This is a genomic window from Sanguibacter suaedae (assembly GCF_016342785.1).
Taxonomy (GTDB): domain Bacteria; phylum Actinomycetota; class Actinomycetes; order Actinomycetales; family Cellulomonadaceae; genus Sanguibacter; species Sanguibacter suaedae.
In genome coordinates, this window is the sequence record NZ_JAEINH010000003.1 from 293,129 (window position 1) to 350,065 (window position 56,937).

The window sequence follows — 56,937 nt, forward strand, 5'->3', positions numbered from 1 at the left end:
ACGCGCGGGTTCATGGGGGACCCCGAGCTTCTCGATGAGCTGAGCAGCCGGCGTGACCTGACGTCGAGTCTTCGGTGTCACCGGTGTACCCCTCTACGACCTTCCGGTCGACGCGTGAGCGTCGGCAGGATCAGTTCGCGTGCTCGGTCCGCATCGCCTCGGCGTACTGGCGACCCTTGTAGGTGCCACACGTGGGGCAAGCAGCGTGCGACAGCTTGTCGCCCTTGCACTGCGGGCACGTGGTGAGGTTCGCGGCGGTCGTCTTCCACTGCGAACGACGCGCACGGGTGTTGCTGCGCGACATCTTGCGCTTCGGAACAGCCACGGCTAGCTCTCTTTCGTCTCGTTGAACATGCTCTGCAGAGTCGACCACCGGGGGTCGATCACGTCATGGCCGTGCTCGGGGTCGTCCGCCAGGCGCGCTCCACACTCAGAGCACAGACCCGGGCAGTCCGACGAGCACAACGGTTGGAATGGTAGTGCAGTGACCACCGAATCCCGAAGCACCGGCTCGATGTCGATCAGATCGCCCTCGAGCACACGCACCTCGTCCTCCTCGTCCCCCGCCTCCGACGCCGCATCGGCGCGCTCGGCGTACACGAACAGCTCCTGGACGGGGATGTCGATGTCCTCGACGACCTCCTCCAGGCACCGCACGCACTCGCCGACCGCTCGACCAGCGACCGAACCGGAGACCAGGACCCCTTCCATCACCGCTTCGAGCCTCAGGGAGACGTCGAGCTCGGTGCCTTCGGGGATGCCGATCACGACCGTCCCGAGATCCGCAGGAGCCGCGACGGTCCGATCGACCGACCGCATGGACCCGGGTCGTCTGCTGAGCTCGTGGGTGTCGATGACGAGCGGCGAACGGGGGTCAAGAGTGATGGGTCGCTCCATGGTACGTCCAGACAGGTGGGATCTCGGTCCGTGCCATGAGTAGCAGGACCAACAGGCAATGCTACGTCATCGACCGCGCAGAACCCAACTCAGCGCCCGGCGGTCGAGCACGCCCGGACGGTCACGCCCCGCCGCGGTCCCCGACGTCCTCCCCGAGGCGTTCGGCGAGCTTCGCCCGGCCGGCCTGGACCTGCGTGATGATCTTGCCGAGGTCGATCTCGAACTCCGCGAGCCGCCGGTCGCAGTAGTCGTCCGCCTCGTGGCGCAGCTTCGCCGCCGTCGCCTCGGCCTCCGCCACGATCTCGCGCGCACGGGTCTCAGCCTGCAGGACCACCTGCTGCTGGTCCACGAGCTGCGCGGCGCGCTCGCGCGCCGTCCGGATGATGTCCTCTGCCTCGGCCTGCGCGCCCTCGAGGACGTGGTCGGCGTCCGAGAGCACCTCGTCCGCGCGGGTCAGCTGCGTCGGCAGCGCCTCGCGGAGCTCGTCGATGAGGTCGAGGGCCTCGTTGCGGTTCACCAGCACGGAGGAGGACATCGGCATGGCCCGCGCCCGCTCGACGATGTCCGTCAGCGCGTCGAGCAGCGCCGGCACACCGACGTGCTCACCCTCCACGTAGATCTCGTTCACGTCGTCGCTGCTCATCTCACTCCTCGTCCGCGGGACCGGGGGCGTTCCCGGCGCCCACCGTGCCACCCAGTGCGGTCCGCACGGCGGAGGCAACGCCGTCCGGCACCAGATCCGTGATCGTGCCTCCGTGCCGGGCGACGTCCTTGACCAACGACGAGGCGACGTGCGCGAGAGCCGGGTCGCCGGGGACGAACACCGTCTCGACGCCGACCAGGTGGCGGTTCATGAGCGCCATCGGGAGCTCCGCGTCGAAGTCCGCACCGCCCCGCAGCCCCTTCACCACGGCGGACGCACCGAGGGACCGGCAGAAGTCGGCGAGGAGCCCGGGCACCACCTCGACACGCACCCCGTCGACGTCCGCGAGCGCGGCCCGTGCCAGCGCCACCCGCTGCTCGACGTCGAGGAGGGGGGCCTTCGAGGAGTTCCGGGCGACCCCCACGACCACCTCGTCGAACATGCTCCGCGCCCGGCGGACGATGTCGAGGTGGCCCAGGGTGATGGGGTCGAAGGACCCGGGGCAGACAGCGAGAGTCACGGTCTCACGGTAGTGCACCGTCGGTGTCGCGCTCGGCGTAGTAGACCGCGGTGTCGCCGTACGTCCTGGACGCGACGAGCCGCCACGAGGGCGGCCACGACGGCTCGGGCGACCGGCCGGAGCGTTCGACGACGACGATCCCGTCGTCCGCGAGCGCGGCCTCGAGGGAGGCGAGGACGTCGGCGACCGTCGCGTCGGTCACGTCGTACGGGGGGTCGAGGAAGACGACGTCCCAGGGGTGGGCTGCGGGGAGGGTCGCGTACCGCTCCGCGCGGTCCGTGACGACCTGCACCCCGGGGAGGCCGAGCGCGGTGACGTTCCTCGAGCACACGGCGGTGGCGGCCCGTGCGGAGTCGACGAGGACCACCGTCCGGGCACCACGGCTCGCGGCCTCGAGGCCGAGGGCGCCGGACCCGGCGTAGAGGTCGAGGACCCGGGCGTCGTCGAGCACGCCGTAGTGCTCGAGGCGCGAGAAGATCGCCTCCCGGACCCGGTCGCTGGTCGGGCGGGTGCCCCTGGGGGGCACCGCCAGTCCTCGGCCCCCGACCGTCCCTGCCACGATGCGCGTCACCGGACCAGCCTACCGAGGCGCTTGCGGTCAGGTGCGGTCAGGTGCGGTCGAGGAACTCCTCGCGCTCCCCGTCGAGGCGTTCGGCGATGGCCTCGCGCAGGGCCGGCGCCCCGTCGAGGCCCGGGTCGGCAGCGACCACCCGGGCGGCGTCCTCCCGGGCGACGGCGATGACGTCGGCGTCCTTGACGACCCGCAGGAGCCGCAGAGAGCTCGACCGCCCGGACTGCGCGGCGCCGAGGACGTCGCCCTCGCTCCGCATCTCGAGGTCGGCTGCGGCGAGCTCGAAGCCGTCGGTCGTCGCGGCGAGGGTCGCGAGACGCTCCCCCGCCGGCGAGCCGGGGGCCGCCCGCGACACGAGGAGGCAGAGCCCCGGGTCGCTCCCCCGGCCGACGCGCCCGCGCAGCTGGTGGAGCTGGGAGATCCCGAACCGGTCCGCGTCGAGGATCACCATGACGGTCGCGCTGGGCACGTCGACACCGACCTCGATGACGGTCGTCGAGACGAGGACGTCGAGGTCGCCAGCGGTGAAGGCGGCCATCGCGGACTCCTTGTCGGCCGGGGTCATCTGCCCGTGGAGCACGCCCGTCCGCACGCCGGCGAGCGCAGGCTCCGCCCGCAGCGCGTCGACGACCTCGAGGACCGCCCGCAAGGGTGCGCGCGCGTCGTCGCCGGCCTCCTCGTCGAGGGCCGTGAGCCCGTCGAGGAGATCGGGGACGTCGTCCTCCTGCTGCGGCCGGGAAGGAGCGCCCGACGGGTCGTCCGGGGTGATGCGCGGGCACACCACGTAGGCGCGGCGCCCGGCGTCGACCTCCTCGCGGACGCGTGACCAGGTGCGCGCCATCCACGCCGCGTTGTCCGCGGGCACCACGTGCGTGGTGATCCCGGCCCGCCCGGCGGGCACCTCACGAAGGGTCGAGGTCTCGAGGTCGCCGAAGACCGTCATCGCGACCGTCCGCGGGATGGGGGTCGCCGTCATGACGAGGAGGTGTGGGACCCGCTCGGCCTTGGCGCGCAGCGCGTCACGCTGCTCGACGCCGAACCGGTGCTGCTCGTCGACCACCACGAGGCCGAGGTCCGCGAACTGGACGGTGTCGCCGAGGAGCGCGTGCGTCCCGACGACGATCCCCGCAGCGCCGCTCGCCGCGTCGAGGAGGTTCTTCCTGCGCGCCGCGGTGCTCTGGGAGCCCGTGAGGAGCGCCACCCGGGTGCCGTGCTCGCGCCCGCCGAGCAGGCCGTGCTCGGCGAGGTCGCCCAGGAGCGCGGCGAGGGTGCGGGCGTGCTGCGCGGCGAGCACCTCGGTCGGGGCGAGGAGCGCGGCCTGGCCACCGGCGTCGACCACCTGGAGCATGGCCCGCAACGCCACGACCGTCTTTCCGGACCCCACCTCACCCTGGAGGAGACGTTGCATGGGCCGTGGGAGCGCCAGCTCGCGGGCCAGCTCCTCATTGACCGCGCGCTGGCCCTCGGTGAGGGAGAACGGGAGCGCGGCGTCGAAGTCCGCGAGGATGCTCGCTCCGTCACCGGGGCCGCGGAGCGGACGGGGCACCGCCTCGAGGTGGGCGACCTGCGACCGTCGCCGGGCGAGCGCCGCCTGGAGGACGAACGCCTCCTCGTACCGCAGCCGGTCCCGTCCGCGCTCCGCCTGGGCGGCGTCGGCGGGCTCGTGGACGTCGAGGAACGCCTGGTGCAGCCCGACGAGCCCCCGGGCCAGGAGCACGTCGTCCGGGACGGGGTCGGGCACGTCGGCCGGTGTCAGCGGGCCGAGGACGGTGCGCACGGCGCGCTCGACGCGCCACGTCGGCGCGGAGGCGCTCGCGGGGTAGATGGGGACGGGGCGGCCCGCCTCCGCGAGTGCGGAGGACTCGTCGTCCGCGTCGACGCCGACGAGCAGGTAGTCCGGGTGCGTGAGCTGGCGCTCGCCGCGGTACTCGGAGACGATCCCGGTGAAGAACCCGGTGCGCCCGGGCCGCAGCCGGTCCTCGTGGACGCGCAGGACACCGGGTCGCTTGGCGAAGAACGTCAGCGCGAGACGGTGGGTCCCGTCGGTGACGACCGCCTGCAGCATCGCCCCGCCGCGGGAGCGCATCTGCCGCACGGTGGCGGTGGCCACGCGTGCGACGACCGTCACGTGCTCGCCGACGGCGAGCTCGCTCATGTCCGTCATGCGGCCGGGCTCGCCGTACCGGCGCGGGTAGTGGCGCAGCAGGTCGCCGGTGGTGCGGAGACCGAGCTTGGCGAGCGGCCCGGCCGTGCGTGCGCCGAGGACCGTGGCGAGAGGCTCGTGGAGGCGGTCCGCGGGGCCCTCGCCCCACGCCTCTCCGGGCGTCGGTGCCGCGCTCACAGCTCCTCCGTCCCGACGAGCACGTCCGTCGACGCCCGACCGGAGCGCAGGAGGAGGACCTCGGTGCCGGGTCTCGCGTCCTGCGCGCGAGCGACGACCTCGTCGACCACCGTCGCGTCCGCCTCCTCGTCCACGAGGAGCGTGAGGAGGACCTCGGCGCCCGCCGTCGCCCCTGCGACGCGTCCCGCCACGGTCGCACCGGCCGCTGCGACCGTGAGCCCTCCCACGGAGGCGACGTGCACCGACCCGGCGGCGTCGAGCGCCTCGGTGACGCGGTCGGTCTGCGGTGCGCCGGCCCATGCCGCGAGGGCGGCGACGACGTGGAGGTCGGTGCGCGGCGGGGCGACGGTCACCCTGGGGAGAGCGTCGGGCGCTTCGTCACCGTCACCCGTGGCCGCGAGAGCGCGTGCCGCCTCGTAGGAGGACTCGTCGACGGGGAGGACGAGGACGCGGTCCTCACCGGTCTCGAGCACCGCGCGGCGCAGGTCGGCGGTGGTGACGTCCTCGTCGACGCGCAGGACCACGACGGCACCGCTGCGCGCGAGGTCCGCGACGAGGCCGGGCGCCGTCGTGCAGGCGACCACGCCACCCGACCCGGGACCGGCGTCCCGGGGCCCTACGACCTGGAGCGCGAGGCTGCGGACGACCACCTGCCGGACCGTCGGACGTCGGCCGTCCTCATCGCGGGCGACGACGCGCACCACGTCCTCGGGACGGTCGGTGTGCACGTGGACCTGCCACATCGCGCCCCCTGGGGCGGCCGCGGGGCCAGGCACGTCGCCTCCCACCACGACGACCGACTCCCCCAGCTCCTGGAGGTCCCGACGCAGGCGACCCCCGACGTCGCGCGACGCAGCGACCCGGTCCGCGCCGTCCCGGTGCTCGACGACGAGGACCACCTCGAACTCGCCGTCCACGGCGGGACGGCCAGGACGCGCCAACGCTCGGTCGGCGCTCTGCTCAGGGGCGGAGAGGGAGCCCATGAGGACGACGGTGCCCTGACCCTCCGACAAGGCACCCGCCGTCGAACCGGTACCGGCCGCGACGCAGAGCGCGTCGAGGACCAGGGACAGCCCGTACGCGCCGGCGTCGAGCACGTTCGCCGCGCGCAGGACGTCGAGCTCGTCCGCGCTGCGCCCGAGCGCCTGCCGCGCACCGTCCCGCGCCGCCGTGAGGACGCCCACGACGTCGCTCCCGTCCGCCAGCGCCGTCGCGGCGCACGCGGCGGCGACCTCGGCCGCGCTGAGGATGGTCCCGCGCCTGGGGTCGGCGACGGCGCGGCCCGCCGCCTCGGACGCCCCCGCGAGAGCCCGGGCCGTCACCACCGCGTCGACGACGTCGTCCGCCGCGCCCACGGCGAGCCCACGGAGGTACTCGCTGAGGATGACACCGGAGTTGCCCCGTGCGCCGAGGAGCGCACCGTGGGCGAGCGCGGCGAGGAGGGCACCGACGGACGCCCCGGCCGACTGCCGGTCGACCTCCTCCTTCGCCCGCGCGAAGGTCAGGCAGAGGTTGGTCCCCGTGTCCGCGTCCGCCACGGGGAAGACGTTCGCGGAGTCGATGACCCCACGGGCCGCTCCGAGCGCCCGGCAGGCGGTGATCGCCCAGGTGCGGACGGTGTCGGGGGTGAGGGCGTCGCCGGTGCCCTGCTGCACCGCCGGTCCCGCCGGTCCCGCCAGTCCTGCCATGTCGAGGTCCTCCTCGGTCGTCCGGACGGACACGACTTGAGACCGCGCCCGCGCATCGGCTACCCTATCGAGGTTGCCCGGACACACACGGGCATGCGGTCATCCTCAGCACACCACCCACGGGCCCGGCCCGTGACCGGTGATGCGAGGGCCCGCATCCACAGACCATTGAATTCGCCGCCCACCGCGGCGTGCATGACGATCAGGAGAGACCGTGGCTGCCAACTGCGAAGTCTGCGCAAAGGGCCCGAGCTTCGGGCACAGCATCTCGCACTCGCACGTGCGCACGAAGCGCCGCTGGAACCCGAACATCCAGCGTGTTCGCGCAATCGTCAACGGCGCGCCCAAGCGCCTCAACGTGTGCACCTCGTGCCTCAAGGCAGGCAAGGTCACCCGCAACGTCTGAGACTCCCCAGCAGGACTCTCACCGAGAGCCCGTCGGACCACGTGTCCGACGGGCTCTCGTGCTCTCCGGAGGCGCGCGCTGTTGGCTCACCGCCCCGATCGTGGCAGGCTGAGCCCGTGGACCAACTCGACGACGTGACCATCCGCCCGGCGACACCGCAGGACGCAGGCGCCATCGCTCGCATCCACATCGCCTCGTGGCGCGAGGCGTACGCCGGCATCGTGCCGGACGAGTACCTCGCGTCCCTCGACGAGGACGCGCGCGAGGAGCGGTGGACGACGATCCTCTCCGACGAGCCGTCCCGGACGTGGATCGCCCAGGTCGCACGGCGGACCGTCGGGTTCGCCAGCGTCGGCCCCAGCCGGGACGAGGACGCCGAGCCCGGTGACCTCGAGCTCTACTCGATCTACCTCGACCCCGAGTCCTGGGGGCGGGGCGTCGCCCGGGACCTCATGCGCACGATCCTCACCGAGGTCCCCGAGACGACCCCCATGTCGCTCTGGGTGATCGCCGACAACGCTCGCGCCCAGCACTTCTACAAGCGCCACGGGTTCGCCGCGGACGGCGTCGAGCGCCTGGAGCAGTACGGCGACAAGAGCGTCACCGAGATCCGCTACCGCCGCGCCTGACGGCCCCGCCTCATCCCGAGAAGTGGTCCCACCCGCCGCCCACGGCCGCGGGCGCACCCTCGACGGTCACCGGCCCGGACGAGCCGGGAGCCGTCGCGACCACACGGCCGACACGTCTGAACCCCGCCGGGAGGTCCCCGTCCGGGAAGGTCGCGAGCATGCCGTGGTCCTCACCCCCGGTGAGGACCCACGTCGTCGCGTCACGTCCCAGCGCGTCCGCCGCCACCCGTACGGCGGCCAGGTCCTCGGCCAGCGCGGTGCCGGGGGCGTCGAGGTCGAGGACGACCCCGCTCGCCCGGGCGATCCGGCCCGCGTCGCGCACCAGGCCGTCAGACACGTCCATCATCGAGGTCGCCCCGGCACGTGCCGCCTCGAGCCCTGCCTCGAGCGGCGGGTCGGGGCGCAGGAACGCGGTGACGAGCGCCTCACCGACGTCAGGGCGCCCTTCCCTGAGCAGCTCGAGCCCTGCGGCCGACCGTCCGAGGACCCCGGCGTGGGCGACGACGTCCCCCGGGCGCGCGCCGGACCGCAGCACCGGGGCACGCCCCTCGAGGTCCCCGTGGACGGTGACGGCGGCCACCACCGCGTCCCCACCCGAGAGATCTCCCCCGACGACCGCGGCCCCGACCTCGGCGCATGCCAGGGCGAGGCCCCGCGCGAACCCCGTCACCCAGTCCACCTCGACGTCCCCGGGCACCACGAGGGACACGACGAGCGAGGTCGGCCGGGCCCCCATCGCGGCGACGTCGGCGAGGTTCTGCATCGCGGCCCGCCACCCCACGTCCTCACCGGAGGACCAGGAACGCACGAAGTGCCGGTCCTCGACGAGCACGTCCGTCGACACGACGAAGCGACCGTCGGGGGCGGCCACCACCGCGGCATCGTCACCCGGGCCCACGAGCGTCGAGGAACCCGACGGGAGCAGGGGGAAGATCCGGGCGAGGAGCTGCTCCTCGGAGAGGTCGCGGACGAGCTCTGGCATGGTCACGAAGGAACCCTATCCGCCATCCCCTCCCGAGGACCCGCGTGCACGCCCGCAGGCGCCACGGGCGGGGGCGGATAGAGTTGACGCCGTGCCAGCCCAGCGACGTCCCCGCCCCTCGACCTCCCTGGTGCTCGCGGCGGCGCTCGCCGCCATCACCACCGCGGGGTGCGCCGCGACCATCTCGGTCCCCGCAGGGCCCGACGCCGCCAACCCGCTCTGCGCACGCGCCGTGCTCGCGGTCCCCGGCAAGGTGGCCGGTCAGGAGAAGGTCCGTGCGTCCGGTCAGGCGACCGCCGCCTGGGGCCAGGCAGGGGCTGCCGTGACGCTGCGCTGCGGTGTCGAGCCGCCGACCCCCACCACGGAGGACTGCCAGTCGATCACCGTGGACGTCCGGGGCGAGGAGACCGTGTTCGACTGGATCGCCGTCCAGGACGACGCGGGCTGGACGTTCGTCACCTACGGTCGTGAACCCGCGGTGTCCGTCCAGGTCCCGGCATCGCTCGCGCTCGAGCAGCCGACCGCCGCGCTCGTCGACCTGGCGGCCGCCGTCAACGAGATCCCCGCGACCCGCCAGTGCGTCTGATCCCTGTCAGCGCAGACCGGTAGGACGTTCCAGCGCGAGCTCGAGGAGCTCGGTGATGAGGTCGGGGTAGGACAGCCCCGTCCTCTCCCACATCCGGGGGTACATGGAGAACTGGGTGAACCCCGGCATCGTGTTGATCTCGTTGACGACCACGTCCCCCCCGTCGGTGACGAACACGTCGACGCGCGAGAGCCCTTCCGCACCGACGGCCTCGAAGGTCCGCACCGCGACGTCGCGGACCTCCTCGACGAGCTCTGGCGGGAGGTCGGCCGGGCAGGAGAGGGCCACGTCCTGCTCCGCGAGGTACTTCGCCTCGAAGTCGTAGAAGTCCCGCCCGTCGGCCGTCACCACGATCTCGCCGGGCAGCGACGCCCGGGGCCGGGAGCCACCGCGCCCACCGAGCACCGCGCACTCGATCTCACGCCCGACCACGCCCGCCTCGACGATGACCTTCGGGTCGTGACGCTGCGCCTCGGCGATGGCCGCCGGGAGGTCCGCGAGGTCGCTCACCCTGCTGATGCCGAGGCTCGACCCGGCGCGCGCGGGCTTGACGAAGACCGGCAGGCCCAGGTGCGCCACCGACTCCGTCCAGGCCTGCGGGTTCGCCTCCCACTCCCCCGGCCGGATCACCGTGAACGGTGAGATCGGCAGGCCCTGGCCGGCGAGCACGAGCTTCATGAAGTGCTTGTCCATGCCGACGGCCGACGCGAGGACGCCCGCGCCCACGTACCGGACGTCGGCCATCTCGAGGAGCCCCTGGAGGGTCCCGTCCTCCCCGAACGGGCCGTGCAGGAGCGGGAAGACGACGTCGACGTCCCCGAGCACGCGCGGGACGTCGTCCTGCGCGAGGACCCGCACGGCGCGCTGGTCCACGGACAGCGGCAGGATCACCTCGTGCGTCGACGGCTCGACCTCAGGGAGGTGCCCCTCGCGGATCGTCCACCGATCGGGGTCGTCGTCCGCGAGGACCCACTGCCCGTCGCGCGTGATGCCCACCGGGGTGACGTCGAACCGGGTGCGGTCGATGGAGCGCAGCACGCCGGCGGCCGTCGCGCACGAGATGACGTGCTCGCCGGACCGCCCCCCGAAGAGCAGGACCACCCGGACACGAGCGTCCGGGTCCGGAGCCGTGGACGGCGTCGTAGCGGTAGCGGCTGCGCCGCGCTTGTCGTGCTCGTCGTGCTCGTCGTGCTCGTCGTGCTCGTCGTGCGGAGCAGCAGGCTGGGGTGCGTGTTCGGTAGACATCGCGTGCGACTTTACCGGAGCGCGAGGCATACTCTCGGTCCCATGGACCACTCATCCCCCGAGCCTGCACACGCCCCTCACGACCGCCACGAGACGTCCCTGTCCCGCGCCACCCGTGCCGTCACGTCGGGCCGCCCGGCGCGGACCGGCGGGGCGCCCGTGAACCCGCCCGTCGTCCTGTCCTCGACGTACGTCTCGGCGGGCGTCCCGCAGCCCGGCGAGAAGCTCTACACGCGTGCAGGAACCGAGACGTGGGAGCCCTTCGAGCAGGCCGTCGCCGACCTCGAGGGTGCGTCCGAGCCCGGGATCGTCTTCGCGTCCGGCATGGCCGCCATCGCAGCCGTCCTGTCCTTCGTGCCCGACGGGGGCACCCTCGTCGTGCCGCGGCACGCCTACCAGGTCACCCTGGGGTTCGCCGACGACCTGGCCGCACGGCACGGGGTGCGCGTCGTGCGGGTGGACGTCGCCGAGACCGCGGCGACCGTCGCGGCGTTCGAGGGCGCGGACCTCGTGTGGATCGAGTCCCCCACCAACCCGATGCTCGAGGTCGCGGACGTACCCGCGCTCGTCGACGCGGCGCACCGGGCGGGCGCTCTCGTCGCCGTGGACAACACCTTCGCCACACCTCTCGTCCAGCGCCCCCTGGAGCTCGGGGCCGACGTCGTGGTGCACTCCGTGACCAAGTACCTCGCCGGGCACTCCGACGTCGTCCTCGGGCTCGCCGCGACCAGCTCGCCGCACCTCGCGGAGCAGATCCGCGCGTACCGGACGCTCCACGGTGCCGTCGCCGGGCCGTGGGAGGTCTGGCTCGCGCTGCGCGGCCTGCGCACCCTGGCGCTGCGCGTCGAGCGCGCGCAGGCGAACGCCGCCGAGCTCGCACGCCGCCTCCAGACGCACCCCGCCGTCGCGGAGGTCCGCCACCCGAGCCTCCCGACCGATCCCGGCCACGCGGTCGCGGCCCGGGACATGGATGGCTTCGGGGCGATCCTCGGGGTCCGTCCACGTGGCGGCGCCGCCGCGGCGGATGCGGTCGTCGACGCCGTGCGCCTCTGGGTGCCGGCCACGAGCCTCGGGGGCGTGGAGTCCTCCCTCGAGCGTCGCCGCCGGTTCTCCACCGAGTCGCTCACCGTCCCGGACGACCTCTTGCGCCTGAGCGTCGGCATCGAGGACGTCGACGACCTCTGGGCCGACCTCGACGGCGCCCTGAACCGGATCGTTGCGGAGCCGCAACAGTCCTGACCCCCGCACCACCTGCCCGACCCTCCCGTCGCCCGTAGGGTCGAGGAGAAGGCCGCACCACCGACGACACACACCCTGGGGGCGACGATGACGACGACGCGACCGATCCGTACCACCGCCGGGCGACCCGGGCGCCCGGCCCGAGCAGGAGGCACCTTGCGCCTCGTCGGGGCTGGGACGATCGGGCTCCTGCTCCTCGCCGGCTGCTCCGCCGACCCGGAGCCGGTGAGCACCACTACACCGTCGAGCACGGTGACCGACACCGAGACCTCGGAGCCCGTTCCCACGTCGACGAGCTCCGCACCGATGCCGGACGCGGCCACCACGGCACCGCCGGACACGGCCGACGACGAGCCGGCCGACGAGATGCCGTTCCCCGCCAACACCCTGCCCGACACCGCCGAGGCGTCGGCGGGGGCCGCCCTCACCGTCGTCGACGTCCGCACCGGACGCCACGACGGCTTCGACCGCGTGGTCTACGAGATGGAGGGGCCGGGGACCCCGGGGTGGTACGTCGAGTACGTCGACCAGGCTGAGCAGGCCGGCAGCGGGAAGGTCCTCGACCTCGCCGGGGACGGCACGCTCGCCGTGCGCATCTCGGGGAGCGGCTACCCCATGGACAGCGGGGCGGATCCCTTCTCGCACGACGGCCCCGTCGAGGGCGAGGGGACGGTCGTGGTGACCGAGGCCCGCGGGTGGAGCGTGTTCGAGGGGATCACCGACGCGTTCGTCGGCCTCACCGAGGCCGGGCACCCGTTCCGGGTGCACCTTCTCGAGGACCCCGTGCGGGTCGTGGTCGACGTCGCGCACACCACGGGGTGATCCCGGCAGCGCCGGAGGCGCCGGGGCGGGTCAGGCCTTCTCGGACTTCTGCGGCCGGGCGAGCAGGCCCCGGGCCATCTCCCCGACCGGCAGACCCTCGTGGAGGACGGCCACCACGGCCTCGGTGATGGGCATGTCGACGTCCACGGACCGGGCGAGCTCGAGGACGGACCGGCACGACTTCACGCCTTCAGCGGTGCCGCCGGTCGCGACGATCGCCTCGTCGAGCGTCATGCCCTGGCCGATGTGCTTGCCGAGGGTGTGGTTCCTCGAAGACGGTGACGCGCAGGTCGCCATGAGGTCGCCCATGCCGGCCAGACCGGGGAACGTCTCGGCGTCCGCTCCGAGCACGAGCCCGAGCCGGGTGATCTCGGCGAGACCCCGGGTGATGACGGTCGCGGTCGTGTTGAAGCCGAAGCCGCGCCCCTGGGCCATCCCCACCGCGAGGGCGATGACGTTCTTCACGGCACCGCAGAGCTCGACCCCGACGACGTCGGGGTTCGTGTACGGGCGGAAGTAGCCCGACGAGCACGCCCGGGCGACGAGCGCGGCCGTCTGCGGGTCGCTCGACGACACGACGGTCGCCGTGGGCTGCCGCTGGGCGATCTCTCCCGCGAGGTTGGGGCCGGAGACCACGGCGACGCGGTCCGGCGGCAGGCCGAGCGCGTCCCCGACGACCTGGCTCATACGCTGGTCCGTGCTCAGCTCGACGCCCTTCATGAGGGACACGGCCACGGCCTTGTCGGGGATCAGGTCCCGCAACGGCTCGAGCGTGGCACGCGCGCTCTGCGACGGGATGGCGACGACCACGAGGTCGACGTCGTCGACGGCGGCACGGACGTCGGTGGTCCCCGTGATCCCGGCCGACAGCACGATCCCCGGCAGGTAGCGGTCGTTCTCGTGCTCGGTGGTGATCCGTGCGGCGAGGGCCTCGTCGCGGCCCCAGAGCCGCACCGTGCACCCTGCGTCCGCGAGCACCTGGGCGAACGTCGTGCCCCAGGCCCCGGAGCCCAGGACCGCGGCGATCACGAGGGGTCCTTCTCGGTCGGCACGTCCTTGACGGTGCGGCGCATGTCGTACCGCACCGTGGGTGCCTCCTCCTGGCGGATGCCCTCGAGGAGAGCGGTGATGGCGGCCATGATGCGCTCAGTGGCCTCGACGAGCACGGCGGCGTCGAGGGGGCGGTCGTAGAGGTCGTCGAGGTCGACGGGCGGTCCAGCGTGCATCGACACCTTCTTCCGCGGGAAGAGGCTCAGGCGCTTGGAGTACTGCGGGAGGATGAGCTGCGGACCCCATTGGGCGACGGGGATCACGGGGACACGGCTGCTCAGCGCGAGCCGCGCGGCACCGGTCTTGCCCGCCATGGGCCACAGGCCCGGGTCGCGGGTGAGCGTCCCCTCGGGGAACACGGCGACGCACTCCCCCGCCCGCAGCTGACGGACGGCTTCGGCGAGCGACGCTGCGGCTCCCGCGGTGTTGCGCTGCACGGGGATCATCCCGGTCCGGTCGAGGACGGTCCGCAGGACCGGCACCTTCCACAGCGAGGACTTCGCGAGGATCCTCGGGGGGCGCGCCGTGTCGTAGAGGAAGTGGGCGAACGTCAGGGGGTCGAGGTTCGTCATGTGGTTGCCCGCTGCGATGAAGCCGCTGTCCGTCGGGAAGTGCTCGGTGCCCTTCCAGTCGCGGGTGCTCACCATGAACAGGAACGGCTTCACGACGCCCGCGACCATGCGGTACGTGAGGTTCTTGCCGTTCCCGGTTGCGGGGGTTGCCTCGTTCGTCACCGGGAAAGGCTACCGCGACGCCGGGAGGTGGCTGCCTCCCGGCGTCGTGGAGTCACTCGCGGCTGAACTCAGCGCCGAGCGCCTCGAGCTTCTCGGTGAAGCGCTCGTACCCGCGGTCGATGAGCTGGATGCCACGGACCGTGGAGGTGCCCTTGGCGGTGAGCGCGGCGATGAGGTGGCTGAACCCGCCCCGCAGGTCCGGGACCTCGATCTCCGCCGCGGCGAGCGGCGTCGGGCCGGAGATCACGGCCGAGTGGTAGAAGTTCCGCTGGCCGAACCGGCAGGGCCGACCACCGAGGCAGTCCTTGTAGACCTGGATGGTGGCGCCCATGCCGACGAGCGCGTCGGTGAAGCCGAAGCGGTTCTCGTAGACGGTCTCGTGGACGATCGACAGGCCGGTCGCCTGCGTCAGGGCCACGACGAGCGGCTGCTGCCAGTCCGTCATGAACCCGGGGTGGACGTCCGTCTCGAGGACGATGGACCGCAGGTCGCCGCCGGGGTGGAAGAAGCGGATGCCCTCGTCCTGGACGTCGAACTCCCCCCCGACCTTGCGGAAGGTGTTGAGGAACGCCGTCATCTCGGGCTGCGTGGCTCCCTTGACGAAGATGTCACCGTGCGTGGCCAGCGCCGCCGACGCCCAGGACGCGGCCTCGATGCGGTCGCCCAGCGCCGTGTGCCGGTAGCCCGACAGGCGCGCCACGCCCTCGATGCGGATGACGCGGTCGGTGTCGACCGAGATGATTGCGCCCATCTTCTGCAGGACGTTGATGAGGTCCATGATCTCGGGCTCGATGGCTGCGTTGGACAGCTCGGTGATGCCCTCGGCGCGGACGGCCGTGAGGAGAAGCTGCTCGGTGGCCCCCACGCTCGGGTACGGCAGCGTGATCTTGGTGCCGCGCAGGCCGTTGGGGGCCGCGAGGTAGATCCCCTGCTCGCGCTTGTCCACGTGCGCGCCGAACTGGCGCAGGATGTCCAGGTGGTAGTTGATGGGCCGGTCGCCGATGCGGCAGCCGCCCAGGTCGGGGATGAACGCCTCGCCGAGCCGGTGCAGCAGCGGCCCGCAGAAGAGGATGGGGATGCGGCTCGACCCTGCGTGCGCGTCGATGTCGGCGACGTGCGCCGACTCGACGTTGCTGGGGTCGAGGCGCAGCACGCCGGCGGGCGCGTCGTAGTCGACGGTGACGCCGTGGAGCTCGAGGAGCCCGGACACGACCGCGACGTCGCGGATCTCCGGGACGTTCCGCAGCTCGCTGGGCGTGTCCCCGAGGAGGGACGCGACCATGGCCTTGGAGACGAAGTTCTTCGCGCCACGCACGGTGATGGTTCCGTCCAACGGGGTGCCGCCGTTGACGTAGAGCAGATCGTTCATGTGCTTATCGTCGCCTATCCCTGGGCCCTGCACCTACTCCGGGTACGGATGTGCACGGGGTCTTCACGTGCAGAACGCCCCCGCACCGCTCCGTGTTCCCTCCGGAGCGGTGCGGGGGCGTCCTCGGCGGCCGTCAGGAGACGGGACGCGCAGCCTCGATGTCGACGGGCGGGAGGTGCCGCGCAGGGAGCGTCGTGGGCCGCCACGACGCTCGCGACGTCTCGAACTCGGTGATCTCGTCGGCGTGCTGGAGGGTGAGCCCGATGTCGTCGAGCCCTTCCATGAGGCGCCAGCGGGTGTAGTCGTCGACGTGGATCGGGACGACGACGTCGTCGGCGCTCGCCGTGCGGTCGACGAGGTTCACCGTGACCTCGGTCCCCGGCCTGGTCTCGAGGACCTTCCAGAGGAGCTCGACGTCCTCCTGGGCGACCTGGGCGGCGAGGAGGCCCTGCTTGCCCGAGTTGCCGCGGAAGATGTCGGCGAACCTCGAGCAGAGGACCGCCTTGAACCCGTAGTCCTTGAGCGCCCAGACGGCGTGCTCGCGGGACGAGCCGGTCCCGAAGTCGGGTCCGGCCACGAGGACGGAGCCGCTCGAGTAGGCGGGCTGGTTGAGGACGAAGGACTCGTCCCCGCGCCAGGCGGCGAAGAGCGCGTCCTCGAACCCCGTGCGGGTGACCCGCTTGAGGTAGACGGCGGGGATGATCTGGTCGGTGTCGACGTTGCTGCGCCGCAGCGGCACGCCCACCCCGGTGTGCGTCGTGAACTTCTCCATGGTGGCTCCTGGAAGGTGTGTGGTGGGCGTCAGGCGGGCTGGAGGGCGTCGGTGTCCGCCGCGTCGTTCGCGAGGTCGGCGGGCGAGGAGAGTGTGCCGCGGATCGCGGTCGCGGCGGCGACGAGCGGCGACACGAGGTGCGTGCGCCCCCCCTTGCCCTGGCGGCCCTCGAAGTTGCGGTTGGAGGTCGACGCGCTCCGCTCGCCGGGGGCGAGCTGGTCGGGGTTCATGCCGAGGCACATGGAGCAGCCCGCGTTACGCCATTCGGCGCCGAAGTCCTTGAAGACCGCGTCGAGTCCCTCGGCCTCCGCCTGGAGGCGCACGCGAGCGGACCCGGGCACCACGAGGACGCGCAGGGTGTCGGCCTTCTTCCGGCCCTCGATGATCTCGGCGACCGCTCGCAGGTCCTCGATGCGCCCGTTGGTGCACGACCCGATGAAGACCGTGTCGACCGCGATGTCCCGCAGCGGGGTGCCGGGGTTGAGGCCCATGTACTCGATGGCGCGCTCGGCGGCCACGCGGTCGTTCTCGTCGGCGATCTCCTCGGGGACGGGGACGTTCGCCGACAGGGGCAGCCCCTGGCCCGGGTTGGTGCCCCACGTGACGAAGGGCTCGAGGTCGTCGGCGTGGAGGACCACCTCGGCGTCGAACGTCGCGTCGTCGTCGGAGCGCAGGGTGCGCCAGTACTCGACAGCCGCGTCCCAGTCGGCGCCCTCCGGGGCGTGCGGGCGCCCCTTGAGGTACTCGAAGGTGGTCTCGTCGGGCGCGATCATCCCGGCCCGGGCACCCGCCTCGATGGACATGTTGCAGATGGTCATCCGCCCCTCCATGGAGAGGTTCCGGATGGCCTCGCCGCGGTACTCCAGGACGTAGCCCTGGCCACCGCCGGTGCCGATCTTCGCGATGACCGCGAGGATGATGTCCTTCGCGGTGCTGCCCTCGGGCAGGGCCCCGTCGACGGTGATGGCCATGGTCCGGAAGGGCTGGAGCGGTAGGGTCTGCGTGGCGAGGACGTGCTCGACCTCGCTCGTCCCGATACCGAAGGCCAGCGCCCCGAAGGCGCCGTGGGTGGAGGTGTGCGAGTCCCCGCAGACGACGGTGAGCCCCGGCATGGTCAGCCCGAGCTGCGGCCCGACGACGTGGACGATCCCCTGGTCTGCGTCACCGAGCGAGTGGATCCGGACACCGAACTCGCGGGCGTTGTTCCGCAGCGTGTCGATCTGCGTGCGGCTGGTGAGGTCGGCGATGGGCAGGTCGATGTCGAGGGTGGGGGTGTTGTGGTCCTCGGTCGCGATCGTGAGGTCCGGGCGTCGCACGGGGCGCCCCGCGAGGCGCAGCCCCTCGAACGCCTGGGGGCTCGTCACCTCGTGGACGAGGTGGAGGTCGATGTAGAGGAGGTCGGGTGACCCGTCGCTACCGCGGCGCACCAGGTGTGCGTCCCATACCTTCTCTGCCAGCGTGCCGGCCATCACAGTTCCTCTCGTGTGCGATCACCCAGGTTCCGGGCGCTTCCCGGTCGATCTCCGGAGAGCCAGCTTGCGTCTCAGCCTTCGAGACTGCAATATCGACCTATGGACAATTCTAGCGGAGTCGGAGTGCTGGACAAGGCAGCCTCCGTCCTGGGTGCTCTCGAAGCCGGCCCAGCAACCCTCGCACAGCTCGTCGCAGCGACCCGACTGGCACGCCCGACCGCCCACCGCCTCGCCGTGGCGCTCGAGCACCACCGGCTCGTCACCCGCGACATGCAGGGACGGTTCGTCCTCGGACCGCGCCTCAACGAGCTCGCGACCGCGGCGGGCGAGGACCGCCTCCTCGCAGCGGCGAACCCGGTGCTCACGGCGCTGCGCGACCACACGGGCGAGAGCGCCCAGCTCTACCGGCGCCAGGGCGACCAGCGCATCTGCGTCGCCGCGGCGGAGCGGCCGGTGGGGCTTCGCGACTCGATCCCCGTCGGCGCCACCCTCACCATGCACGCCGGCTCGGCCGCGCAGATCCTCCTGGCGTGGGAGGAGCCCGACCGCCTCCACCGCGGGCTCCAGGGGGCGAAGTTCACCGCGACGATCCTCTCAGGAGTTCGTCGGCGCGGATGGGCCCAGTCGGTGTCCGAGCGCGAGGTGGGTGTCGCCTCCGTCTCCGCACCCGTCAGGGGTCCGTCCGGCCGGATCGTGGCGGCGGTCTCGATCTCCGGCCCCGTCGAGCGCCTGAGCCGGCAGCCCGGCCGCCTCCACGCCGGGTCCGTCGTGGCCGCCGCGAACCGGCTGACCGAGGTGCTGCGCCGGACCGGGGAGTAACAGGACGATTTGGGAGGGTCCGCCCTTCCTGAAATACGCTGGTCGCGCTCTCACCGGGTCGTTCGCTCAACCACCATGGGCTCGCCTGGCTTCGCCTACACACCGCCTCGAAGGATGCCCGTGACACTGCACGAGTCCACTCGCCTCGCCCACGGTCCCGGGCCGAAGCTCCACAGGCCTGCCCTCCGCGCCGACATCCAGGCGCTGCGGGCGCTCGCTGTCGGACTCGTCGTCCTCTACCACTTCTGGCCCAACCGGCTTGCTGGCGGATTCGTGGGCGTCGACGTGTTCTTCGTGATATCCGGCTTCCTCATAACCCTCCAGATCGTGAAGGAAGCCGACGAGACCGGCCGTATCAGGCTCGGTAGGTTCTGGGTACGACGCGCACTTCGCCTTCTTCCTGCGGCCCTTCTCGTGCTCGGCGCCACGACGGCGGCAACCCTCGTCTTCTTCCCGAAACACCTCTGGCAACAGACGTTCCGGGAGATCGGTGCCGCAACCGTGTACATCGAGAACTGGGTCCTCGCGGCCGACTCTGTCAACTACATGGCCTCGAACAACACGGCTTCCCCGGTCCAGCACTTCTGGACGCTCTCGGTGGAAGAGCAGTTCTACATCGCCATCCCGATCATCGCAGCGCTCGTGCTCCTCTCGGCGTCGTGGCGTCGCAACCTCGGCGCTCTCTACGGAATCGTACTCGTCGCGTCTCTCGCCTACTCGGTCTACGCGACGGAGACAGCACCATCAGTGGCGTACTTCGCGACCACCACTCGCGCCTGGGAGTTTGCAGCGGGAGGGCTCTTGGCGATCTCTGGCTCGGTCGCTCCGGCACGAGCCAGGCCGATCGCAGCATGGACCGGCATCGCGCTCATCGTCTACAGCGGGATTCAGTTCACCGCAGCCACGCCCTTCCCTGGCTACGCGGCAGCCCTGCCTGTGCTCGGAACCGCCCTCGTCATCTGGGCGCATCACGATGCCGGCGCTTTTCGTCGGTCCACACACCTCCCTTTCGTTCAGACCGCGGGGAACATCTCTTATTCGATCTACCTCTGGCACTGGCCTCTGATCGTCGTAGGTGGAATCGCGCTCGGCCGGGATCTAGATGCGGTACTGAAGTTACTTCTTCTCGTCGCGACGTTCTCACTCGCCTACATCTCCACCCGATTCTTGGAGAACCCGATCCGCTTCCGAGCAGTCCGTGCCGCGCGGCCTCGCCGAATCGCACTCGCCAGCATCTGCGCAGTCATGGTCGGGATACTCGCCGCCTCGGCGGCCGGATGGGCATATGTCGAGCGCCGTGTGGAAGCACTAGGAGAATCGGCCGACGCCATCGCTATCGCCCAGGCGGATCCGTGCTTCGGAGCAGGCTATCTGGTAACCCCCCGTTGTCCTGAGCCCACAGTGCTGACACCAGATGTCGACGTGTTCCAGGAGGACGACGGCAATCGAGCCGAGTGCTGGGGCACGGTGTGCACGTTGGAGACGTCGGGCGTGCCCACGAAGCGCGTAGCCGTCGTGGGCGACTCGCACAGCAACGCCTTGCTCCCCGCCTACGATCAACTTCCAGAGGCACTCGGCTGGGAGATCGACGTCTTCGGTGTCGGCGGGTGCTATCTGACGAGCGCCAAGATTAACCGCGGCAACGCGGACCTCGAAGAGCAGTGCCGCGCGTGGAACTCTACGACGCAACAGACCCTGCTGGACGGAGGATACGACGCGGTCCTCGTTACGCACTTCGAGGGGTTCCCGCTGCACGTCCCTGCGGGAACTGACCCACGGTCGGCGGAGATCGACGGGCAGGTAGAGGCGTGGACTCCCCTCCTCGACGCCGGGATCAGCGTGATCGCGATCTCGGACAACCCTCGCTTCCCGGGCTCAACTCTCGAGTGCATCGCGCAGAACGGCCTCGACGCCGCTCAGCACTGTCGGACACCCAGGTCAGAGGCGCTCCCAGAGGTCAGCAGCAGCGAGGCAGCCGCCCAGAAGACCGACGCGCTGTACCTCGATCTGTCTGACGCCTACTGCTCTGTCGACTTCTGCGCACCCGTTGTGGGGGGCGTGATCGTGCTGCACGACCGCGATCACATCTCCGGTAGCTTCGCCGCCTCGTTGGGTCCCGTGATAGTCCGCAAGCTCGAAGAGAGTGCGATCTAGGTCGTCTGTTCGCGTCAAGATCGGGCCCCACTGGGCACACACCGGTCTGCGCTCCGCCGTGCAGGTACTGACTACCTGCACGGCGGGCTGGTCGTCTCGCCCAGAGGGGTCAGGCCCGGAAAACACCGCAGGCCCGGTCGGCGAGCGACCGGGCCTGCGGTGATGCCGAAGCATCCATGTACCCCCAACGGGATTTGAACCCGTGTTACCGCCGTGAGAGGGCGGCGTCCTAGGCCGCTAGACGATGGGGGCCTAAGCCGGACCGATCACGCCGAGGCGTGGCGATTCGGTGCCGTCCGCGGCCCGATGGACCATGGACGATGCGTACCCCCAACGGGATTTGAACCCGTGTTACCGCCGTGAGAGGGCGGCGTCCTAGGCCGCTAGACGATGGGGGCCTAAGCTCGACGCCCGGAGGGCGACGTGCCGATGCGAACGCTATCGAACTCGGCCTCCGTGAGGAAGACCAAGCATGCTGCGCTCTGCGCTGGGGTACCAGGACTCGAACCTAGAATGACGGTACCAGAAACCGTTGTGTTGCCAATTACACCATACCCCATGGGGGTAAGACTCTCCGGCCTGCTCTTCTCCACCAACGACGCGTCAGGCGAGAAATGCTCCTGACGCACCTGTGGCTTCCGAAGGTTTTCCGGGGGGCCTACCGTCGGAAAACACTACCCGAGTCTCTCGCTCTCGCCAAACCGGCCGAGCGTGACGAGCGCCACGCCGACCCCAGGGGTGGCTCGGAGCCCCTCCCCGGCTCCGAGCCACCATGCTCACGCATCGACGCCGAGCATCCCGACGACCTCCCGCAACGACGGTACGACGACGATCCCCTCGGCCTCGGCGAGCGCCGGGTCCTCGAGGTGCGGTCCGCCCCGGCGGGCACCGGGCCGGTCGACCCAGACCGCGCGCAGGCCTGCCGCAAGTGCCCCTCGCGCGTCGACGTCGAGCTCGTCACCCACGTACACGGTCCGGTGCGGTTCGGTGCCGAGCAGACGGCAGGCCTCGAGGAACACACGGGGGTCGGGCTTGCCCACCCCCAGCGTGTCGACACCGACGAGCATCGGGACGTCACCGAGACCTGCCCGCTCGAGCTTGAGCACCTGGTAGTCGAAGGCCGCGTTGGACAGCGCGCCGACCTTCAGGCCGTGCGCGGCGAGGTCAGCGACGCACGAGGCTGCCTCTGCGTGGGCGGCCCAGCCGTCCTGGAAGGCCCCCTCGAAGACGGCGTCCCACTCCTCGAAGGCCTCGTCGGGCACGGGCGCTCCCCCGAACTCCTCCTGGAGCAGGTTCGCCCGCGCCAGGCGCTGGGCCCGGAACGTCGTCTCGCCACGGGTGTACGCCCGGTAGTGCCCCAGGGCGTCGCGCCGCCAGTGCACGAGGACCTCGTCGTGGCGGTCCGCCGGAAGATCGGGGAGGTACGTCTCCGCGATGCGCCGCATGGCGACCCCGAAGGCGCTGCGCGTGTCGACGAGGGTGTCGTCGACGTCGAAGAGCACCCCGTCGACCTGGCCGCCGAGGAGCGGCAGCGGCTCCCGGCTCACAGGCGCGCGCGGAGGGCGCGCAACCGGGTCAGGGACGCCTCGCGCCCGAGGATCTCCATGGACTCGAAGAGCGGCGGCGAGACCCGCCTCCCGGTGATCGCGACCCGCAGGGGGGCGAACGCGAACCGGGGCTTGATGCCCATCTCCTCGACGAGGACCGCCTTGAGGGCCTCCTGCTGGGCTGCCGGGGAGAAGTCCTCGAGCGCCTCGAGGGTCGCGACCGACCGGTCGAGGACGTCCGCCGCCTCGGGCCGGAGCGCTGCGAGGGCCTCGTCCTCGAACGTGACCGCGTCGTCGGCCACGAAGAGGAACCCGAGCATGCCCGGAGCCTCGCCGAGGAGCGTCATGCGCTCCTGGACGAGGGGCGCGGCGGCCTCGAGGAGGGCCCGCTCGGCCGCCTCGAGCTCGTCGTAGGTGGATGCAGCGAGCGCACAGCTCGCATGGAGGTACGGGACGAGGCGGGCGCGGAAGTCCTCCGGTGCGAGCCGACGCAGGTGGGTGGCGTTGATCGCCTCCGCCTTCTTCAGGTCGAAGCGTGCCGGGTTGGGCAGCACGTCCGCGACGTCGAAGGCCGCGACGAGCTCGTCGATCGTGAAGATGTCGTTGTCCGCGGAGATGCTCCAGCCGAGGAGCGCCAGGTAGTTGAGCAGACCCTCGGGGGTGAAGCCCCGCTCGCGGTGGAGGAAGAGGTTGGACTCCGGGTCACGCTTGGAGAGCTTCTTGTTGCCCTCCCCCATGACGTACGGGAGGTGTCCGAAGGCCGGCATGACCGTGGCGACGCCGATCTCGAGGAGCGCCCGGTAGAGGACGACCTGGCGCGGCGTGGAGGACAGGAGGTCCTCCCCGCGGAGCACGTGGGTGATGCCCATGAGCGCGTCGTCGACGGGGTTCACGAGGGTGTAGAGGGGCTGGCCGTTGGCGCGGACGATGACGAAGTCCGGAACGGTGCCCGCCTTGAACGTCACGTCACCACGGACGAGGTCGGTGAACGTCACGTCCTCGTCGGGCATGCGGAGACGGAGGACGGGCTCACGGCCCTCCGCGCGGAACCCGGCCCTCTGCTCGTCGGTGAGATCGCGGTCGAAGCCGTCGTACCCCATGACCTTGGGCCGCCCTGCGGCGACGTTGCGCGCCTCGATCTCCTCCGGCCTGGAGAACGACTCGTACGCGTACCCGCCCTCCACGAGGCGACGCACCACGTCCTGGTAGATCTCGCCGCGCCGGGACTGCCGGTACGGCTCGTGCGGGCCGCCCACCTCGACGCCCTCGTCCCAGTCGAGGCCGAGCCAGCGGAGCGCGTCGAGGAGCTGCGTGTAGCTCTCCTCGGAGTCGCGCTCGGCGTCCGTGTCCTCGATGCGGAACACGAACGTCCCGCCGACGTGGCGCGCGTACGCCCAGTTGAACAGCGCCGTCCGGACGAGGCCGACGTGCGGCGTCCCGGTGGGCGACGGGCAGAACCGGACGCGGACGTCGCTGCCGGCCACGGGCGTGGTGAGGTTGGTGGGGGCGGTTGACTCAGAGGGCACGGACACACCTGGGTTTCGTCGGTGTTGCGGGTGGGCTGGTGAGCGGCCCTGGCGGGCCGCGTCGAGGTCCCGAAGCATGGCCTCGGGGCTGGGGGTCAGTCGTCGTGGCTGCGGCGCACGACGGGGTTGCTCAGGACGCCGATCCCCTCGACCTCGCACTCGACGCGGTCGCCTGCCACGAGAGGGCCGACGCCGGCGGGGGTACCGGTGAGGATGACGTCGCCGGGCAGCAACGTGAACGCCTCGGAGACGTAGGACACGAGGAACGCGACGTCGAACACGAGGTCACGGGTGTTGCCGTCCTGGCGGGTCTCGCCGTTCACGCGGGACCGGACCCCGAGCTCGTCGGTCTCAAGGTCGGTGACGATCCACGGTCCCAACGGGCACGACGAGTCGAAGCCCTTGGCGCGTGCCCACTGGCCGTCCGTGCGCTGGGCGTCGCGCGCGGTGACGTCGTTCGCGACGGTGTACCCGAGGACGTGCTTGAGCGCGCTCTCGGGGGTGACGTCCTTGGTGATGCGCCCGATGACGACGGCGAGCTCCGCCTCGTGGCTGACCTCGCTCGAGAAGTCGGGCAGCACGATGGGGTCGTCCGGACCGACGACGGACGTGTTCGGCTTGAGGAACAGCAGCGGGCTGGCGGGGACCTCGTTGCCCATCTCGGCGGCGTGGTCGGCGTAGTTGCGTCCGACACCGACGATCTTGGACCGCGGGATGACGGGTGCGAGCAGGCGCACCCCGTCGCCGATCTCGATCCGCTCGCCCGTGGGCTGCACCGGCATGTAGAGGGGGTCGCCGCTGAGCACGGCGAGGTAGTCCTTGCCGTTCTCGGTCTGCACGAACCCGAAGCGGGGGTCTTCTCCTGTGGTGAATCTCGCGATGCGCACGGGTCAAGCCTACGGGGAGCCCGGTGGTGCGCGGTGGTGCGCGCCGACGCGGAGGGCAGCGTCAGACGCGCGCGAGGACCTCGCCGTTGAGGACGGAGAACCACCCGTCGGGAGCCTCGGCCCACCGCTGCCACTCGTGCGCGAGGTCCTCGAGCGCGACGTCGTCGGCGAGGTTGGACTCCTTGGCCTGGTGGGCGAAGTTCGACGCGATGCACCGCTCGGCCCAGAGCCCTCCCCACCACGACCGGGCCTCGGGCGTCGCGTAGCACCACACGCCCGCCGACGCGGTGAGCGCCTCGGGGGCGAACCCCGACTCCTGGAACCAGGAGAAGAGCCTGCGTCCGGCGTCCGCCTGGTACCCGTACGCGGCGGTGACCTCGTGGTACAGGGTGTTCCACTCGGTGAGGCCGGCGGACTCGGGGTACCAGGTCATGGCCGCGTAGTCCGCGTCGCGGGCCGCGACGACGCCCCCGGGACGGGTCACGCGACGCATCTCGCGGATGGCGGCGACGGGGTCGGAGAGGTGCTGGAGCAGCTGGTGGGCGTGGACGACGTCGAAGGTGTCGTCGGCGAAGGGGAGCTCGTACGCGTTCGCCTGCTCGAAGCTGACGTTGGCCGCACCGTTCTCGTCCGCGAGCGCCCGTGCGCTCCCGAGGACGGAGGTGGCGGCGTCGACCCCGACGACACGGCCGGGGGCGACGAGGCGGGCGAGGTCGACGGTGACGGTGCCGGGGCCGCACCCGACGTCGAGGATGCTCATGCCCTCGCGCAGGAGGGGGACGAGGTAGGCGGCGGAGTTGGCCGCGGTGCGGGCGCGGTGGGACCGCAGGACCGACTCGTGGTGCCCGTGGGTGTAGGACTCGGACTCGCGGGACTGCTCGCTGCCGCGCGCGCCGGTGGGCGCCTCGCGGAGGGCGTCGGACGGCGCGGCGGTGCGCACCGTGCTGGGTTGGTTCATGCGTACGACGGTAGGGCCGGGGGACGAGGAGCGAGACCCCATTCTCAGATGGTGGTCATCGATGGACGGGGGGCGGGCCGGGTGGTGCCGGTGGGGCACCTCGACGTACGTTCCTCGCATGAGCCACTCGACCGCGCCCGCGCTGCGCCACCTCGGTTCCTCCGGACTCACCGTCTCCGTCGTCGGGCTCGGGTGCAACAACCTGGGCCGTCCGCGGACGGCGACGGAGTCCCAGGAGGGCAGCAACGCCGTGGTGCGCGCAGCGGTGGACGCGGGGATCACGTTCTTCGACGTGGCGGACGTGTACGGCGCCGAGCCCGGGCTCTCCGAGGAGCGCCTCGGCGTGGCGCTCGGGTCACGCCGCGCGGACGTCGTCGTGGCGACGAAGTTCGGCATGGACGCCCGGGGGGCGAACGGGCCCGACCACGGGGCGCGCGGCTCCCGGCGGTACGTCATCGCCTCCGTCGAGGCGTCGCTGCGCCGTCTGGGAACGGACTGGATCGACCTCTACCAGTTCCACACCCCGGACCCGGGGACCCCCGTGGAGGAGACGCTGAGCGCCCTCGACGACCTCGTGCGGTCCGGCAAGGTCCGGTACGTGGGCCACTCGAACCGGGCGGGCTGGCAGATCGCGGAGGCCGAGCTGCTCGCGAGGTCGCTCGGCACGGAGCGGTTCGTCTCGAGCCAGAGCCACTACAACCTCCTCGACCGCAGGGCGGAGCTCGAGGTGGTGCCCGCCTCCGAGGCGTTCGGGCTCGGTGTGCTGCCGTACTTCCCGCTCGCCAACGGTCTGCTCACGGGCAAGTACACGCGCGACGACGCACCGGCCGACGGGCGGATCACGCACTCGAAGCCGGCCATCCTCGAGTCGGCCCCGTGGGACGCCCTCGAGGCGTACTCCGCGTTCGCGGCGGAGCGCGGCCTGAGCGAGGTGGAGGTCGCGTTCTCCTGGCTCGCGGCGCAGCCGACGGTGTCGAGCGTCATTGCGGGCGCCACGCGCCCGGAGCAGGTCGCCCAGAACGCGGCGGCCGTCCACGAGCTCTCCGCTGACGACCTGGCACGCCTCGACGCGATCTTCCCGCCGCCGGAGAAGGTCGCCCTCTTCTGAGGCGGCTGCCGCTGCGCCTGGTGCGGCGCCCGTAGGCTGGCCCCATGACGAGCAGCACCGGGACCGCCGACCACCCCGAGGTGGTCGCCGTCGACCGTCCCGGCGGTGTCGACGACTCACCCGGGACTCTCGAGCCCGCACGCTGGGTCTCCCTGGCCGATCTCCACGCCGCGCGAGCGGACGCCCTCACCCGGGGGTGGCGGGAGCGTCGCGGCACCGGGGTGGAGCACCAGATCGAGGACTTCCTCCACACGTACTACCCGGCCCGCCCGGCGCAGCTGCGGCGCTGGCACCCCGGGGCCGGCGTGACGCTCGCGTCCGCGCCGGACGTGCCGGGCGCGGCGGAACGGTCGACGTGGCGCTGGTACGTGGTCTCGGACACCGGTGCGACGCTCGACGTCGCCGCGTTCCTCGCCGACCGCGGCGACACCGTCGCGTACGTCCGTGACCTGCTCGTGTCCACGGCGTCGCGTCCCGCCGCCCTGGGATGCTTCGGGCTGCACGAGTGGGCGATGGTCTACCGCCAGGGCGGCGACACCCGGCACTCCTTGCCGCTGCGACTGGGCCCGGAGGGGACCGACGCCGTCGTCGAGGCACACCCGGTGCGCTGCACGCACATCGACGCGTTCCGGTTCTTCACCCCCGAGGCCAGGCCGCTCAACCAGCTGCAGCCCACCCGGGACACGCAGCGCGACCTCGAGCAGCCGGGCTGCCTGCACGCCGGGATGGACCTGGTTAGGTCGCAAACATGCAGCTCGGCACGCACCGAAGCCGGTCGCATGAGACAGCCTGTGAAGGCATGCGCATGAGAACGACGACACTCAGAGAACTGAAGAGCCCAGACTGGCGATTGCTCGAGAACTCGCACGCACTTCGTGCAGATGCGCTGACGGCGGGCTGGCGGGAGCGGCGCCAGACTGGAACGAAGCACGCGATCGAGGACTTTCTCTTCACCTACTACAGCACGAAGCCGTCCCACCTTCGGCGTTGGCATCCGGGCGCAGGCGTCGTCTTGTTGGGTACCCCACTGGATTTCGGCGATCGCTCCTCGTGGCGGTGGTACGAAGCCGTCGAGGAGGGACTGGCTCTTGACGTCGACGCCTACCTCGCGGACCGCGAAGAGACCGTGCTTTACATCCGCGACCTCCTGGCACGGACTGCCTCGCGGCCAGCCAACGTCGGGTGCTTCGGTCTCCACGAGTGGGCGATGATCTACCGGCAGACCGACACGACGCGCCATCCCCTGCCTCTGCGCCTCGGCGCGGACGGAACCGATGCGGTCGTCGAGGCACACCCCATTCGCTGCACCCACTTCGACGCCTTCCGGTTCTTCACGCCAGACGCAATCCCCCTCAACAAGGTGCGGCTGACTCGAGATCAGCAGCCGGATTTCGAGCAGCCGGGATGCCTACACACCGGAATGGATGCTCTGAAGTGGGCGATGAAGCTCTCGCCAGCCATCGACAGCGCGCTCGTGCTGGACTGCTTCGACCTCGCGAGGGACATCCGGGTTCTCGACATGCAGGCCAGCCCGTACGACGTCCGCGAGTACGGGTTGGAACCCGTGGCAATCGAGACCGCTGAGGGCAAGGCTGAATACTCCAAGCGTCAACGCGATTTCGCGGCGAGGTCCGCGCCGTTGCGGAGACGCATCATCGAAGCGTGTGACCTCCTTCTCAACTTGCGATCCTAGGAGGAGATACTCGCCCGAACGGCAGCCAGAGCGACTGAGGCGCGTTCCTCCTGCCCGTGGGGCCAGCGGGCTGGATCGTTCACGTAGCTGGTGCGTTCCTCTGACGATGACATGCGACCGCCCATAGCGTTCATGTACCACCCGGTCGAGGCCGCGACCGATCGTTCAGAACCTCTGGCCTCGGAGGCAACTCATGTCAGAGGCGTCTGCGATCCTCTGACTGTGGACGACTACCAATGGATGCCGCCGGGACTCGACCCGGAACGGGCACAAGCATTTTTGACTCCGAGCACTGGGCTACCGGAAGCCGCGTCGGAGGCGATCCACCGGTGGATCGTCGATGATAAGTACAGCCACGAGAGCCTGTCTTGGAAGTTCATGATCGACTTCCAGTCCGCGAGCCACATGGACCTAGGTCTCCTCCACCAGAACACTGTGCAGGTGGGCGACGCTCTGAAGTACCTGCGAACCCTCACAGAGGACCAGCGCACCTACCTCCTCGACTACATGCTCAGTGGGCTCTACCCGAGACCCGATATCGGACGCGCAATGCCTGAGCGGGCCACACGTCTCGCTAGCATCCTTCGTGCATCCGGTGCAGGCTGGACCGTTATGGCTCGCCGGGGACGATGGGGTCTCCAGCGAGTAGTCCCGGTGGGCGTGACAGACGTAGTTGAGTCCGTGCTGAGCAGCGCCGACCGGGCGTCAGCTTTGCTGCGGACCGCGTGGTCCGGGGCCTTCGGACTAGAGTCTTCTCCGAGTCATGCGTACTACGACGCTGTGAGGGCGGTCGAGGTATATTCCTGTCCGCTCATCTCGCCGCGTGACAAATTGGGGACTCTCGGGAAGGACATCAACGTCCTGCGCAGCAAGCCCGAGGCTTGGACGTTCGCACTCGTCGGAAGTGACCGGACGTCCGCCGTCGAGCATCTGGTATCCGCAATGCAGCTGCTCTGGCATAGCCAGACAGACCGCCACGGGTACGCCGACTACCGAGACATTTCACAGCTCGAGGCACAGGCGGCTGTACTGCTAGCGTCCACGATCGTTGGGTGGCTCTCGCAAGGCGCATTGCGGCGGGCGACCTGACGTGACACCTGGCGGGGAATGCGCGAAACGACCACATTGGCACGCGACCTTTCTGCGATTGGGGGTCGGAGCGCCCCGGGTGCATCCGCGTGGAGTACGTCACCAACGCTGGTCGTGCGCCGATGTGTACATCGACCTGCAAAAGCGTCAAAACATGCATCTCGGGGAGTAGAGCAACCCGCTACAAGGGACGACCCGGGAAGGCACACACATGAACACCACGGCCCCAGAGAACTCTTGAGTCAGGACGGGCGAACGCTCGCACGCACGCGCTTCGAGCGGACGCTCTGACGGCGGGCTGCCGCGAGCCGCGCCAGCCCGAAGTGAAGTATGCGATCGAAGACTCCCTCTTTACCTACTACAGCACGAAGCCGTCGCTACGTCGGCGGTGGCAACCGGATCATCAAGGCGTGCGACCACCTGCTCGGCGAGCGCTCCTAACTTGGGATCCCGGACCGAACTGACGCCAAGGCAGCGGACGCCCGCTCCTTCTGCCCCGCCGGCCAGTGCGCTGGGTCGTTCGAGTAGCTGATGTATGCCTCAGGAGACGCCATGATGTCCGTGCGAATCTCGCTACTCCCCGTGCTCCGCCAACCTCGGCGGTCAACCAGCACCATCAGGTTGATCTGTGCAGGCTCGCCAGTGCACAGCACCCGGGGGTCAACGTCGAATTCAACGAACTTGGTCGCCACCGCGCGGCCTCCCACGACGAACGGATGCGGGAAGTCTTCGGTGTCGTCCGGACGCGGCATGATCGTCGTCCTGAACTGCTTCGTGGGTGCCAAGACTGGGACGCCGGCGCTAACGAGTTTCAACCGAAGATCAATCACCACGAGCGGCTTCGCGCCTGTGTTGTAGAGGGTGACGGGAAGGCGCAGTGCGGCCCGATCGGATCTGGCATAGCCCGAGAACACCACGACTTGCGTCATCAAGAGGCGCCCAGGCCGAACGTTGATCCACCAAAATGAGGCGACAGTGAAGAGCAGAGCACAGAGGGCGATCACAACCGCGGGTGTCAGTCCTGACGGGATTGACGACGGATCCGCACCTAGGAACATGACCAAACTCTAGAGCAGTGGCTCGTTGGAACGACATACCTACAGACCGGTTCCGTCGGGTGCGTGTGTATGCGGTGTGACGATGGACCTGCTCAAGTGGTCCCTGAAGCTCGGCCCCGCAGCACCCGGCGACCTCCTCCTCGACTGCTTCGAGCTCGCCCGCGACATCCGCGTCCTCGACATGCAGGCGTCGCCCTACGACGTGTCGTCGCTGGGCCAGGAGGCCGTCCCGATCGAGACCCCGCAGGGCCGGGCGGAGTACGTGCGCAGGCAGCGCGGCTTCGCCGACCGGGGACAGGCGCTCCGCGAGCGTCTCGTCGCCGCGTGCGACCGCGTCCTGACGCTCGGCTGACCGCCCCTGCTCATCCCTTCGCCGCGGTACCGGTGGCCGTCGTCGACCACACGTCGCCGGGCAGGTCCCCGGGGAGCAGCGGGTTGCCGGCCCCGACGAACGGCGCGTCCTGCCGCCCCGTGCGCACCGCCTGCTCGTAGTCCTTCAGTGCGCCGAGGGCCCACCTCCCGAGGAGGACGATCGCCACGAGGTTCACCGTCGCCATGAGACCCATCGCCACGTCGGCGAGCGCCCACACGACCTTCAGGCTGAGGAGCGCGCCGAGAGCGACGGCACCGAGGACGAGCACCCGGAGGACGACCAGGCCGCGTCCTCGCACGCCGAGGAACTGGAGGTTCACCTCTGCGTAGGAGTAGTTCCCGAGGACGGAGGAGAACGCGAACACGAAGATCAGGGCGGTCAGCAGGGGCGTGGTCCAGGTTCCGAGGGACGCTGCGACCGCGCCGGCGGTGAGCTCGGCGCCGACAGCCTCGGTGGTCTCCCCCGGTGAGTACACGTCGGGACCTGCGACGAGGATCATCATGGCCGTGGCGGTGCACACGAGCATGGTGTCGACGAAGACCCCGAGCGACTGGACGAGGCCCTGCTTCGCTGGATGGCTCACGGTGGCCGTCGCGGCGGTGTTGGGCGCGCTGCCCATGCCCGCCTCGTTGGAGAACAGACCTCGCTTGACCCCGTTGAGCAGCGCGGCGAGGAGGCCCCCGCCGGTCCCGGCGACGGCCTCGTCGAGACCGAACGCCCCCTCGACGATCTGGGCGAGCACGCCGGGCACCGCGCTCGCGTTGAGGGCGACGACGACGAGCGCGAGCAGCAGGTACACGCCCGCCATGATCGGCAGGACGACGCCGGCGACCGTCGCGACACGACGGACCCCGCCGAAGAGCACGGGGGCGGCCAGGAGCACGAGGAGGACGGCGCTCCACCCGGTCCCGACGTCGTGCCCGGTGGCGAGGGCGTCGCTGATGGTGTTGGCCTGGACCATGTTGAACGCGAAGCCGAACGTGAACACGAGCAGGACGGCGAAGAGGACCGCGAAGGGCCGCGAGCGCAGGCCCGTCCGGATGTAGTACGCGGGTCCGCCGCGGAAGGTCCCGTCGGTCGTGCGCTCCTTGAACATCTGGGCGAGCGTGGCCTCGACGAAGGCGGTGGCCATGCCGACGAGCGCCACGACCCACATCCAGAAGATCGCGCCGGGCCCGCCGAGGGTGAGTGCGATGGCGACGCCGACGATGTTCCCGGTGCCGACCCGGGAGGCGAGGCCGACGCAGAAGGCCTGGAACGAGGAGATCCCACCGTCGGCCCCTCCGCGCGACCCGACGACCGTGCGCCACATCTGCCGCACGAGACGGACCTGGACGGCTCGGGTGCGGACCGTGAAGTAGAGGCCGGCACCGACGAGGAGGTAGATGAGCAGGTACGTGTAGAAGAACGTGCTCACGGGCTCGATGACCGTGGTGGTGAAGTCGTCCATCGTGCGTGCCCCCTCCGTGAGCGGCGCAGGGCGCGCCGACCGCCGTCCATGGACCCTAGGGCACGTCGCGGTCCCAGACCACGCGACCGTCGTCCCGGAGGCGGGCGCCCGGGGCCGGCTGGTGCGGGCTCGTGCGCGCCTCGGGGAGCAGGTGCCGCACGTCGACGCCGTGCCGCAGGACGGCGACGTCGGCGACGAGGCGGCGGTGGCAGCGCCACCAGACGCTCTCGGAGCACAGCACCACCGTCGGCGTGGACGCCGCGTCGGCGAGGAGGGCGGCGAGGGCGGCCTCGAACTCCTCGGTCCGCGTGTGCGCGGCGTAGGCGCGGAACGACTCGACCTTCCACCAGGGGTCGGGAGAAGGCCCGTCGGGCAGGCGCCTCCTGCCCCCGAGCCGTTCCTCCCACCGGTACCCCACCCCGGCCCCGGGCAACCACGCAGGCAGGGCGTCGCGGCTCACGTCGGGGTTGGTGCGGCTCCCGGGGAACCTCCGAACGTCCACGAGGCTCTCGATCCCCACCGACCGGAGCTGGGCCGACAGCCCTTCGCGGTCGAGGCGTCCGTGCCCCATGGTCCACAGCTGCGTCACCGCTCCTCCTCCTGCTCGTCGTGCACCGGTCCCGTGAGCGACCATGGTCCTTCGACCCCGCCACCCACACCACCGGAGACCTCCCCGTGCACCTCACGCCCCGCAGGCTCTTCCGCGCCGTCGCCCTCGCCGAGGCGGTGACGTGGGCGCTCCTCCTCGCGGCCATGCTCGCCAAGTACGGCTTCGACGCCGGTGACCTCCCGGTGTCCGTCGCCGGCCCGGTCCACGGTCTCGCGTTCCTCGCGTACGCCCTCACGGCGCTGGTCGTCGGGCTGGACCGCCGCTGGCCGCGCAGCGTCACCCTGGTCGCCGTCGCGGCGGCCGTCGTGCCCTTCGCGACGGTGCCCCTCGAGCGCTCGGTCGAGCGGCGCGGCCTGCTCGACGGCGGGTGGGCGACCGAGGCGACCGACGACCCGGCGGACCGCACGCCCGTGCGACGGGCGCTGCGGTGGATGCTCACGCACCCCGCGCTCTTCACCGTGCTCCTCGTCGCGACGCTCGCGGTCGTCATGAGCGTCCTGCTCGCCCTCGGCCCGCCCACCGAGTGGGGCGCGCACGCCGGGTAGGCCGAGCGGACGGAGGTGACCCGGCGCCGGACCTGGGACAATCGACCGGGTGACCTCCTCGACCCCTCCCCTGAGTCTGCTCAGCCACCTGCCTCCGGTCCCCGCGGGCGGCGTGCCCGACCCCGACGAGCTCTACGAGGGCTTCACGTCGTGGGCGCAGGACCGCGGGCTGGCCCTGTACCCGGCACAGTCCGAGGCGCTCATCGAGCTGGTCTCCGGGTCCCACGTGATCCTCAGCACCCCGACGGGCTCCGGCAAGTCCCTCGTGGCCATGGGGGCGCACTTCGCGGCGCTCGCCGCCGGGAAGCGCTCCTTCTACACCGCGCCCCTCAAGGCGCTGGTGAGCGAGAAGTTCTTCGCGCTCGTCGAGGCCTTCGGGTCGCAGAACGTCGGCATGATGACGGGCGACTCGTCGGTGAACCCCGGGGCGCCCATCATCTGCTGCACAGCCGAGATCCTCGCGAACATCGCCTTGCGCACCGGCGGCGTGGAGGCCGAGGACCCGGGTGTCGACCAGGTGGTCATGGACGAGTTCCACTTCTACGCCGACCCCCAGCGCGGGTGGGCGTGGCAGGTGCCGCTCCTCGAGCTGCCGCAGGCCCAGTTCCTCCTCATGTCGGCCACCCTCGGCGACACGGAGATGTTCCGGGAGGACCTCGACGAGCGCACGGGCCGGCCGGTCGCCGAGGTCACGAGCGCCGAGCGGCCCGTCCCGCTGAACTTCAGCTACGTGGTCGAGCCCCTCCCGGAGGTCATCGAGGACCTCGTCCACACGCACCGTGCACCCGTGTACGTGGTGCACTTCACGCAGAAGGACGCCGTCGAGCGGGCGCAGGCGCTGCTGAGCACGAACGTCGCGAGCCGCGCCGAGAAGGACGCGATCGCCGCCGAGCTCGGCGACTTCCGGTTCACCTCCGGGTTCGGCCGGTCCCTGAGCAAGTTCCTGAGGCAGGGCATCGGCGTCCACCACGCCGGGATGCTCCCCAAGTACCGGCGCGTCGTGGAGCGCCTCACCCAGAAGGGCCTCCTCAAGGTCGTCTGCGGCACCGACACGCTCGGTGTCGGCATCAACGTGCCCATCCGCACCGTGCTCCTCACGAGCCTCGTGAAGTTCGACGGCGAGCGCATGCGTCACCTCACGGCCCGCGAGTTCCACCAGATCGCCGGGCGCGCCGGGCGCGCCGGCTACGACACCGTCGGCGAGGTCCTCGTCATGGCCCCCGAGCACGTCGTGGAGAACCGTCGCCTGCTCGAGCGTGCCGGTGACGACCCGAAGAAGCTCAAGAAGATCGTCCGGAAGAAGGCCCCCGCGGGTGCGGTGAACTGGACGGACAAGACGTTCGAGAGGTTGCGCGACTCCGAGCCGGAACCCCTGACCAGCCACTTCACGGTGAGCCACGCGATGGTCCTCAACGTCCTGGCCCGTTCGGAGTCCGGCGCGGACCCCGTCATGGCCATGCGCCACCTGCTCACCGCGAACCACGACACGGACGCCCAGAAGGCGGCGCACGTGCGCCAGGTGTTCCGGATCTACCGGTCGCTGCGCCAGGCGGGGATCGTCGAGAAGGTCCCCGGTGGCGACGCCGGGTACACCGTCCGCCTCACCGTGGACCTCCCCCGCGACTTCGCGCTCAACCAGCCGCTCTCCCCCTTCGCGCTCGCCGCGCAGGAGCTCCTCGAGCCCGAGTCACCCACCCACGCCCTCGACGTGGTGTCCGTCATCGAGGCGACGCTCGACGACCCCCGCCAGGTCCTCTACGGGCAGCAGCGGGCCGCGCGCGGCGAGGCGATCGGTGCGCTCAAGGCCGAGGGGTACGACTACGACGAGCGCATGGCCGCGCTCGAGGACGTCACGTGGCCCAAGCCGCTCGACGAGCTGTTGTCCGCCGCGTTCGCGTCGTACAAGCAGACGAACCCGTGGGTGGCGGACCAGGAGCTCTCACCCAAGTCGGTGGTCCGCGACATGGTGGAACGTGCCCAGACGTTCGGGGAGTTCGTCTCCCGCTACCAGCTGGACCGGACCGAGGGCGTCGTCCTGCGCTACCTCGCCGACGCGTACCGCACCCTGCGCCAGACGGTCGCCGCGGACCACCGCACGGAGGAGGTCGAGGAGATCACGGAGTGGCTCGGTGAGCTCGTCCGTGGGGTCGACTCCAGCCTGCTCGACGAGTGGGAGCGCCTGTCGAACCCCGTCGACGACGGCTCGGAGGGCCTCGCCGGGGACCCGTCGGCGCCTGGTGCGGTCGTCGAGGCGCCCGCGCGCCCCGTCACGGCGAACCGCCGCTCCTTCCGCGTGCTGCTGCGCAACGCGCTCTTCCGGAGGGTGGAGCTCGCGTCGCGCGAGGCGTACTCGGCGCTCGGCTCGCTCGACGGCGCGTCGGGGTGGGACGCCGACGCGTGGGCGGACGCGCTCGACCCGATGTTCGAGCAGTACGGCGACGACGCCGTGGGTGTCGGACCGCAGGCGCGCTCGCCCCGGCTCCTGCACGTCACGGAGGGCGTCGACGGCAACTCGCGCCTGTGGTCGGTACGTCAGGTCCTCGACGACCCGGACGGTGATCACGACTGGGGTATCACCGCGCTCGTCGACCTCGACGCATCCGACGACGCCGGCGAGGTGGTCCTCCGGGTCACGGCGGTCGCCCCGATGTGACCCGGCAGCGGCCCTGGTCGGCGGAGGACCTCCCGTGCGCGTCAGGCGGGGAGCTCCCACGGTCCGGCCGGCCCTGCCGGGTCGTCCCGGTGCCGTGTCGCCACCCACGCGTCGGTCCGCTCCCCACGGTGGTCCAGCCACATGTGGAGCGTCCCGCCGAACGTGAAGCCCGTCTTCCAGGCGACCCGGCGCGAGCCGACGTTGCCGACGTTCGCGTACCAGATGACGGTCTCGAGACCGAGGGTGTCGAACCCGTGCTCGAGCAGGAGCGTCACGGCCGTGGTCATGACGCCCTTCCCACGGATCGCCGGGTGGGCACCGAAGGCGATCTCCGCGCGCCGGCTCCCCATGTCCCGCAACGACAGGCTGCCCGAGAAGCGGCGCTCACCGTCCGGGTGCGTCGACTCGATCGCGAAGAGGTGCTCCGACCCCTCCCGCCAGCCCGCCGGGGCGACGTCGTGGATCCAGCCACGGGCCATGCCGAGGTCGTAGGGCGAGGGCACGGTCGTCCACCGGACCGAGAGGGCGTCCGTGCACTGCTCGACGACGGCGCGGGCGTCGTCCGGACGGTGCGCGCGCAGGGTCACGTCGCCGTCACGCAGGACGGGGACGGCGTCGGGCCAGGTCACAGGGTCGCTCAGGGTCATGCCTGGTATCCAAGCAGATCCGCGCACCCGTGTCCGGGAATTTCCCGCACCACACCGACCGACGGGGCTACGGTGGACCGCATGGCGAAGAGGTCCGCGAAGCACGGTCACGGCGGGACGCCCGCGCTCGTCGCGCTCGAGGCGTCCGGCGTGCCGCACACCGTCCACCCGTACGAGCACGACCCGGCGAGCGACCTGGGCTACGGCCTCGAGGCGGCGCAGGCCATCGGGGTGGACCCCTCGCTCGTGCTCAAGACCCTCGTGACGTCCGCCGACGGGACCCTCGTCGTAGCCGTTCTGCCGGTCGACAGGACGCTCGACCTCAAGGCTCTCGCCCACGCTGTCGGTGCCAAGAGAGCCGTCCTCGCGGAGCACGCCGTCGCCGAGCGGGCGACCGGGTACGTCGTGGGCGGCATCTCGCCCCTCGGCCAGCGCCAGACGCACCCGACCGTCGTTGACGCGTCCGTCCTGGGCGCCGACGTCGTGTACGTGTCGGCGGGACGGCGAGGCGTGGACGTCGGGCTCGCTCCGCAGGACCTCGTCCGGCTCACCGGGGCCACGACCGCACCCGTCGCCCGCGCCTGACCGCCGGGCAGCCCCTGCGCCGAGCGGGCGCCCGGCGACGCGTCCGTCGGGCGCCCGGTCGTCACAGGCGCCGGGCGACCACGTACCCCTGCTCGTCGTAGACGATCTCGTAGTCCGTCCCCGGGTACAGGCCCTCCGCGTACGCGGCGACGTCCATCGGCGGCTTCCCGCCCCACCCGTGCTGGTCGACGACCACGTACTGCGGCCGGACCGCCGGGTCCGTGACGATCCAGTAGACGCGTCGGTCGGTCGCGAGCTGGACGATGAGCCCGCGGTCGCTCGCGACGGTCGCCCCCTCGGGGACCGCGTCGACCGCGCCCTGCGCGGCCGGGAAGCGGGCGTCCCTGCGGTAGGACTCCGGGTCCCACAGGTCGCTCAGCGGGAAGCGCGGGAGGAGGACGAGCGCGACGACGACCATCGCCCCGGGGGCCACGCGCGCCAGCAGCCGCGACGCGCGCCACGGCGAGGCCTGCATCGACCGCAGCCCGTCGATCGCCGCGGCGAACAGGACGGGCATGAGGATGAGGGAGTAGTGCCAGGTCGTGCCCCAGTAGAACTCCGTGGACCCCGCGAAGCGCCACAGCAGGGTCGGGACCACGAGGAGCGCCAGGGACGACCGCAGCGCGACGAACACCGTGAGAAGACCCAGGAGCGCGAGGGTCTCGAGCTTCACCGCCGGGGTGAGCAGCCCGGCCAACGACTGCAGCGCTCCCCCGACGGTGTCACCCGCGCCCGCGGCGACCTCGTCGTCCTCCCCGAGCCGACCCCAGTAGTCGTACCGGCCCTGCGGGTTGAACGCCGGGACCACCACGCCCACGACGAGCGCCATCCCCACGACGCCCACACCGGCGGTGATCGCCCCGAGGGCCCGCTGCCCGCGCAACCACAGGACCACGCCGAAGGCGGCGACGGTGAGGCCGAGGTCCTCCTTGACCCCGAGGAGGAGCGCGACCCACACCGCGCTCGCCCGCCACCGGCCCTCGAGGAACGCCGTCAGCCCCAGAGCCAGGAGAGGGACAGCGAGCGCGTACTCGTGGAACTGGACGTCGACCGCCGACTGCACGCCCCAGGAGAACGCGTAGGCGCCGGCGAGCGCGAGCCCGCGCCAGGGCCCCAGGAGGCGTCGGGCGGTGAGGGCTACCGGGACCACGGACCCCGCGACGAGCACGCACTGGGCGACGAGCAGCGTCAGGGGGGTGGGGAAGAGCGCGTAGAAGGGGGCGAGGACCACGAGGAACGGGGAGAAGTGGTCGCCCAGCTGGTGGAAGTCGGGTCCCTTGACGGTGACGATCGGGACGCCGTGCTCCGCCCACCCCCGGACGGCCTGCTCGAAGATCGCGAGGTCCCAGGACGGGTTGTCCCACCGGTACCAGCGTGCGACCGACAGGACGAGGTAGGCCAGGAACGCGACGGACGCGAGCCCCCACACGGGGACGCGCGACGCGCGCCCATCGCCCCGGGCGTCGTCGACCTCACCCTCCGTGGGTCCTCGGCGCTCACGGGCAACGGTGTCCTGGGCGTCCAGCTCGGTCATCCGGTCATTCTGACGTACGACGCGGAGAACTACGATGGCCCTCGTGCCTTCGATCCCGCTCACCGATGCAGTCACCCGGGTCCTCGACCGGGTGGGGACCGCCTGCAGCGCTGCGGGCCGCGATCCTTCGGAGGTCCGCCTGCTCCTCGCGACGAAGACGCAGGACGCCGCGACGGTGCGCGCCGCGGTCACCGCGGCTCGCGGCCTGGCCGCGTCGCGGTCGGACGGGGGGCCGCAGGTCCTCGTGGGCGAGAACAGGGTCCAGGAGCTCGTGGAGAAGGCACCCGACCTCGCCGACCTCGCGCTGACCGCGCACCTCATCGGGCCGGTCCAGTCGAACAAGGTGAACCTCGCCCTCCGGGCGCTGGCCACGCACGCGGCAGCCTGTGTGGAGAGCATCGACTCCGCTGCCCTGGCGACGCGGTTCGGGGACCGCGCCGTGGAGGTCCTCGCGGCGCCGCTGGACGTCCTCGTCCAGGTGAACGTCTCCGGCGAGCCCACCAAGTCGGGCGTCGCACCGGCCGACGCTCGCACGCTCGCGGAGGTCGTGGCCGCACATCCGGGGCTCGCCCTGCGAGGCTTCATGACGATCGGGGCGAACAGCACCGACGAGGCCCTCGTGCGACGTGGTTTCGCCGAGCTCCGGCGCATCCGGGACGACGTGCTGAGCAGCGGGTCGCCCGGCCTCGCAGGTGCCGTCGAGCTCTCGATGGGCATGAGCCGCGACCTCGAGGTGGCTGTCGCGGAAGGAGCCACGATCGTGCGGGTCGGCACTGCGGTGTTCGGCACCCGGCAGCTGCCCTGAACCGGATTTGCTCCGCCGTGGCCCATAGGTCATCGTCAGACCATGAAGACTCCGTTCTCGCGTCGGCCGCGTCCCGTGCCACTCCCCTCAGGTGTCGCCGAGCGCTGGTCTCCGGAGGAGGGCTGCGTCGTGGTGACCGTCCCCTTCGAGGTCACGCCCCGTGACGAGAGCACCACGGCGGACCGGTTGTCCGAGACGATCGTCGCGACGGTGAAGAACGTCCAGGCCGGGTCGTTCGGCCACTCGATCCCCGAGGGCGTCACCGACGCGGGGGTCCGTATCAACGTCGAGTCGACCGCACCGATCGGTACTCTCGCGGAGCGCCAGGTGGAGATCCTCACGGAGCGGCTGGGGCGGTCGATCCCCCTGACCGTCACCACGGTCGTCCCTCCCGAGCCGGCACCGGAGCCCGAACCGGTGGAGCCTCCCGCTTCCGAGGGCACGTCGGCGGCGGCTGTCCGGGGCCCTGCGCGCCCCGAGCCGAGCCCGGGTCTCGTCGCCGCTCCCTACGTGTGGGACGCGGAGAAGGAGCACCTGCGCGCCGAGGTCGTCTACCTCGGCGAGGAGGGCGCCGACGCCCAGACGCAGGCGGACGTGCGTCGCCTCGTCGAGCTCACCGTCGCGGACCTCGCGTCCCCGACGACGCAGGCCCTCGTCCCGCCGGACGCGTCCGAGTCGTTCACCGTGTGGCTCACCGTCGCGGTGAACGAGGACGCCGTGGGGCCGCTCACGGAGAAGCTGTTCGAGGACGGCGAGGACCAGTTCGAGGACACCCGGGTCGACTTCGTGGCGCTCACCGAGCCGCGGACGACCATCGAGGAGATGCTCGCAGGACGCTGACCGCCGGGATCAGGGGACGCGCGCGGTCCACTCCGCCGAGGAGAACTTCGTCTCGGCGAGCTCGCGGGCGCGGGACCACTCGGCGTCGGTGACGACGCCCTCGACGGTGTCGTAGCGGCCGCGGAAGTGGGCCTTGAACGCCTCGATGACGTCGGCCCGTGCCATCCCGGTCTGGGAGCGCACGGGGTCGACGCGCTTGTTGGCGCTCTTGGTCCCCTTGTCGCTCATCTTCTCGCGGCCGATGCGCAGCACCTCGAGCATCTTGTCGGCGTCGATGTCGTAGGCCATGGTCACGTGGTGCAGGACGGCTCCCCCGACGAACCGTTTCTGGGCGGCTCCGGCGATCTTGCCCGCGGGCGACGCGATGTCGTTGAGCGGCTGGTAGGTGGCCTCGACACCGAGGTCACCGAGCGCGCCGAGGACCCAGTCGTCGAGGAACGCGTACGAACGCTCGAAGCTCAGCCCCTCGACGAGCGAGGCGGGGACCGTGAGCGAGTAGGTGATGGTGTTGCCGGGCTCGATGAACATCGCCCCGCCGCCGGACACCCGTCGGACGACGGTGATGCCGTGCCGTTCCGCGGCCTCCGGGTCCACCTCGTTCCTCAGGGACTGGAACGACCCGATGACGACGGCAGGGGCTCCCCACTCCCAGATGCGGAGCGTCGGGCGGCGCCTGCCTGCGTCGACGGACTCGGAGATCGCCTGGTCGAGCGCCATGTGCATGGCCGGGCTCTGCGGGGCGTCGTGGACGATCTCGAAGGTGTGGTCGTGCCAGCCGGTCGCATGACCGAGGGCTCGGCGCACGGCGATCGCGACAGCCTCCGCGCTGAATCCGACGAGCACCGCGGCAGGGTCGAGCGCGGCGGTGATCGCCGCGGTGAGGACGGGGACCGCGGAGCCGACGGGCATGCCGGTGAGCGCCCTGACGATGTCGAGGAGCGCGTCGTCGGGCTCGAGGAAGAAGTCGCCGCTCACCGCCACGTGGGCGAGCGCCCCGTCCTCGACCTCGAGGTCGACCGCGACGAGCTTGCCACCAGGAACCTTGTATTCGCCTCTCACGTCCCCACCCTATGCCCGCCGGCGTGCTGCACCCGGGTGGCCTTGGTCACCCGGCGACGGAGACCTCGCACCGACGACTAGTCGACATTCCGACTAGTCCGTGGAACGATGAGTCCATGGACGAACCGACCGCCCCCGAGTGGGTCCGCGGCCTCCTCGCGACGTGCGCCCTCGCCGTGCTCGCCCGTGGCAGCGCGCACGGGTACGCCGTCGCGCAGCAGCTCCAGGCCGCGGGCGTAGGACCGGTGAAGGGCGGCGCCCTCTACCCGGTCCTCAACCGCCTCGAGGAGGACGGTGCGGTGACGGCCACCTGGACGCAGGGCGAGGGCGGGCCTGGCCGCAAGGTGTTCACGCTCACCTCGCAGGGGCGTGACAGGCTCGCCGCGCTGCGCACCGGGTGGGACCCGTTCGCGACCGCGGTCGGCGACCTCCTCCAGGACCACCCACCAGCACCCACCTCGACCTCGGGAGAGACCTCATGACCGAACCCACCCGCACCGAGTGGCTCCACCCGGACGACGAGGCCTGGGGGGACCGCCTCCTCGCTCGGCTCCTCGTCACCCACGACGTGGCCCTCGACGACGCCGAGAGCGCCGTCGAGGACGCACGCCGCGCCTGTCACGAGTCCGGTCGAACGGCTGCCGAACTCTTCGGCAGCGCCGACGCACACGCCCGTGAGGTCGCGAACGACATCGTGCCCGTGACGAAGAGGGCCGCCGTCGATCTCGACGGCGCCAGCCCTCGCGACCGGTGGACGCTCCTCCTGCTCGGCACGGGGTGGCTCGGGAGCATCTGGAGCATCTGGCTGCTCGTCGCGGACGGGTGGTGGGTCGACGTGGAACCCGCGGCGCTCGCCCTCCTGGCGGGGATCGTCGTCGGGGCGGCCGGCACCTGGTTCGGCACCCTGGCACGCACCGCGGGAGACCTCCGTGGGTGCTGGTCGTGGTGGGCGCTGGGGGCGGTGGGAATCGTGGCCGGTGCCGTCGGCGCGTCCTCCTTCTCGGACGTCGCCCCTCTCGGAGAGGTCCCGACGCTCGTGGTGCTCGCGGCGGCTGTCGCCGTCATCGTCGTGGGCTTCGTCCGGGAGGAGCCTCGCGCCGAGCCCGACCCGGCACCGGGCGGCACGACTCCGGACGCCTGGTTCGACAGGCTCCACGGCCTGCTCCGAGGCCGGTACCACCTGCCCCGCGCCACCGCGAGGCAGCACGTCGCGGACGCACGGAGCCACTGGACCGACACCGGCAGCGTCCACCCCGAGGACGAGTTCGGCACCCCTGAGGTCTACGCCCTCGAGCTCCTCGACGGTTCGCCGGAGCCGGAGCGCAGGAAGGCGCGCTACGCCACGTGGCTCTACACCGTGGTCGCCGGGTACTGGGCTTTCGTCACCACCACGACCGTCCTCGACGACGGGAGCCTGTGGAGCATCGTCTGGCGGGCCGTCGCGTTCCTCCTCTTCGCGGGAAGCGCGGTGAGCGCGTGGCGGCGCTCGAAGCCCGCCGCCGCGGCGTGACGCCGTCGGCTCAGCGGGGTTCGACGCCCGCGTGGACGAGACCGTAGATGGCCGAGTCCGTGAGCGCCTCCCAGGACGCCTCGAGGAGGTTGGGTCCGACTCCGACGGTCGACCAGCTGCGCTGCCCGTCCGTGGTCTCGATGAGCACGCGCGTGATGGCGTCGGTGCCGTGCTCCTGGTCGAGGATGCGGACCTTGAAGTCGATGAGCTCGAAGGTCTCGATCTGCGGGTACACCCGGGTCAACGCGAGGCGGAGCGCCTGGTCCAGGGCGTTCACCGGACCGTTGCCCTCCCCGGTGCTCACGTGGCGCTCACCACCGGCGTTGAGCTTGACGGTCGCCTCGGCGGTGGCCACGACACCACGGTGGCCGGTGCGCTCCACGATGGTCCGCCAGCTCTCGACGTCGAAGTAACGGGGACGCTCCCCGACCATCTCCTCGACGAGGAGCAGCTCGAAGGACGCGTCGGCGGCGTCGTACGTGTACCCGTTCGCCTCGGCCTCCTTGACGCGTGACGTGATGCGCGTGAGGACCTCCGCCTGCCCCGAGAGGTCGAAGCCGAGCTCCTTGCCCTTGAGCTCGATGGAGGCTCGCCCCGCCATGTCGGACACGAGCATCCGCATGTCATTGCCCACGAGCGTCGGGTCGATGTGCTGGTAGAGGTCCGGGTCGACCTTGATGGCGCTCGCGTGGAGACCGGCCTTGTGGGCGAACGCGCTCGCACCCACGTAGGGCTGGCGCGCGTACGGCGAGATGTTGGTGATCTCGCTGATGGCGTGCGCGATGCGCGACGCGTCGCCCAGGCCCTCGCCCGCCAGGAGGGACCGGCCGCCCTTGAGCTCGAGGTTCGCGACGACGGTCACGAGGTCGGCGTTCCCGGTGCGCTCGCCGTACCCGTTGACGGTCCCCTGGACGTGGCTGCACCCGGCATCGACCGCGGCGAGGGTGTTCGCGACGGCGCAGCCCGTGTCGTTGTGGGCGTGCATCCCGAGGACCGGCCCGTCGCCCACGGCGTCGCGGATCTCGGTGACGATGTCCGACACCCAGTGCGGGAGCATCCCACCGTTGGTGTCGCAGAGCGCGACGACCTCGGCCCCGGCCGCCAAAGCGGCCTCGACGGCGCTGCGCGAGTAGGCCGGGTCGAACCGGTACCCGTCGAAGAAGTGCTCCGCGTCGACCACGACGCGCCGGCCCTCGGACACGAGGAACCGCACGGTGTCCGTGATCATCGCGAGGTTCTCCTCGGCCGTGGTCCGCAGGGCGCGCTCCACGTGCCGGATGTCGGACTTGGCGACGAGCGTCACGACCGGGGCGCCCGAGTGCAGGAGCGCGAACACCTGCGGGTCGTCCTCGGCACGCGTGCCGACCTTGCGGGTGGCACCGAAGGCCGCCAGGACCGCGTTCTTCAGGGTGAGCTCGCGGGCGGCCCGCGCGAAGAAGTCGGTGTCCTTGGGGACCGCTCCCGGCCACCCGCCCTCGATGAACCCCACCCCGAGCTCGTCGAGGTACGGCGCGATGGCGAGCTTGTCCGCGACGGACAGGTTCATGCCCTCCTGCTGGGCGCCGTCACGCAGGGTGGTGTCGTACACGTGGAAGCTCACGGGAAACTCTCTTCCGTGCTGATGGTCGGGTGGACGTCGGACGGTTCGAGGGCCGCACCGCGGAGGCGCCGCTCCTCTCTCTCAGACGAGGCGCGTCATCCACCCGTGCGTGTCGGCGGCACGGCCGTTCTGGATGTCGGTGAGCTCGCCGCGGACGGTCATCGTGACGTCTCCCGCGCCACCGTCGGCGATCGTCAAGTCGAAGTCCGTGCCGGCGAGACGCCCGATCGGCGTGACCACCGCTGCGGTGCCGCACGCGAAGACCTCGGTGATGGACCCGTCCTGGATGCCGCTGCGCACCTCGGTGAGCGGGATGCGGCGCTCCACCACGTCGTGCCCGCGGTCCGTGAGGAGACGGAGGATCGACGAGCGGGTCACGCCCTCGAGGATGGAGCCCGTGAGCTCGGGGGTCTCGACGGAACCGTCGGCGCGCACGAAGAACACGTTCATCCCACCGAGCTCCTCGATGGCGGTGTTCGTCGCCGCGTCGAGGAAACAGACCTGCTCGCAGCCCTGCTCGTGGGCGAGGACCTGGGGCAGCAGGCTCGCGGCGTAGTTCCCGCCGCACTTCGCGTCGCCCGTCCCGCCCGGCCCCGCGCGGTGGTGGTCCTCCGAGACCCAGATGGACACGGGCTTCACCCCGCCGGCGAAGTACGGCCCCACCGGGGACGCGATGACGAGGAACTCCGCCTCCATGGAGGGGCGCACACCGAGGAACGCCTCGGACGCGTACATGAAGGGCCGCAGGTAGAGGCTGGCCTCCTCGCCGTCCGGCACCCAGTCCAGGTCGGTCCGGACGAGCGCGGCGACGGCGCCCACGAAGTCGGCGGTCGAGAGCTGCGGCAGGGCGAGCCGCGCGGCGGAGCGGGCGAAGCGTGCCGCGTTGGCCTCGGGACGGAAGCTCCACACGCTCCCGTCGTCGTGCCGGTACGCCTTGAGGCCCTCGAAGATCTCCTGCCCGTAGTGCAGGACGGAGCTGGCGGGGTCGAGCATGAGCGGTCCGTACCGCTCGACGCGGCGGTCGCTCCATCCCGTCGCGTCCGACCACGTCGCACGGGCCATGTGGTCCGTGAAGACGGTGCCGAACCGCGGGGACGCGAGCGCAGCCGCACGCTCCTCGGCGGGGAGGGGCGCGTCGGTGCGCCGGACGTCGAACGCGCCTGCCATCTCGTCGACGGACTGCGGGGTTCCTGCGAGCGTTGAACTCATGTTCCTTGGCCTTTCACCTGGCGATCCCCGCAGTTTCCCACGTCCAGGGCCCGGAGGGTACGACGCGGGTCGGCGAGGCCGCCACGACGTCGTCGGGGCGAGGAGCGGCCGGCCGCGGTCAGCCGCGGACGCGGTCCGCGAGGTCGGTGCCCACCTCGGCAGTTGACCGGGCGCGGTCGCCGCGCTCCACGAGGTCCGCGGCGACCGCGGCCTCGACGCGCGCAGCCTCCTCGGTGAGGCCCAGGTGGTCGAGGAGCATCGACACGGAGAGGACCGTGGCCGTGGGGTCGGCCTTGCCCTGACCGGCGATGTCCGGGGCGGACCCGTGGACGGGCTCGAACATGGAGGGCACCGAACGGTCCGGGTTGATGTTCGCGGAGGCCGCGAGGCCGATGCCGCCCGTGATCGCGGCCGCCTGGTCGGTGAGGATGTCACCGAAGAGGTTGTCGGTGACGATGACGTCGAACCGCGACGGGTTCGTCGTGAGGAAGATGGTCGCGGCGTCCACGTGGAGGTAGTCGGTCGTGACGTCCGGGAAGTCCGCGTTGACGGCCTCGACCGTCCGGCGCCAGAGGTGTCCCGCGTGGACGAGGACGTTGTGCTTGTGGACGAGCGTCAGGTGCTTGCGCGGGCGGGCCTGGGCACGGGCGAAGGCGTCGCGCACCACGCGCTCCACGCCGAAGGCGGTGTTGACGCTCACCTCGTTGGCGATCTCGTGCGGCGTGCCGGCACGGATCGCTCCCCCGTTGCCCACGTACGGTCCCTCGGTGCCCTCGCGGACGACCACGAAGTCGATCTCACCGGGCTCGGCGAGCGGGGAGCGCACCCCGGGGTAGAGCTTGCCGGGGCGCAGGTTGACGTAGTGGTCGAGCGCGAAGCGCAGCCGCAGGAGCAGACCGCGCTCGAGCACCCCGGACGGGACGGTCGGGTCACCGATGGCCCCGAGGAGGATCGCGTCGTGCCCGCGGATCGCGGAGAGGTCCTCGTCGGTGAGGGTCTCCCCCGTGCGGTGCCAGCGCTGCGCGCCGAGGTCGAACTCCGTGGTCGCGACGGTGACGTCGCTCCCCGAGAGCGCGACGTCGAGGACGGCGAGCCCCTGCTCGACGACCTCGATCCCGATGCCGTCGCCTGCGACCACTGCCAGCCCGATGTTCCGCGTCATGTTCACCAGGGTATACGCAGTCCCACCTAGCGGGACGCGCGTCTCGACATGCGACCCGGGTCGTCGGTCCCTCCCAGGGGTCCCGTGCCCGTGAGAGGGTGCTGCCATGACCGTCGTGAAGATCAACGCCATCGACGTCCCCGAGGGCGCCGGACCCGAGCTCGAGGAGCGGTTCGCCGCACGCAAGGGGGCGGTCGAAGGGTCCCCCGGGTTCCTCGGCTTCCAGCTCCTCCGGCCCGTCCGGGGCGAGACCCGCTACTTCGTGTCGACCACCTGGGAGACCGAGGAGGCCTACCTGGCCTGGGCCGACCAGCGCTCGCCCGCGGCCCACGCCGGTCGTCCGCCCGTGGCGACCGGCGCGTCGCTGCTCGAGTTCGAGGTCGTCCTCGACGTCACCCCGACCGGGACGGACGCCCCGGCCTAGCCCGCCGAGCGGGGGTACAGGAGCTCGAGGCGCTCCGTCACGACGGGCATGTCCGTCGTGAACGGCTCCCCCACCGTGTCCAGGGCGCGCCGGAAGAACCCCTCGTGGTCCTTGCGCCAGGACTCCAGGGTCCGGTCCCCCTCCCCCTCGGCCGCCGCGAACTCCTCGGTCACCTCGTCGAAGGGCACGACCGCCACCTCGGTGACACGCACCAGCGCCCGGGGGTGACCAGACCCGTCGAGGACGATCGACAGATCACCGACCGCCGGGAGCGGCACCTCGTCGTCGTACTCCCACCGTGCCGACGAGGTCGCGGTCTTGGTCCCGGAGAGCACGAGGCCGAGCAGTGCGTCAGCCATGCGCGGGTCGTCCCCGAAGGCCCATGCGGGCGGGGCGACACCGGCGGCGACCGTCACCCCGCCGACCACCTCGATCTTGCCGAGCCCGGCCCTGCCACGCGCCGCCTGCCAGAAGCTCTCGATCTCGTCCCCGTCGTCCTCCGACACCTGGACGTCGTTCCCGTCCCCGCCGACCGTCCCGGCGGCATCGACGCCGTCGGGAGCCGCGCCCGGCCCGAACGGCTCGAGGACGAACACGGGGATGACCCGGTCCGTCGCGACCGCGTAGTCCGCGTAGTCGGGGAACGCATCCACCGAACGCGACCACCAGAGGTCCCGCTCGTCGCCCTCGAGCTCGCGCGCGAGGTAATCACCGACGTGCGCGCCGTCGCGCAGCTCGACGTGCGGGTGCGCGACGAGGTTGTGGTACCAGGTGGGGTGTGCGGGTGCGCCGCCCAGGGAGGCGACGACGGCGTACTCGCCGTCGTGCTCGACCCGCATGAGCGGCACCTTGCGGACGTTGCCGCTCCGCGCGCCCACGCAGGTGAGCACCACCACGGGCATCCCCCGCATGGTCGCGCCCTCGGCGCCCTCGGTCCGTTCGTAGAGCTCGACCTGCTCGCGGACCCGTGCGTCGGTGCTGGGCTCGTACGTTCCGTGGAGTGGCATCTGCCCAGTCAAGCAGGTCGGGCCCGCCTGCGACAGAGCAGACGGGCCCGACGTCATGCGCGGCGCGGACGGGAGGTCAGCGACCGGCGCTTCCCTCCGTGTAGTCGCCGTCGGACGGCTTGACCCACGCGAAGAGCTTGCGCAGCTCGCGGCCGGTGGCCTCGATCGGGTGCGCCTCGCCCTTGGCCCGCAGCTCCTTGAACTCCGGCGCGCCGTTGTCCTGGTCGGTGATGAAGCGCTCCGCGAAGGCACCGTTCTGGATGTCCGCGAGGACGGCCTTCATGTTCTCCTTCACCTCGGGCGTGATGACCCGCGGGCCGGACACGTAGTCGCCGTACTCAGCGGTGTCGGAGACGGACCAGCGCTGCTTGGCGATGCCGCCCTCCCACATGAGGTCGACGATGAGCTTGAGCTCGTGGAGCACCTCGAAGTACGCGACCTCGGGCTGGTAGCCGGCCTCGGTGAGGACCTCGAAGCCGTACTGGACGAGCTGCGACGCCCCACCGCAGAGGACGGCCTGCTCGCCGAAGAGGTCGGTCTCCGTCTCCTCGGTGAACGTCGTCTTGATGCCGGCGGCACGGAGGCCTCCGATCGCCTTGCCGTAGGAGAGCGCGAGATCCCAGGCCGAGCCGGACGCGTCCTGCTCGACGGCGACGATCACGGGCACGCCGCGGCCGTCGAGGTACTCGCGGCGCACCAGGTGCCCCGGGCCCTTGGGGGCGACCATGAGGACGTCGTGCCCGGCCTCGGGCTTGATGTACCCGAAGCGGATGTTGAAGCCGTGCCCGAAGACGAGAGCGGCACCCTCGGTGAGGTTGGGGGCGATCTCCTCGGCGTACACGTGCCGCTGCACCTGGTCGGGAGCGAGGATGACGACGACGTCGGCCTCCTTGACGGCCTCCGCGACGGACAGGACGCGCAGCCCCTCGTCCTCGGCCTTGACCCGGGACGAGCTCCCCTCGCGCAGCCCGACGCGGACGTCGACGCCCGAGTCGCGGAGGTTCAGCGCGTGGGCGTGCCCCTGGCTGCCGTAGCCGATGACCGCGACCTTGCGGCCCGCGATGATGGACAGATCAGCGTCGTCGTCGTAGAACAGCTCAGCCACCGTGGATCTCCTTGGTTCGTGTGTGATGTGTCGTGCGTGGTGGTGCAGTCGTGCGGTCGTGAGTCGTGGTGCGGTCAGGCGGAGCGGTTGACCCGCTCGAGGGCCCTGTCTGTGATCGACCGGGCTCCTCGCCCGATCCCGACGGTGCCCGACTTGACGATCTCACGTATCCCGAAGGGTTCGAGCGCTCCGAGGAGCGCGGCGAGCTTCTCGGGGTTGCCGGTGGCCTCGATCGTCACGGCGTCCGGGACGACGTCGACCACGTGGGCGCGGAACAGCTGGACGACCTCGAGCACGTGGGTGCGGTTGCCGAGGTCGGCACGAACCTTCACGAGCATGAGCTCCCGCTGCACGGCGGCGGCGGGGTCGAGCTCGACGATCTTGATGACGTTGATCAGCTTGTTGAGCTGCTTGGTCACCTGTTCCAGCGGGAGCTCGTCGACGTCCACGACGACGGTCACCCGCGACAGCTCCTCGTGCTCGGTCGGTCCGACCGCGAGGGAGTGGATGTTGAAGGACCTGCGGGCGAACAGGCCCGAGACGCGTGTGAGCACGCCCGGCTTGTTCTCCACGAGGACCGAGAGGGTGTGACGAGTCATCTCAGCTTCCAGCCTTCCCGGTCAGTCTTCGCGGTCCCACGCGGGCGAGATGCCGCGCGCGTACTGGATGTCGTCGTTGCTCACGCCGGCAGCCACCATCGGCCACACCATGGCGTCTCGCGACACGTTGAAGTCGACCAGCACCGGCTGGTCGTCGATCTCCTCGGCACGCTTGATCGCGGCGTCGACCTCGTTCGCGTGCTCCACGCGGATCCCGACGCACCCGTACGCCTCGGCCAGCTTGACGAAGTCGGGGACGCGCCGCGTCCCGTGCCCGGTGTGCAGGTCGGTGTTGGAGTAGCGCGACTCGTAGAAGAGGGTCTGCCACTGCCGGACCATTCCCAGCGACGAGTTGTTGATGAGCGCGACCTTGATGGGGATGTCGTTGATCGTGCAGGTCGCGAGCTCCTGGTTGGTCATCTGGAAGCACCCGTCGCCGTCGATCGCCCAGACCGTCCGGTCGGGCTGCCCGACCTTGGCGCCCATGGCCGCAGGGATCGAGTAGCCCATGGTGCCGAGACCACCGGAGTTCAGCCACGTGTTGGGCCGCTCGTAGCGGATGAACTGCGACGCCCACATCTGGTGCTGCCCCACGCCCGCGACGTAGATGCTGTCGGGCCCGGAGATCTCGCCGAGACGGCTGATGATGTGCTGCGGGGCGAGGTGGCCGTCCTCGGGCTCCGTGAATCCCAGGGGGTACGTGTCCCGCCAGCTGTCGATCTGCCGCCACCACGCCTCGAGGTCCGGCCGGCCGTTCTTCTCGTGCTCGCGCTGCAGCTCGGGAAGCAGGTCCGCGATGACCTCCTTGAGGTCACCGACGATCGGAACGTCGGCGATGCGGTTCTTCCCGATCTCGGCGGGGTCGATGTCCGCGTGGATGATCGTGGCGTGCGGCGCGAAGCTCGAGAGCTTGCCCGTGACGCGGTCGTCGAACCGGGCCCCGAGCGCGAACACGAGGTCCGCCTTCTGCAGCGCCGCGACGGCGGGCACGGTGCCGTGCATGCCGGGCATGCCGAGGTTCTGCGGGTGGGAGTCGGGCAGCGCACCGCGGGCCATGAGGGTGGTGACGGCCGCTGCGCCGGACAGGTCGACGAGCGCCCGCAGCTCGGCTGCGGCGCCCGATCGGATCGTGCCTCCGCCGACGTAGAGCACCGGGCGGCGGGCCGACGCGAGGAGCCGCGCGGCCTCGCGGATCTGCTTGCTGTGCGGCTTGGTCACCGGGTGGTAGCCCGGGAGGTCGAGCGCCTGGGGCCACGAGAAGGTCGTGCGCGACTGCATCGCCGACTTCGCGATGTCGACGAGCACGGGTCCGGGCCGGCCGGTGGACGCGATGTGGAACGCCTCGGCGATGGTCCGCGGGATGTCGTCGGGGTCCGTAACGAGGAAGTTGTGCTTGGTCACCGGCAGGGTGATGCCGACGATGTCGGCCTCCTGGAACGCGTCGGTCCCGATGAGGGACGCACCCACCTGGCCGGTGATGGCGACCATGGGGATCGAGTCCATGTTGGCGTCGGCGATCGGGGTGACGAGGTTCGTCGCTCCGGGGCCGGACGTCGCCATCGTCACGCCGACGCGACCGGTGGCGTGGGCGTACCCGGACGCTGCGTGCCCGCCGCCCTGCTCGTGGCGCACGAGGATGTGGCGCAGCCGCTTCGAGTCCATGAGGGGGTCGTACGTCGGGAGGATCGCGCCACCGGGGATCCCGAAGACGACCTCGGCACCGGCAGCCTCGAGGGACCGGACGATGGACTCGGCCCCCGTGAGCTCGTACGGCGCGACGACCTCTGCATCGACGGTCGCGCGCGGCGCGGTCGGGACGGGCTTGGGTGCGCCGGGCGGCGCCGGGGTGGGTCCCTGGACCATCGGGTTCTCCTGTGTACGGAAACGGGTGGATTCTGGTCCTGCGCCTTGTGGGCCTCGGACCGGTCCTCACGGGTGGTGACATGAAAAAACCCCTCGGACCCGGTTAGGGCTCTTCGAGGGGTGAGCGCGCTGACGAGACCTCAGTGGTGGGCCTCAGCCAACGCGCTCAGGAAGTACTACGAGAATGATCGTCTGCACACGATGCACAGTACGCTCCGCGCCAGGCTATGTCACCCATCGGCACGCCCGTCTCGCTGGTTGAGATACGGGTGATCACGGACGAGGACCTGGAAGGGTCGGCCTGCACGGACGATCGGCCCTGTGGATCTCGGTTCTCCCGTACCGCGAGGACCTAGAGTAAGGACGCGCACCAGACACCCACCCGGAGGACCACCCCGATGAGCCTGCGTCTCACGGCCGTACGGCCATGCCGTCGAGGTGCGGCTGTAGCTGCCGTGGCCTTCGGGATGGCCCTCACCGGATGCTCGACGGATGTCACGGGCCGCACGGACCCCGGCGGCCTCACCCACCGGGCCTTCGAGAGAGTGGCCACGGACCGACTCCTCGAGACGACCCTCACCGTCCACGGGACGGTGACGGACTTCCCCACCCCGAACGGCTACGACGGCGACGCGCAGGTGCTGGTCCTCGTCGACGTGACCCTCTCCGCGGGCGACGTCCTCCAGGCGACGACGGGACCTTCCGATCTCGCGTTGCGGGCCGCCGCGGGCGACGAACGCGCCGCCGAGACGAGCCCAGCCGTGTCCGTCGCCCTCACCGATGCCACGCTGTGGCCCCTCGAGGACCTGCCCGGTGGCCGTTCGCAACGTGGGTGGGTCGCGTTCCCCGTCGACCGGGACACTCTCGACAGGGCGGAGCTGGTCCTGCGCCTCCCGGCGCACGACCGCAACTCCGACGACTCGCCCCGGGACGAGCTCGTCGTCCTGCTCGCCGAGGACTGACCGGGCTCAGTAGAGGACGGCACCCTGCGACGCGGAGTGCACGAGCTTGGCGTACTTCGCCAGCACCCCGCGCGTGTACGTGGGAGGCAGCGGCTGCCAGCCTGCCTTGCGGGCCTCGAGCTTCTCGGGTGCGACGAGGACCTCGAGGGTCGCGCTCGCGACGTCGAGACGGATACGGTCGCCATCCTTCACGAAGGCGATCGGACCACCGTCGACGGCCTCCGGCGCCACGTGACCCACGCAGAGTCCCGTGGTCCCCCCGGAGAACCTCCCGTCCGTGAGGAGCAGGACGTCCTTGCCCAGGCCGGCGCCCTTGATGGCACCGGTGATGGCCAGCATCTCGCGCATGCCGGGCCCGCCCTTGGGGCCCTCGTAGCGGATGACGACGACGTCGCCCGCGGCGATGGTCCCGTCCTCGAGGGCATCCATCGCCGCCCGCTCGCGCTCGAACACCCGCGCGGTGCCCTCGAACACGTCCGAGTCGAAGCCCGCGGACTTCACCACCGCACCCTCGGGAGCGAGCGACCCGTGGAGGATCGTGATCCCGCCGGTGCGGTGGATCGGGTTCGACAGCGCTCGCAGGATCTTGCCGTCGGGGTCGGGCGGTGCGATGTCCGCGAGGTTCTCCGCGACGGTCTTCCCCGTGACGGTGAGGCAGTCGCCGTGGAGCAGCCCCGCGTCGAGGAGCGCCTTCATGACGACCGGGACACCGCCGATGCGGTCGACGTCCGCCATGACGTACCGGCCGAACGGCTTGAGGTCACCGAGGTGCGGGACCTTCTCCGCGACCCGGGTGAAGTCGTCGAGCGTGAGGTCCACCTCGGCCTCGTGGGCGATGGCCAGCAGGTGGAGCACGGCGTTCGTCGACCCGCCGAACGCCATGACGACGGCGATCGCGTTCTCGAACGCCTCCTTGGTCATGATCTGGCGCGCGGTGATGCCCTTGCGCAGGAGCTCGACGACGGCCTCGCCCGACTTCAGAGCGAACGCGTCGCGTCGGCGGTCCGCCGACGGCGGCGCAGCGGACCCGGGCAGCGACATCCCGATCGCCTCGGCGACGGACGCCATCGTGTTGGCGGTGTACATCCCGCCGCACGCTCCCTCTCCGGGGCAGATGGCCCGCTCGATGCGGTCGAGGTCACCCTTGCTCATGAGCCCCTTGGCACAGGCGCCGACGGCCTCGAACGCGTCGATGAGCGTCACGTCCTTCTCGGTGCCGTCCTCGAGCTTCACCCAGCCCGGCATGATCGTGCCGGCGTAGAGGAAGACCGACGACAGGTCGAGGCGTGCCGCGGCCATGAGCATGCCCGGCAGCGACTTGTCGCAGCCGGCGAGGAGAACAGACCCGTCGAGCCGCTCGGCCTGCATGACCGTCTCGACGGAGTCGGCGATGATGTCGCGCGAGACGAGCGAGAAGTGCATGCCCTCGTGACCCATGGAGATCCCGTCGGACACGGAGATGGTGCCGAACTCGAGCGGGTACCCGCCGCCCGCGTGCACGCCGTTCTTCACCGCCTTCGCCAGGCGGTCGAGCGACAGGTTGCACGGCGTGATCTCGTTCCACGAGCTCGCCACGCCGATCTGGGGCTTGGCGAAGTCGTCGTCCCCGAGCCCGACGGCGCGGAGCATGCCGCGTGAGGCCGTGGCCTCGATGCCGTCGGTGACCTTGCGGGACCGGGGCTTGATGTCGACCCCGGCCGAGGAGCCCTCTCCGGCAGCGGCGTCACGGGTGGTGTCAGGCGTTTCGCTCATGCTCTCGAGTGTAGGACCGCGCCGACCGGACGAGCCGCGGCAACCACCCTGCGGACGCCGCCGGTGCGGCGGCCCGTGATCGCGCCCGGTCCGGCCGCTCCACCTACTGTGGTCCGGTGACGACGATCCACTGGTTCCGACGAGATCTCCGCCTGTCGGACAACCCGGCCCTGCTCGCCGCGGCGCGCGAGGCTGCCGCGGATGGGGACGACCTCGTCGGGCTGTTCGTCGTCGACGACTCCCTCTGTTCCGTGTCGGGTGGCCCCCGCCTCAGCCATCTCGCACGCTCGCTCGCAGCCCTCGACGAGCAGATGGGCGGGCGTCTGGTGGTCCGCCGTGGTGACCCTGCCGTCGTCGTGCCGTCCGTCGCCATGGAGGTCACGGCCACCGCCGTGCACGTCACGGGCGTCGCGGAGCCGCGGGGGCGTGCCCGGGACTCCGCCGTGGGGTCGGCGCTCGGTGCTGCGGGCGTCCGGCTCGTGAGCACGGGGACACCGTACGCGGTGAGCCCAGGGCGGCTGCGGACGGGTGCCGGGACGGGCTACCGGGTGTTCACGCCGTTCCGCAGGGCCTGGTACGAGCACGGGTGGCCCTCCCCGGCTCCTGCGCTCTCGGGCGCCCGGTGGGCCGACGTCCCCGGCGAGGGCCTCCCGCCGACGGCGGCGGGAGCGGCTGCCGGGGAGAACCATGCTCTCAGGCGGTGGCACGCGTACCTCGACGACGTCGACCGGTACGCACAGGACCGGGACCGACCGGACCTCGACACCACGTCACGGATGTCGGTGCCCCTGAAGTGGGGTGAGATCCACCCCCGGACGATGCTCGCCGACCTCCGCACGCTCTCCGGGGTGGGCCCCGACGCGTTCAGGTCGCAGATCGCGTGGCGCGACTTCCACGCGGACGTGCTCTTCCACGCGCCGGACGCAGCGCACTCCTCGCTCCGCCAGGTCCTGCCCGACGACTCCTGGGCCCCCGCTGCCGTCGCCGACCCGTGGTTCGACGCGTGGACCGCAGGGAGGACCGGCTACCCGGTGGTGGACGCCGGGATGCGGCAGCTCCTCGCCGAGGGGTGGATGCACGGGAGGCTGCGCATGATCGTCGCGTCGTTCCTGGTGAAGGACCTCCATGTCCCCTGGCAGCGCGGGGCAGCGCACTTCATGGCGCATCTCGTCGACGGGGACGTCGCGCAGAACCAGCTGAACTGGCAGTGGGTCGCCGGCACCGGGCTGGACGCCGCACCGTACTTCCGGATCTTCAACCCCGTCACCCAGGGGCTGAAGTTCGACCCCGACGGTGACTACGTCCGTCGATGGGTCCCCGAGCTGCGCGACGTCCCGGGGAAGGCTGTCCACGAGCCGTGGAAGCTCTCCCGGCTCCCGACCGGCTACCCCGAGCGCCTCGTCGACCACGCCGAGGAGCGACGCGTGACGCTCGCCGACTACGAACGCCACCGACGCGCCTGAGAGGCTCGTCCGCTCAGGCGAGACGGGGCGCTAGCGACGGAAGGCCGCACGGCCCGCACCGAGGGTCGGTGCGGGCCGTCGGCCTTCGTGCTGCGATCAGGTGGTGCGTTCGAGGATGAGCTCCCTGACGCGGCCGGCGTCGGCCTGACCTCGGGTCGCCTTCATGACGGCGCCGATGACAGCACCGACCGGGCCGAGGTTCCCCGAGCGGATCTTCTCCGCGATGTCCGGCTGTGCGGCCAGCGCGGCGTCGATGGCCTCGAGCAGCGGCCCGTCGTCCGAGACGATCTCGAGCCCCCGCGCGGAGACGATCTCCTCCGGCGAGCCCTCTCCCGCGAGCACGCCCTCGAGGACCTGCCGGGCGATCTTGTCGTT

General features: G+C 71.2%; 54 protein-coding genes, 3 tRNA genes and 1 pseudogene (1 of these 58 running past the window's edge). 22 read left to right on the top strand and 36 right to left on the bottom strand.

Annotated elements, in window-relative coordinates; translation table 11 throughout:
* Window positions 1–130: 130 nt before the first annotated feature.
* The 7 genes from rpmF to JAV76_RS05465 form a co-directional block, all read right to left on the bottom strand.
* Window positions 131–325: a 50S ribosomal protein L32 gene (gene rpmF / locus JAV76_RS05435; RefSeq protein WP_198732998.1), complete on the bottom strand. Its 195-nt coding sequence runs from the start codon at window positions 323–325 to the stop codon at window positions 131–133.
* A gap of 2 nt (window positions 326–327) precedes the next feature.
* Window positions 328–897 (bottom strand): YceD family protein, encoded by a 570-nt coding sequence (locus tag JAV76_RS05440; protein ID WP_198732999.1) that lies wholly within the window; start codon window positions 895–897, stop codon window positions 328–330.
* Between the two features lie 121 nt (window positions 898–1,018).
* A complete protein-coding gene (locus JAV76_RS05445) occupies window positions 1,019–1,540 on the bottom strand; it encodes an ATP synthase subunit B family protein (protein WP_198733000.1) in 522 nt (173 codons plus the stop codon).
* Between the two features lies 1 nt (window position 1,541).
* Window positions 1,542–2,060: a pantetheine-phosphate adenylyltransferase gene (gene coaD / locus JAV76_RS05450; RefSeq protein WP_198733001.1), complete on the bottom strand. Its 519-nt coding sequence runs from the start codon at window positions 2,058–2,060 to the stop codon at window positions 1,542–1,544.
* 4 nt (window positions 2,061–2,064) lie between these two features.
* Entirely contained in the window at window positions 2,065–2,631 is a 567-nt protein-coding gene (rsmD, locus tag JAV76_RS05455; RefSeq protein ID WP_198733002.1) for a 16S rRNA (guanine(966)-N(2))-methyltransferase RsmD, read from the bottom strand.
* A 37-nt stretch (window positions 2,632–2,668) separates the two neighbouring features.
* Complete coding sequence (locus JAV76_RS05460) at window positions 2,669–4,972, bottom strand: ATP-dependent DNA helicase RecG (protein ID WP_198733083.1); 2,304 nt, start codon at window positions 4,970–4,972, stop codon at window positions 2,669–2,671.
* Complete coding sequence (locus JAV76_RS05465) at window positions 4,969–6,660, bottom strand: DAK2 domain-containing protein (RefSeq protein ID WP_198733003.1); 1,692 nt, start codon at window positions 6,658–6,660, stop codon at window positions 4,969–4,971. Before JAV76_RS05465 ends, JAV76_RS05460 begins: the two co-directional genes overlap by 4 nt.
* A 214-nt stretch (window positions 6,661–6,874) precedes the next feature.
* Here JAV76_RS05465 and rpmB point away from each other — a divergent pair, with 214 nt between their 5' ends.
* A complete protein-coding gene (rpmB, locus tag JAV76_RS05470) occupies window positions 6,875–7,066 on the top strand; it encodes a 50S ribosomal protein L28 (protein ID WP_198733004.1) in 192 nt (63 codons plus the stop codon).
* Window positions 7,067–7,182: 116 nt separating this feature from the next.
* A complete protein-coding gene (locus JAV76_RS05475) occupies window positions 7,183–7,695 on the top strand; it encodes a GNAT family N-acetyltransferase (protein ID WP_198733005.1) in 513 nt (170 codons plus the stop codon).
* Window positions 7,696–7,705: 10 nt separating this feature from the next.
* On the opposite strand, the gene JAV76_RS05480 is transcribed toward JAV76_RS05475, so the two are convergent.
* Entirely contained in the window at window positions 7,706–8,677 is a 972-nt protein-coding gene (locus JAV76_RS05480) for a thiamine-phosphate kinase (protein WP_198733076.1), read from the bottom strand.
* A gap of 91 nt (window positions 8,678–8,768) precedes the next feature.
* Here JAV76_RS05480 and JAV76_RS05485 point away from each other — a divergent pair, with 91 nt between their 5' ends.
* Entirely contained in the window at window positions 8,769–9,263 is a 495-nt protein-coding gene (locus tag JAV76_RS05485) for a DUF3515 family protein (protein WP_307844007.1), read from the top strand.
* Between the two features lie 6 nt (window positions 9,264–9,269).
* Here the strand turns inward: JAV76_RS05485 and JAV76_RS05490 are convergent, their stop codons facing one another.
* Entirely contained in the window at window positions 9,270–10,508 is a 1,239-nt protein-coding gene (locus JAV76_RS05490) for a D-alanine--D-alanine ligase family protein (protein WP_198733006.1), read from the bottom strand.
* A gap of 42 nt (window positions 10,509–10,550) precedes the next feature.
* On the opposite strand from JAV76_RS05490, the gene JAV76_RS05495 reads away from it, so the two are divergent.
* Entirely contained in the window at window positions 10,551–11,747 is a 1,197-nt protein-coding gene (locus tag JAV76_RS05495) for a trans-sulfuration enzyme family protein (protein WP_198733007.1), read from the top strand.
* Window positions 11,748–11,903: 156 nt separating this feature from the next.
* Entirely contained in the window at window positions 11,904–12,569 is a 666-nt protein-coding gene (locus JAV76_RS05500; RefSeq protein ID WP_198733008.1) for an AMIN-like domain-containing (lipo)protein, read from the top strand.
* A gap of 30 nt (window positions 12,570–12,599) precedes the next feature.
* Here the strand turns inward: JAV76_RS05500 and JAV76_RS05505 are convergent, their stop codons facing one another.
* The 5 genes from JAV76_RS05505 to leuC all read right to left on the bottom strand — a co-directional run bounded on the left by JAV76_RS05505 (window position 12,600) and on the right by leuC (window position 17,963).
* Window positions 12,600–13,598, bottom strand: coding sequence for an NAD(P)H-dependent glycerol-3-phosphate dehydrogenase (locus JAV76_RS05505; RefSeq protein WP_198733009.1), 999 nt, complete (start codon window positions 13,596–13,598; stop codon window positions 12,600–12,602).
* On the bottom strand, window positions 13,595–14,353 hold the full coding sequence (locus JAV76_RS05510) for a lysophospholipid acyltransferase family protein (protein ID WP_307844008.1): 759 nt from the start codon (window positions 14,351–14,353) through the stop codon (window positions 13,595–13,597). The genes JAV76_RS05505 and JAV76_RS05510 overlap by 4 nt, the downstream gene beginning before the upstream one ends.
* Window positions 14,354–14,405: 52 nt before the next feature.
* Complete coding sequence (gene murA / locus JAV76_RS05515; RefSeq protein ID WP_198733010.1) at window positions 14,406–15,722, bottom strand: UDP-N-acetylglucosamine 1-carboxyvinyltransferase; 1,317 nt, start codon at window positions 15,720–15,722, stop codon at window positions 14,406–14,408.
* A gap of 133 nt (window positions 15,723–15,855) precedes the next feature.
* Window positions 15,856–16,494 carry a 3-isopropylmalate dehydratase small subunit gene (gene leuD / locus JAV76_RS05520; RefSeq protein ID WP_198733011.1) on the bottom strand — a complete coding sequence of 213 codons (639 nt, stop codon included), beginning with the start codon at window positions 16,492–16,494 and terminating at the stop codon, window positions 15,856–15,858.
* Window positions 16,495–16,523: 29 nt separating this feature from the next.
* A complete protein-coding gene (gene leuC / locus JAV76_RS05525; RefSeq protein ID WP_198733012.1) occupies window positions 16,524–17,963 on the bottom strand; it encodes a 3-isopropylmalate dehydratase large subunit in 1,440 nt (479 codons plus the stop codon).
* A 102-nt stretch (window positions 17,964–18,065) separates the two neighbouring features.
* On the opposite strand from leuC, the gene JAV76_RS05530 reads away from it, so the two are divergent.
* A complete protein-coding gene (locus tag JAV76_RS05530) occupies window positions 18,066–18,785 on the top strand; it encodes an IclR family transcriptional regulator (RefSeq protein ID WP_198733013.1) in 720 nt (239 codons plus the stop codon).
* 120 nt (window positions 18,786–18,905) lie between these two features.
* Window positions 18,906–20,939 carry an acyltransferase family protein gene (locus tag JAV76_RS05535; protein ID WP_198733014.1) on the top strand — a complete coding sequence of 678 codons (2,034 nt, stop codon included), beginning with the start codon at window positions 18,906–18,908 and terminating at the stop codon, window positions 20,937–20,939.
* 179 nt (window positions 20,940–21,118) lie between these two features.
* Here JAV76_RS05535 and JAV76_RS05540 read toward each other — a convergent pair.
* From JAV76_RS05540 to JAV76_RS05570, 7 genes are all read right to left on the bottom strand, one after another.
* Window positions 21,119–21,191: transfer RNA gene (locus tag JAV76_RS05540), tRNA-Glu, on the bottom strand.
* A 73-nt stretch (window positions 21,192–21,264) separates the two neighbouring features.
* Window positions 21,265–21,337: transfer RNA gene (locus JAV76_RS05545), tRNA-Glu, on the bottom strand.
* An 89-nt stretch (window positions 21,338–21,426) separates the two neighbouring features.
* A tRNA-Gln gene (locus JAV76_RS05550) sits at window positions 21,427–21,498 on the bottom strand.
* Window positions 21,499–21,715: 217 nt separating this feature from the next.
* Complete coding sequence (locus JAV76_RS05555; RefSeq protein ID WP_307844009.1) at window positions 21,716–22,486, bottom strand: HAD family hydrolase; 771 nt, start codon at window positions 22,484–22,486, stop codon at window positions 21,716–21,718.
* Window positions 22,483–24,012, bottom strand: a complete 1,530-nt coding sequence (gene gltX / locus JAV76_RS05560; RefSeq protein ID WP_307844010.1) for a glutamate--tRNA ligase — start codon at window positions 24,010–24,012, stop codon at window positions 22,483–22,485. Before gltX ends, JAV76_RS05555 begins: the two co-directional genes overlap by 4 nt.
* Before the next feature lie 95 nt (window positions 24,013–24,107).
* Window positions 24,108–24,899: a fumarylacetoacetate hydrolase family protein gene (locus tag JAV76_RS05565; RefSeq protein ID WP_198733016.1), complete on the bottom strand. Its 792-nt coding sequence runs from the start codon at window positions 24,897–24,899 to the stop codon at window positions 24,108–24,110.
* 61 nt (window positions 24,900–24,960) lie between these two features.
* On the bottom strand, window positions 24,961–25,857 hold the full coding sequence (locus JAV76_RS05570) for a methyltransferase domain-containing protein (RefSeq protein ID WP_198733017.1): 897 nt from the start codon (window positions 25,855–25,857) through the stop codon (window positions 24,961–24,963).
* 118 nt (window positions 25,858–25,975) lie between these two features.
* Between JAV76_RS05570 and JAV76_RS05575 the strand changes: the two genes are divergently transcribed.
* From JAV76_RS05575 to JAV76_RS05590, 4 genes are all read left to right on the top strand, one after another.
* The gene (locus tag JAV76_RS05575) at window positions 25,976–26,965 is read left to right on the top strand and encodes an aldo/keto reductase (RefSeq protein ID WP_198733018.1); all 990 of its coding nucleotides are present in this window, start codon (window positions 25,976–25,978) and stop codon (window positions 26,963–26,965) included.
* Between the two features lie 44 nt (window positions 26,966–27,009).
* Window positions 27,010–27,774, top strand: coding sequence for a 3-methyladenine DNA glycosylase (locus JAV76_RS05580; protein WP_198733019.1), 765 nt, complete (start codon window positions 27,010–27,012; stop codon window positions 27,772–27,774).
* Window positions 27,771–28,658: a 3-methyladenine DNA glycosylase gene (locus JAV76_RS05585; protein WP_198733020.1), complete on the top strand. Its 888-nt coding sequence runs from the start codon at window positions 27,771–27,773 to the stop codon at window positions 28,656–28,658. Before JAV76_RS05580 ends, JAV76_RS05585 begins: the two co-directional genes overlap by 4 nt.
* 222 nt (window positions 28,659–28,880) lie before the next feature.
* Window positions 28,881–29,747 carry a hypothetical protein gene (locus JAV76_RS05590; protein ID WP_198733021.1) on the top strand — a complete coding sequence of 289 codons (867 nt, stop codon included), beginning with the start codon at window positions 28,881–28,883 and terminating at the stop codon, window positions 29,745–29,747.
* A gap of 437 nt (window positions 29,748–30,184) precedes the next feature.
* Here the strand turns inward: JAV76_RS05590 and JAV76_RS05595 are convergent, their stop codons facing one another.
* A complete protein-coding gene (locus tag JAV76_RS05595) occupies window positions 30,185–30,676 on the bottom strand; it encodes a hypothetical protein (RefSeq protein WP_198733022.1) in 492 nt (163 codons plus the stop codon).
* Window positions 30,677–30,887: 211 nt separating this feature from the next.
* Between JAV76_RS05595 and JAV76_RS05600 the strand changes: the two are divergent.
* Window positions 30,888–31,157 (top strand): annotated as a pseudogene (locus tag JAV76_RS05600) (3-methyladenine DNA glycosylase); the annotation flags it as partial.
* A gap of 10 nt (window positions 31,158–31,167) precedes the next feature.
* Here JAV76_RS05600 and JAV76_RS05605 read toward each other — a convergent pair.
* Together JAV76_RS05605 and JAV76_RS05610 are read right to left on the bottom strand one after the other, a co-directional pair.
* Window positions 31,168–32,628 (bottom strand): alanine/glycine:cation symporter family protein, encoded by a 1,461-nt coding sequence (locus JAV76_RS05605; protein WP_198733023.1) that lies wholly within the window; start codon window positions 32,626–32,628, stop codon window positions 31,168–31,170.
* A 55-nt stretch (window positions 32,629–32,683) separates the two neighbouring features.
* A complete protein-coding gene (locus JAV76_RS05610) occupies window positions 32,684–33,217 on the bottom strand; it encodes a DUF488 domain-containing protein (RefSeq protein WP_307844011.1) in 534 nt (177 codons plus the stop codon).
* A gap of 86 nt (window positions 33,218–33,303) precedes the next feature.
* On the opposite strand from JAV76_RS05610, the gene JAV76_RS05615 reads away from it, so the two are divergent.
* A complete protein-coding gene (locus tag JAV76_RS05615) occupies window positions 33,304–33,783 on the top strand; it encodes a DUF3817 domain-containing protein (RefSeq protein ID WP_198733025.1) in 480 nt (159 codons plus the stop codon).
* Window positions 33,784–33,832: 49 nt separating this feature from the next.
* On the top strand, window positions 33,833–36,436 hold the full coding sequence (locus tag JAV76_RS05620; protein ID WP_198733026.1) for a DEAD/DEAH box helicase: 2,604 nt from the start codon (window positions 33,833–33,835) through the stop codon (window positions 36,434–36,436).
* 41 nt (window positions 36,437–36,477) lie between these two features.
* On the opposite strand, the gene JAV76_RS05625 is transcribed toward JAV76_RS05620, so the two are convergent.
* Window positions 36,478–37,083, bottom strand: a complete 606-nt coding sequence (locus JAV76_RS05625; protein ID WP_198733027.1) for a GNAT family N-acetyltransferase — start codon at window positions 37,081–37,083, stop codon at window positions 36,478–36,480.
* 81 nt (window positions 37,084–37,164) lie between these two features.
* On the opposite strand from JAV76_RS05625, the gene ybaK reads away from it, so the two are divergent.
* A complete protein-coding gene (ybaK, locus tag JAV76_RS05630; protein WP_198733028.1) occupies window positions 37,165–37,668 on the top strand; it encodes a Cys-tRNA(Pro) deacylase in 504 nt (167 codons plus the stop codon).
* Window positions 37,669–37,729: 61 nt separating this feature from the next.
* Here the strand turns inward: ybaK and JAV76_RS05635 are convergent, their stop codons facing one another.
* Window positions 37,730–39,202, bottom strand: a complete 1,473-nt coding sequence (locus JAV76_RS05635) for a DUF2079 domain-containing protein (RefSeq protein WP_198733029.1) — start codon at window positions 39,200–39,202, stop codon at window positions 37,730–37,732.
* Window positions 39,203–39,236: 34 nt separating this feature from the next.
* Between JAV76_RS05635 and JAV76_RS05640 the strand changes: the two genes are divergently transcribed.
* Window positions 39,237–40,007, top strand: a complete 771-nt coding sequence (locus tag JAV76_RS05640; RefSeq protein ID WP_198733030.1) for a YggS family pyridoxal phosphate-dependent enzyme — start codon at window positions 39,237–39,239, stop codon at window positions 40,005–40,007.
* Window positions 40,008–40,136: 129 nt separating this feature from the next.
* Entirely contained in the window at window positions 40,137–40,847 is a 711-nt protein-coding gene (locus tag JAV76_RS05645; RefSeq protein ID WP_230401860.1) for a hypothetical protein, read from the top strand.
* Window positions 40,848–40,856: 9 nt separating this feature from the next.
* On the opposite strand, the gene lplAB is transcribed toward JAV76_RS05645, so the two are convergent.
* Complete coding sequence (lplAB, locus tag JAV76_RS05650) at window positions 40,857–41,906, bottom strand: lipoate-protein ligase LplAB (protein ID WP_198733032.1); 1,050 nt, start codon at window positions 41,904–41,906, stop codon at window positions 40,857–40,859.
* A 116-nt stretch (window positions 41,907–42,022) separates the two neighbouring features.
* On the opposite strand from lplAB, the gene JAV76_RS05655 reads away from it, so the two are divergent.
* The gene (locus JAV76_RS05655) at window positions 42,023–42,388 is read left to right on the top strand and encodes a PadR family transcriptional regulator (RefSeq protein ID WP_198733033.1); all 366 of its coding nucleotides are present in this window, start codon (window positions 42,023–42,025) and stop codon (window positions 42,386–42,388) included.
* Complete coding sequence (locus tag JAV76_RS05660; protein WP_198733034.1) at window positions 42,385–43,416, top strand: hypothetical protein; 1,032 nt, start codon at window positions 42,385–42,387, stop codon at window positions 43,414–43,416. Before JAV76_RS05655 ends, JAV76_RS05660 begins: the two co-directional genes overlap by 4 nt.
* 10 nt (window positions 43,417–43,426) lie before the next feature.
* On the opposite strand, the gene cimA is transcribed toward JAV76_RS05660, so the two are convergent.
* From cimA to JAV76_RS05675, 3 genes are all read right to left on the bottom strand, one after another.
* Entirely contained in the window at window positions 43,427–44,962 is a 1,536-nt protein-coding gene (gene cimA, locus JAV76_RS05665; RefSeq protein ID WP_230401932.1) for a citramalate synthase, read from the bottom strand.
* Window positions 44,963–45,097: 135 nt separating this feature from the next.
* A complete protein-coding gene (locus JAV76_RS05670; RefSeq protein ID WP_198733036.1) occupies window positions 45,098–46,225 on the bottom strand; it encodes a branched-chain amino acid aminotransferase in 1,128 nt (375 codons plus the stop codon).
* Window positions 46,226–46,343: 118 nt separating this feature from the next.
* Window positions 46,344–47,387, bottom strand: a complete 1,044-nt coding sequence (locus JAV76_RS05675) for a 3-isopropylmalate dehydrogenase (protein ID WP_198733037.1) — start codon at window positions 47,385–47,387, stop codon at window positions 46,344–46,346.
* Window positions 47,388–47,493: 106 nt separating this feature from the next.
* Here JAV76_RS05675 and JAV76_RS05680 point away from each other — a divergent pair, with 106 nt between their 5' ends.
* The gene (locus tag JAV76_RS05680) at window positions 47,494–47,811 is read left to right on the top strand and encodes an antibiotic biosynthesis monooxygenase family protein (protein ID WP_198733038.1); all 318 of its coding nucleotides are present in this window, start codon (window positions 47,494–47,496) and stop codon (window positions 47,809–47,811) included.
* Here JAV76_RS05680 and JAV76_RS15225 read toward each other — a convergent pair.
* The 4 genes from JAV76_RS15225 to JAV76_RS05700 all read right to left on the bottom strand — a co-directional run bounded on the left by JAV76_RS15225 (window position 47,808) and on the right by JAV76_RS05700 (window position 52,385).
* Window positions 47,808–48,818 carry a nitroreductase/quinone reductase family protein gene (locus JAV76_RS15225; RefSeq protein ID WP_198733039.1) on the bottom strand — a complete coding sequence of 337 codons (1,011 nt, stop codon included), beginning with the start codon at window positions 48,816–48,818 and terminating at the stop codon, window positions 47,808–47,810. The genes JAV76_RS05680 and JAV76_RS15225 overlap by 4 nt on opposite strands.
* 76 nt (window positions 48,819–48,894) lie before the next feature.
* Entirely contained in the window at window positions 48,895–49,950 is a 1,056-nt protein-coding gene (ilvC, locus tag JAV76_RS05690; protein WP_198733080.1) for a ketol-acid reductoisomerase, read from the bottom strand.
* 47 nt (window positions 49,951–49,997) lie between these two features.
* Entirely contained in the window at window positions 49,998–50,522 is a 525-nt protein-coding gene (gene ilvN, locus JAV76_RS05695) for an acetolactate synthase small subunit (protein WP_198733040.1), read from the bottom strand.
* 21 nt (window positions 50,523–50,543) lie between these two features.
* Entirely contained in the window at window positions 50,544–52,385 is a 1,842-nt protein-coding gene (locus tag JAV76_RS05700; RefSeq protein WP_198733041.1) for an acetolactate synthase large subunit, read from the bottom strand.
* Window positions 52,386–52,852: 467 nt separating this feature from the next.
* Here JAV76_RS05700 and JAV76_RS05705 point away from each other — a divergent pair, with 467 nt between their 5' ends.
* On the top strand, window positions 52,853–53,347 hold the full coding sequence (locus JAV76_RS05705; RefSeq protein ID WP_198733042.1) for a hypothetical protein: 495 nt from the start codon (window positions 52,853–52,855) through the stop codon (window positions 53,345–53,347).
* A 6-nt stretch (window positions 53,348–53,353) separates the two neighbouring features.
* Here the strand turns inward: JAV76_RS05705 and ilvD are convergent, their stop codons facing one another.
* Window positions 53,354–55,099: a dihydroxy-acid dehydratase gene (ilvD, locus tag JAV76_RS05710; RefSeq protein WP_230401861.1), complete on the bottom strand. Its 1,746-nt coding sequence runs from the start codon at window positions 55,097–55,099 to the stop codon at window positions 53,354–53,356.
* A 116-nt stretch (window positions 55,100–55,215) separates the two neighbouring features.
* Between ilvD and JAV76_RS05715 the strand changes: the two genes are divergently transcribed.
* Entirely contained in the window at window positions 55,216–56,562 is a 1,347-nt protein-coding gene (locus JAV76_RS05715) for a cryptochrome/photolyase family protein (RefSeq protein ID WP_198733043.1), read from the top strand.
* Window positions 56,563–56,658: 96 nt separating this feature from the next.
* Here the strand turns inward: JAV76_RS05715 and gatB are convergent, their stop codons facing one another.
* A protein-coding gene (gene gatB / locus JAV76_RS05720; RefSeq protein ID WP_198733044.1) for an Asp-tRNA(Asn)/Glu-tRNA(Gln) amidotransferase subunit GatB crosses the window boundary here: on the bottom strand, window positions 56,659–56,937 show its 3' portion. It continues 1,227 nt past the right edge of the window; 279 of the gene's 1,506 nt are visible here — the last part of the coding sequence; its start codon lies off the right edge, out of view; its stop codon occupies window positions 56,659–56,661.

Coding starts and splice junctions, on each gene's coding strand:
- ilvN (WP_198733040.1), bottom strand. CDS start 50,522: ATGACTCGTCACACCCTCTCGGTCCTCGTGGAGAACAAGCCGGGCGTG.
- JAV76_RS05595 (WP_198733022.1), bottom strand. CDS start 30,676: ATGACGCAAGTCGTGGTGTTCTCGGGCTATGCCAGATCCGATCGGGCC.
- JAV76_RS05675 (WP_198733037.1), bottom strand. CDS start 47,387: ATGACGCGGAACATCGGGCTGGCAGTGGTCGCAGGCGACGGCATCGGG.
- JAV76_RS05480 (WP_198733076.1), bottom strand. CDS start 8,677: ATGCCAGAGCTCGTCCGCGACCTCTCCGAGGAGCAGCTCCTCGCCCGG.
- cimA (WP_230401932.1), bottom strand. CDS start 44,962: ATGAACCTGTCCGTCGCGGACAAGCTCGCCATCGCGCCGTACCTCGAC.
- murA (WP_198733010.1), bottom strand. CDS start 15,722: ATGAACGATCTGCTCTACGTCAACGGCGGCACCCCGTTGGACGGAACC.
- JAV76_RS05660 (WP_198733034.1), top strand. CDS start 42,385: ATGACCGAACCCACCCGCACCGAGTGGCTCCACCCGGACGACGAGGCC.
- JAV76_RS05655 (WP_198733033.1), top strand. CDS start 42,023: ATGGACGAACCGACCGCCCCCGAGTGGGTCCGCGGCCTCCTCGCGACG.
- JAV76_RS05490 (WP_198733006.1), bottom strand. CDS start 10,508: ATGTCTACCGAACACGCACCCCAGCCTGCTGCTCCGCACGACGAGCAC.
- ybaK (WP_198733028.1), top strand. CDS start 37,165: ATGGCGAAGAGGTCCGCGAAGCACGGTCACGGCGGGACGCCCGCGCTC.
- JAV76_RS05495 (WP_198733007.1), top strand. CDS start 10,551: ATGGACCACTCATCCCCCGAGCCTGCACACGCCCCTCACGACCGCCAC.
- JAV76_RS05465 (WP_198733003.1), bottom strand. CDS start 6,660: ATGGCAGGACTGGCGGGACCGGCGGGACCGGCGGTGCAGCAGGGCACC.
- JAV76_RS05680 (WP_198733038.1), top strand. CDS start 47,494: ATGACCGTCGTGAAGATCAACGCCATCGACGTCCCCGAGGGCGCCGGA.
- JAV76_RS05575 (WP_198733018.1), top strand. CDS start 25,976: ATGAGCCACTCGACCGCGCCCGCGCTGCGCCACCTCGGTTCCTCCGGA.
- JAV76_RS05570 (WP_198733017.1), bottom strand. CDS start 25,857: ATGAACCAACCCAGCACGGTGCGCACCGCCGCGCCGTCCGACGCCCTC.
- JAV76_RS05580 (WP_198733019.1), top strand. CDS start 27,010: ATGACGAGCAGCACCGGGACCGCCGACCACCCCGAGGTGGTCGCCGTC.
- JAV76_RS05640 (WP_198733030.1), top strand. CDS start 39,237: ATGGCCCTCGTGCCTTCGATCCCGCTCACCGATGCAGTCACCCGGGTC.
- JAV76_RS05700 (WP_198733041.1), bottom strand. CDS start 52,385: ATGGTCCAGGGACCCACCCCGGCGCCGCCCGGCGCACCCAAGCCCGTC.
- JAV76_RS05585 (WP_198733020.1), top strand. CDS start 27,771: ATGAGAACGACGACACTCAGAGAACTGAAGAGCCCAGACTGGCGATTG.
- JAV76_RS05705 (WP_198733042.1), top strand. CDS start 52,853: ATGGCCCTCACCGGATGCTCGACGGATGTCACGGGCCGCACGGACCCC.
- leuD (WP_198733011.1), bottom strand. CDS start 16,494: ATGGAGAAGTTCACGACGCACACCGGGGTGGGCGTGCCGCTGCGGCGC.
- JAV76_RS05445 (WP_198733000.1), bottom strand. CDS start 1,540: ATGAGCAGCGACGACGTGAACGAGATCTACGTGGAGGGTGAGCACGTC.
- leuC (WP_198733012.1), bottom strand. CDS start 17,963: ATGGCCGGCACGCTGGCAGAGAAGGTATGGGACGCACACCTGGTGCGC.
- JAV76_RS05670 (WP_198733036.1), bottom strand. CDS start 46,225: ATGAGTTCAACGCTCGCAGGAACCCCGCAGTCCGTCGACGAGATGGCA.
- JAV76_RS05605 (WP_198733023.1), bottom strand. CDS start 32,628: ATGGACGACTTCACCACCACGGTCATCGAGCCCGTGAGCACGTTCTTC.
- JAV76_RS05440 (WP_198732999.1), bottom strand. CDS start 897: ATGGAGCGACCCATCACTCTTGACCCCCGTTCGCCGCTCGTCATCGAC.
- JAV76_RS05625 (WP_198733027.1), bottom strand. CDS start 37,083: ATGACCCTGAGCGACCCTGTGACCTGGCCCGACGCCGTCCCCGTCCTG.
- JAV76_RS05530 (WP_198733013.1), top strand. CDS start 18,066: ATGGACAATTCTAGCGGAGTCGGAGTGCTGGACAAGGCAGCCTCCGTC.
- JAV76_RS15225 (WP_198733039.1), bottom strand. CDS start 48,818: ATGCCACTCCACGGAACGTACGAGCCCAGCACCGACGCACGGGTCCGC.
- JAV76_RS05635 (WP_198733029.1), bottom strand. CDS start 39,202: ATGACCGAGCTGGACGCCCAGGACACCGTTGCCCGTGAGCGCCGAGGA.
- ilvD (WP_230401861.1), bottom strand. CDS start 55,099: ATGAGCGAAACGCCTGACACCACCCGTGACGCCGCTGCCGGAGAGGGC.